Annotated in this window: 44 protein-coding genes and 1 pseudogene (1 of these 45 cut by a window edge); 30 read left to right on the top strand and 15 right to left on the bottom strand. The window is 65.3% G+C overall.

Going from position 1 to position 50,130, the window contains the following annotated elements; genetic code table 11:
- Together ACTG4K_RS14320 and pyk are read left to right on the top strand one after the other, a co-directional pair.
- Positions 1-216 (top strand): annotated as a pseudogene (locus ACTG4K_RS14320) (IS110 family transposase); the annotation flags it as partial.
- Between the two features lie 438 nt (positions 217-654).
- A complete protein-coding gene (gene pyk, locus ACTG4K_RS14315; RefSeq protein ID WP_439114878.1) occupies positions 655-2,088 on the top strand; it encodes a pyruvate kinase in 1,434 nt (477 codons plus the stop codon).
- A gap of 54 nt (positions 2,089-2,142) precedes the next feature.
- Here pyk and ACTG4K_RS14310 read toward each other — a convergent pair whose 3' ends face one another.
- Positions 2,143-2,712: a phosphatase PAP2 family protein gene (locus ACTG4K_RS14310; RefSeq protein ID WP_439114877.1), complete on the bottom strand. Its 570-nt coding sequence runs from the start codon at positions 2,710-2,712 to the stop codon at positions 2,143-2,145.
- A 169-nt stretch (positions 2,713-2,881) separates the two neighbouring features.
- Here ACTG4K_RS14310 and fba point away from each other — a divergent pair, with 169 nt between their 5' ends.
- Positions 2,882-3,946: a class II fructose-bisphosphate aldolase gene (fba, locus tag ACTG4K_RS14305; protein WP_439114876.1), complete on the top strand. Its 1,065-nt coding sequence runs from the start codon at positions 2,882-2,884 to the stop codon at positions 3,944-3,946.
- A 170-nt stretch (positions 3,947-4,116) separates the two neighbouring features.
- Positions 4,117-5,025: a phosphoribosylaminoimidazolesuccinocarboxamide synthase gene (locus tag ACTG4K_RS14300; protein WP_439114875.1), complete on the top strand. Its 909-nt coding sequence runs from the start codon at positions 4,117-4,119 to the stop codon at positions 5,023-5,025.
- A 21-nt stretch (positions 5,026-5,046) separates the two neighbouring features.
- On the opposite strand, the gene ACTG4K_RS14295 is transcribed toward ACTG4K_RS14300, so the two are convergent.
- A complete protein-coding gene (locus ACTG4K_RS14295; protein WP_439114874.1) occupies positions 5,047-5,988 on the bottom strand; it encodes a LysR family transcriptional regulator in 942 nt (313 codons plus the stop codon).
- 137 nt (positions 5,989-6,125) lie between these two features.
- Between ACTG4K_RS14295 and ACTG4K_RS14290 the strand changes: the two genes are divergently transcribed.
- Positions 6,126-7,634, top strand: coding sequence for a CoA-acylating methylmalonate-semialdehyde dehydrogenase (locus ACTG4K_RS14290; RefSeq protein ID WP_439114873.1), 1,509 nt, complete (start codon positions 6,126-6,128; stop codon positions 7,632-7,634).
- Positions 7,635-7,934: 300 nt separating this feature from the next.
- Positions 7,935-8,975: an L-glyceraldehyde 3-phosphate reductase gene (gene mgrA, locus ACTG4K_RS14285; protein ID WP_439114872.1), complete on the top strand. Its 1,041-nt coding sequence runs from the start codon at positions 7,935-7,937 to the stop codon at positions 8,973-8,975.
- Between the two features lie 30 nt (positions 8,976-9,005).
- Here the strand turns inward: mgrA and trxA are convergent, their stop codons facing one another.
- A complete protein-coding gene (gene trxA, locus ACTG4K_RS14280) occupies positions 9,006-9,914 on the bottom strand; it encodes a thioredoxin (protein WP_439114871.1) in 909 nt (302 codons plus the stop codon).
- Between the two features lie 138 nt (positions 9,915-10,052).
- Between trxA and purE the strand changes: the two genes are divergently transcribed.
- Genes purE through ACTG4K_RS14265 form a run of 3 tightly spaced genes read left to right on the top strand, consistent with a single transcriptional unit; the run spans position 10,053 to position 12,863 of the window.
- The gene (purE, locus tag ACTG4K_RS14275) at positions 10,053-10,541 is read left to right on the top strand and encodes a 5-(carboxyamino)imidazole ribonucleotide mutase (RefSeq protein ID WP_439114870.1); all 489 of its coding nucleotides are present in this window, start codon (positions 10,053-10,055) and stop codon (positions 10,539-10,541) included.
- 60 nt (positions 10,542-10,601) lie between these two features.
- Entirely contained in the window at positions 10,602-11,843 is a 1,242-nt protein-coding gene (locus tag ACTG4K_RS14270) for a 5-(carboxyamino)imidazole ribonucleotide synthase (protein WP_439114869.1), read from the top strand.
- 12 nt (positions 11,844-11,855) lie between these two features.
- On the top strand, positions 11,856-12,863 hold the full coding sequence (locus ACTG4K_RS14265; RefSeq protein WP_439114887.1) for an L-threonylcarbamoyladenylate synthase: 1,008 nt from the start codon (positions 11,856-11,858) through the stop codon (positions 12,861-12,863).
- Between the two features lie 52 nt (positions 12,864-12,915).
- Here the strand turns inward: ACTG4K_RS14265 and ACTG4K_RS14260 are convergent, their stop codons facing one another.
- The 3 genes from ACTG4K_RS14260 to dacB all read right to left on the bottom strand — a co-directional run bounded on the left by ACTG4K_RS14260 (position 12,916) and on the right by dacB (position 17,485).
- Positions 12,916-14,121: a porin gene (locus ACTG4K_RS14260; RefSeq protein ID WP_439114868.1), complete on the bottom strand. Its 1,206-nt coding sequence runs from the start codon at positions 14,119-14,121 to the stop codon at positions 12,916-12,918.
- A 45-nt stretch (positions 14,122-14,166) separates the two neighbouring features.
- Positions 14,167-15,597: an alpha/beta hydrolase family protein gene (locus tag ACTG4K_RS14255; protein WP_439114867.1), complete on the bottom strand. Its 1,431-nt coding sequence runs from the start codon at positions 15,595-15,597 to the stop codon at positions 14,167-14,169.
- A gap of 379 nt (positions 15,598-15,976) precedes the next feature.
- A complete protein-coding gene (gene dacB, locus ACTG4K_RS14250; protein WP_439114866.1) occupies positions 15,977-17,485 on the bottom strand; it encodes a D-alanyl-D-alanine carboxypeptidase/D-alanyl-D-alanine endopeptidase in 1,509 nt (502 codons plus the stop codon).
- Positions 17,486-17,678: 193 nt separating this feature from the next.
- Here dacB and tsaB point away from each other — a divergent pair, with 193 nt between their 5' ends.
- The 3 genes from tsaB (at position 17,679) to ACTG4K_RS14235 (ending at position 20,046) form a co-directional block, all read left to right on the top strand.
- The gene (gene tsaB / locus ACTG4K_RS14245) at positions 17,679-18,461 is read left to right on the top strand and encodes a tRNA (adenosine(37)-N6)-threonylcarbamoyltransferase complex dimerization subunit type 1 TsaB (protein WP_439114886.1); all 783 of its coding nucleotides are present in this window, start codon (positions 17,679-17,681) and stop codon (positions 18,459-18,461) included.
- An 89-nt stretch (positions 18,462-18,550) separates the two neighbouring features.
- Positions 18,551-19,117 (top strand): ribosomal protein S18-alanine N-acetyltransferase, encoded by a 567-nt coding sequence (rimI, locus tag ACTG4K_RS14240; protein ID WP_439114885.1) that lies wholly within the window; start codon positions 18,551-18,553, stop codon positions 19,115-19,117.
- A gap of 98 nt (positions 19,118-19,215) precedes the next feature.
- Positions 19,216-20,046: a uracil-DNA glycosylase gene (locus ACTG4K_RS14235; RefSeq protein WP_439114884.1), complete on the top strand. Its 831-nt coding sequence runs from the start codon at positions 19,216-19,218 to the stop codon at positions 20,044-20,046.
- A gap of 193 nt (positions 20,047-20,239) precedes the next feature.
- Here the strand turns inward: ACTG4K_RS14235 and ACTG4K_RS14230 are convergent, their stop codons facing one another.
- The gene (locus tag ACTG4K_RS14230; RefSeq protein ID WP_439114865.1) at positions 20,240-21,118 is read right to left on the bottom strand and encodes a DMT family transporter; all 879 of its coding nucleotides are present in this window, start codon (positions 21,116-21,118) and stop codon (positions 20,240-20,242) included.
- A 90-nt stretch (positions 21,119-21,208) separates the two neighbouring features.
- On the opposite strand from ACTG4K_RS14230, the gene pyrF reads away from it, so the two are divergent.
- The gene (pyrF, locus tag ACTG4K_RS14225; RefSeq protein ID WP_439114864.1) at positions 21,209-22,048 is read left to right on the top strand and encodes an orotidine-5'-phosphate decarboxylase; all 840 of its coding nucleotides are present in this window, start codon (positions 21,209-21,211) and stop codon (positions 22,046-22,048) included.
- Positions 22,049-22,232: 184 nt separating this feature from the next.
- On the top strand, positions 22,233-22,850 hold the full coding sequence (locus ACTG4K_RS14220) for a glutathione S-transferase family protein (protein ID WP_439114863.1): 618 nt from the start codon (positions 22,233-22,235) through the stop codon (positions 22,848-22,850).
- A gap of 28 nt (positions 22,851-22,878) precedes the next feature.
- On the opposite strand, the gene ACTG4K_RS14215 is transcribed toward ACTG4K_RS14220, so the two are convergent.
- Complete coding sequence (locus tag ACTG4K_RS14215) at positions 22,879-23,325, bottom strand: acyl-CoA thioesterase (RefSeq protein WP_439114862.1); 447 nt, start codon at positions 23,323-23,325, stop codon at positions 22,879-22,881.
- Positions 23,326-23,410: 85 nt separating this feature from the next.
- Complete coding sequence (locus tag ACTG4K_RS14210) at positions 23,411-24,463, bottom strand: CYTH and CHAD domain-containing protein (protein WP_439114861.1); 1,053 nt, start codon at positions 24,461-24,463, stop codon at positions 23,411-23,413.
- A 130-nt stretch (positions 24,464-24,593) separates the two neighbouring features.
- On the opposite strand from ACTG4K_RS14210, the gene ACTG4K_RS14205 reads away from it, so the two are divergent.
- From ACTG4K_RS14205 to ACTG4K_RS14195, 3 genes are read left to right on the top strand one after another with little or no spacing between them, the layout of a single operon-like run.
- Positions 24,594-25,766, top strand: coding sequence for a DUF4382 domain-containing protein (locus ACTG4K_RS14205; protein ID WP_439114860.1), 1,173 nt, complete (start codon positions 24,594-24,596; stop codon positions 25,764-25,766).
- 13 nt (positions 25,767-25,779) lie between these two features.
- Positions 25,780-26,304, top strand: a complete 525-nt coding sequence (locus ACTG4K_RS14200; protein WP_439114859.1) for a hypothetical protein — start codon at positions 25,780-25,782, stop codon at positions 26,302-26,304.
- A gap of 54 nt (positions 26,305-26,358) precedes the next feature.
- On the top strand, positions 26,359-27,177 hold the full coding sequence (locus ACTG4K_RS14195; protein ID WP_439114858.1) for a MipA/OmpV family protein: 819 nt from the start codon (positions 26,359-26,361) through the stop codon (positions 27,175-27,177).
- Between the two features lie 37 nt (positions 27,178-27,214).
- Here ACTG4K_RS14195 and uvrA read toward each other — a convergent pair whose 3' ends face one another.
- On the bottom strand, positions 27,215-30,229 hold the full coding sequence (uvrA, locus tag ACTG4K_RS14190; RefSeq protein WP_439114883.1) for an excinuclease ABC subunit UvrA: 3,015 nt from the start codon (positions 30,227-30,229) through the stop codon (positions 27,215-27,217).
- A 335-nt stretch (positions 30,230-30,564) separates the two neighbouring features.
- Between uvrA and ACTG4K_RS14185 the strand changes: the two genes are divergently transcribed.
- Positions 30,565-31,779 (top strand): MFS transporter, encoded by a 1,215-nt coding sequence (locus tag ACTG4K_RS14185; RefSeq protein ID WP_439114882.1) that lies wholly within the window; start codon positions 30,565-30,567, stop codon positions 31,777-31,779.
- A gap of 133 nt (positions 31,780-31,912) precedes the next feature.
- On the opposite strand, the gene ACTG4K_RS14180 is transcribed toward ACTG4K_RS14185, so the two are convergent.
- A complete protein-coding gene (locus ACTG4K_RS14180) occupies positions 31,913-33,241 on the bottom strand; it encodes a chloride channel protein (protein WP_439114857.1) in 1,329 nt (442 codons plus the stop codon).
- Positions 33,242-33,387: 146 nt separating this feature from the next.
- On the opposite strand from ACTG4K_RS14180, the gene ssb reads away from it, so the two are divergent.
- The 3 genes from ssb (at position 33,388) to ACTG4K_RS14165 (ending at position 36,079) form a co-directional block, all read left to right on the top strand.
- Positions 33,388-33,882, top strand: coding sequence for a single-stranded DNA-binding protein (ssb, locus tag ACTG4K_RS14175; RefSeq protein WP_439114856.1), 495 nt, complete (start codon positions 33,388-33,390; stop codon positions 33,880-33,882).
- Between the two features lie 212 nt (positions 33,883-34,094).
- Entirely contained in the window at positions 34,095-34,451 is a 357-nt protein-coding gene (locus tag ACTG4K_RS14170; protein WP_439114855.1) for an HPF/RaiA family ribosome-associated protein, read from the top strand.
- Between the two features lie 284 nt (positions 34,452-34,735).
- A complete protein-coding gene (locus tag ACTG4K_RS14165; protein ID WP_439114854.1) occupies positions 34,736-36,079 on the top strand; it encodes a DUF3422 family protein in 1,344 nt (447 codons plus the stop codon).
- 33 nt (positions 36,080-36,112) lie between these two features.
- On the opposite strand, the gene mnmA is transcribed toward ACTG4K_RS14165, so the two are convergent.
- Positions 36,113-37,231: a tRNA 2-thiouridine(34) synthase MnmA gene (mnmA, locus tag ACTG4K_RS14160; RefSeq protein ID WP_439114853.1), complete on the bottom strand. Its 1,119-nt coding sequence runs from the start codon at positions 37,229-37,231 to the stop codon at positions 36,113-36,115.
- A gap of 47 nt (positions 37,232-37,278) precedes the next feature.
- On the opposite strand from mnmA, the gene arfB reads away from it, so the two are divergent.
- Positions 37,279-37,692 carry an alternative ribosome rescue aminoacyl-tRNA hydrolase ArfB gene (gene arfB / locus ACTG4K_RS14155; RefSeq protein WP_439114852.1) on the top strand — a complete coding sequence of 138 codons (414 nt, stop codon included), beginning with the start codon at positions 37,279-37,281 and terminating at the stop codon, positions 37,690-37,692.
- A gap of 8 nt (positions 37,693-37,700) precedes the next feature.
- Here arfB and ACTG4K_RS14150 read toward each other — a convergent pair whose 3' ends face one another.
- Complete coding sequence (locus tag ACTG4K_RS14150; RefSeq protein WP_439114851.1) at positions 37,701-38,186, bottom strand: NUDIX hydrolase; 486 nt, start codon at positions 38,184-38,186, stop codon at positions 37,701-37,703.
- Between the two features lie 479 nt (positions 38,187-38,665).
- On the opposite strand from ACTG4K_RS14150, the gene ACTG4K_RS14145 reads away from it, so the two are divergent.
- From ACTG4K_RS14145 to ACTG4K_RS14130, 4 genes are all read left to right on the top strand, one after another.
- Complete coding sequence (locus tag ACTG4K_RS14145) at positions 38,666-40,297, top strand: Re/Si-specific NAD(P)(+) transhydrogenase subunit alpha (protein WP_439114850.1); 1,632 nt, start codon at positions 38,666-38,668, stop codon at positions 40,295-40,297.
- Positions 40,298-40,354: 57 nt separating this feature from the next.
- Entirely contained in the window at positions 40,355-41,776 is a 1,422-nt protein-coding gene (gene pntB / locus ACTG4K_RS14140) for a Re/Si-specific NAD(P)(+) transhydrogenase subunit beta (RefSeq protein ID WP_439114849.1), read from the top strand.
- Between the two features lie 267 nt (positions 41,777-42,043).
- Positions 42,044-43,732, top strand: a complete 1,689-nt coding sequence (locus tag ACTG4K_RS14135; protein ID WP_439114848.1) for a long-chain-fatty-acid--CoA ligase — start codon at positions 42,044-42,046, stop codon at positions 43,730-43,732.
- A gap of 121 nt (positions 43,733-43,853) precedes the next feature.
- Positions 43,854-44,618 carry a 5'-methylthioadenosine/adenosylhomocysteine nucleosidase gene (locus tag ACTG4K_RS14130; protein WP_439114847.1) on the top strand — a complete coding sequence of 255 codons (765 nt, stop codon included), beginning with the start codon at positions 43,854-43,856 and terminating at the stop codon, positions 44,616-44,618.
- Between the two features lie 225 nt (positions 44,619-44,843).
- Here ACTG4K_RS14130 and corA read toward each other — a convergent pair whose 3' ends face one another.
- The gene (gene corA, locus ACTG4K_RS14125) at positions 44,844-45,830 is read right to left on the bottom strand and encodes a magnesium/cobalt transporter CorA (protein ID WP_439114846.1); all 987 of its coding nucleotides are present in this window, start codon (positions 45,828-45,830) and stop codon (positions 44,844-44,846) included.
- A 208-nt stretch (positions 45,831-46,038) separates the two neighbouring features.
- Complete coding sequence (locus ACTG4K_RS14120; protein ID WP_439114845.1) at positions 46,039-47,310, bottom strand: patatin-like phospholipase family protein; 1,272 nt, start codon at positions 47,308-47,310, stop codon at positions 46,039-46,041.
- A 64-nt stretch (positions 47,311-47,374) separates the two neighbouring features.
- On the opposite strand from ACTG4K_RS14120, the gene ACTG4K_RS14115 reads away from it, so the two are divergent.
- The 4 genes from ACTG4K_RS14115 to hprK form a co-directional block, all read left to right on the top strand.
- On the top strand, positions 47,375-48,598 hold the full coding sequence (locus ACTG4K_RS14115) for an MFS transporter (RefSeq protein WP_439114844.1): 1,224 nt from the start codon (positions 47,375-47,377) through the stop codon (positions 48,596-48,598).
- Positions 48,599-48,750: 152 nt separating this feature from the next.
- Positions 48,751-49,080 carry a ribosome hibernation-promoting factor, HPF/YfiA family gene (hpf, locus tag ACTG4K_RS14110; protein ID WP_304833866.1) on the top strand — a complete coding sequence of 110 codons (330 nt, stop codon included), beginning with the start codon at positions 48,751-48,753 and terminating at the stop codon, positions 49,078-49,080.
- A gap of 136 nt (positions 49,081-49,216) precedes the next feature.
- On the top strand, positions 49,217-49,687 hold the full coding sequence (locus tag ACTG4K_RS14105) for a PTS sugar transporter subunit IIA (protein WP_322305180.1): 471 nt from the start codon (positions 49,217-49,219) through the stop codon (positions 49,685-49,687).
- A gap of 164 nt (positions 49,688-49,851) precedes the next feature.
- Positions 49,852-50,130 carry the 5' end (the start) of an HPr(Ser) kinase/phosphatase gene (gene hprK / locus ACTG4K_RS14100; RefSeq protein WP_439114843.1) on the top strand. 672 nt of this gene lie beyond the right edge of the window, so the window shows 279 of its 951 coding nt (coding positions 1-279); the start codon lies at positions 49,852-49,854; its stop codon lies off the right edge, out of view.

Genomic DNA, 50,130 nt, shown 5'->3' with positions numbered 1-50,130 from the left:
ACCTACCTCCGGACTCTGCTGATAGCGGGAGCCAGAGCAGTGATCGCCAGATCCAAGAGATCGAACTGGATCGAAAAACTGCTGGAGCGGCGGCACTACAACGCGGTGGTGGTAGCGCTGGCCAACAAAATGGCACGAACTGTATGGGCGGTGCTGGCCAAAGGCAAAGCCTTTGACCAGCTCAAGTGGAGCCCACTTGAGCTGGTGAACGCGTGACCGATGAGAGATCGGGAAAACTGCCCTTCAGAGAATTGACAGTTGAATCGTTTTGAAGGAGAGCCTGCAAAAAGCGAAGTGATGGAATGAAGGTCAAACCGGGCTGGGAGCATTCCGATGAACCGCCAGTACCTTGAGTACCTCCCGGAGGTAGGAATCCCAGCCGCGAATAGCCATCATGGGCAGCAGCACCAACTGCACAAACAGCCCGAATGTAAGGCCGCAAACCTTTCAAACCTTCATGACGCAGAAACTTGCTCTTCTTGGGCGGACCATGTAGGCGGTTCACTTTTTTGTTCCTAGACTGACTTTATTGTCCGTGTTCAACACCGCCAAGTGAGTTGACGCGAAGCTGTAACCTCGTGGTAACTGGTTTCACGGATAATTGAAACCAAATTACAAACTTACCCGTTCCCATCCATTCAGGAGACAGCTTACATGCCGCAACGCGCCACCAAAATCGTCGCCACCCTGGGCCCCGCTTCGAGCGACCCTGCTTTGCTGGAGGCCATGATCCGCGCCGGGGTGAACGTGGTGCGGCTCAATTTCTCGCACGGCAAGGCGCAAGACCACATTGACCGCGCCACCATGGTGCGCGAAGCTGCGCAACGCGCCGGGCGCGAGGTCGGCATCATGGCCGACTTGCAGGGCCCCAAGATCCGGGTCGGCAAGTTCGCCGAAGGCAAGGTGATGCTGGAGCCGGGCATGCCTTTTGTGCTGGACGCTTCACGCACCGAACTGGGTGACATCCACGGCGTGGGCCTGGACTACAAAGAGCTGCCGCGGGATGTGAAGGCGGGCGACACCCTGTTGCTCAACGACGGCCTGATCGTGATGACCGTGGACAAAGTGGTGGGCCCGGCCGTGCACACCACCGTCAAGCTGGGCGGTGAGTTGTCCAACAACAAGGGCATCAACAAGCAGGGTGGCGGCCTGACCGCACCCGCGCTGACCGCCAAGGACATGGACGACATCAAGACCGCCATGAGCCTGAAGGCCGACTATGTGGCGGTGAGCTTTCCAAAAAACGCGACCGACATGGAGCTGGCCCGCCAGCTGTGCAATGTGGCGGGTGAATCCATGGGCCACAAGCCTGCGCTGATCGCGAAGATCGAGCGCGCCGAAGCCATTCCCGAGCTGGCCAACATCTTGAAGGTGTCCGACGGCATCATGGTCGCCCGCGGCGACCTGGCCGTGGAAGTGGGCAACGCCGCAGTACCGGGGCTGCAGAAGCACATGATCAAAATGGCGCGCGAGATGGACAAGGTGGTGATCACCGCGACGCAGATGATGGAGTCGATGATCGTGAACCCGGTGCCCACCCGTGCCGAGGTGAGCGACGTGGCCAACGCCGTGCTCGACGGTACCGACGCCGTGATGCTGAGCGCCGAAACCGCCGCCGGCAAGTACCCGCTGGAGACGGTCAAGGAAATGGCCAACATCTGCCAGGAAGCCGAGAAAGCCGAATACGCCGAGCTCAGCGCCGACTTCAAAGGCAAGACCTTCAAACGCATCGACCAGTCCATTGCCATGGGCGCGCTCTTCACCGCCCACCACCTGGGCGCCAAGGCCATCGTGGCGCTGACCGAATCGGGTTCCACCGCGCTGTGGATGAGTCGGCACAACGTGCGCATGCCAATCTACGCTGTGACGTCGAGCCTCACCGCGCAGCGCAAGATGACGCTCTACCGCAACGTGCGCCCGCTGCTCATGGACACCAGCGCCGACCGCGACACGGCCTTGGCCGACGCAGAAGCGCACTTGAAAACCCGCGGCATTGTGAACAGCGGCGACGTGTACGCCATCACCGTGGGTGAACCCATGGGCTCCCCTGGCGGCACCAACACCTTGAAGATCTGCCGCGCCTCCTGAGCGGTTGCCGCCCGGTTAGCGGTGCGTCTACCCGAAGGAGGGGCGCGCCCTTACTCAGTGGGCCTTCAATGGGTCTGGCGTGGCCAGGAAACGCCGAGCCAGGCCCAGGCGATCGCTCAGGGTCAGCGCCAACCAGCCGCTGACCGCACCCAGCAGCAAACCCGTGCCCATGTCTGACGGAAAATGCAGGCCCAGGTAGACCCGGCTCCAGGCAATGCCCACCGCCACGGGCACCGCCACGGCCACCCAGGCCCAGCGCCAGCGGGGCGCCGCAAACCAGCACAGCCCGCCCGCCCAGGCTGCGGCCATGGTGGCGTGCATGCTGGGAAAACCCGTACTGGCCGAGTGCGGCATGCCCTGGTGGCCCAACCCCATCACAAACGGCCGCACAGACGGAATGGTTTCGCGCATGCCGCGCGCGGCCAGCCAGGCCAGCGCCATGGCCAGCAACACGCCGCACACCTGCCAGCGAGCGCGCCGCCCAAAGAAGGCCAATGGCAGCAACGCCAGCAGAGCCACGGTAGACAGGTGCTGGCTGACCACGCGAGCAGCCGCCAGCAACCAGGTCGATGAGTCGGCCGAGGCGTTGAGCAGCAGAAACAGTTCGATGTCCAGCGGGTTCATGTGGTTGCGCGAGCGCAGGAGTGGCCCGTTGGTGGGTGGGTAGGCGGGAGCGGTGTTGATCTGGGCGAATTTTGCATGGCCGCAGCCCATGTCATCCGGGTGCAAGCACCCGAGCGCTAAAATTCGAGCGAGTTACAACCTGGTTACCAACTGCTTTAGGGGAATTTTCATGGCGCTCGTTTCCATGCGCGAACTGCTCGACCACGCTGCGGCGAACGGTTACGGCATTCCAGCTTTCAACGTCAACAACCTCGAACAGGTGCAGGCCGTCATGGCCGCGGCCGACGAGGTGGGTGCACCGGTCATCTTGCAGGCGAGTGCGGGTGCCCGCAAATACGCCGGAGAGCCTTTCATCAAGCACCTGATCCAGGCTGCGGCCGAAATGTATCCACACATCCCGCTGGTGATGCACCAGGACCACGGCACCAGCGTCAAGGTGTGCCAGGGCGCGATCGACCTGGGATTTGGCTCGGTCATGATGGACGGTTCGCTGATGGAAGACGGCAAGACCCCCGCCAGCTTTGACTACAACGTGGACGTGACCCGCAAGGTGGTTGACATGGCGCACCAATATGGTGTGACCGTGGAAGGCGAACTGGGCTGCCTGGGCAACCTGGAAACCGGTGAAGCTGGTGAAGAAGACGGCATTGGCGCCGAGGGCAAACTCGACCACAGCCAGATGCTGACCGACCCCGAAGAAGCCGCCACGTTTGTGAAGGCCACCCAGCTCGACGCGCTGGCCATCGCCATTGGCACCAGCCACGGTGCCTACAAGTTCAGCCGCAAGCCCACGGGTGACATTCTGGCCATCAGCCGCGTGAAGGAAATCCACGCCCGCATCCCCAATACCCACCTGGTGATGCACGGCTCTTCCAGCGTGCCGCAAGACCTCCTGGACATCATCAACCAGTACGGCGGCAAGATGAAGCAGACCTACGGGGTGCCGGTGGAAGAGATCCAGGAAGCCATCAAGCACGGCGTGCGCAAGATCAACATCGACACCGACATCCGCATGGCAATGACCGGCGCAGTGCGCAAGTTTCTGGCGGAAAACCCTGAGAAATTTGACGCCCGCGAATGGCTCAAGCCGGCCCGCGAAGCCGCCAAAGCGGTGTGCAAGGCGCGTTACTTGGAATTCGGCTGCGAAGGCCAGGGCGCCAAGATCAAGGGCGACAACCTGAGCGTGATGGCCGCCCGCTACGCCAAGGGCGAGCTGGCTCAGCTGGTGAAATAAGACGCCAGCCTTGGGCGCCGAGCCTTGAAATTCGGTGCCCGCGCTTCTTGCGATAATCCGTAGGAATGGTTCAAAGCCCGTTGACTGTTCAGCGGGCTTTTTTCTTGGCGCTGTATCGCGGCGCTGTTCCTTGGCGTTTTTTTCCTGGCGCTTTCCACCGCGCATCGAACATGACCTCTGCCCTGCACACCTCCGCTCTCACGTCTTTGCCCCTGCTCGCGCGCGGCAAGGTGCGCGACAACTACGCCGTGGGCGACGACCGCATCTTGATGGTGGCTTCCGACCGCATCAGCGCGTTTGATGTGATCATGGGCGAGCCCATTCCCGGCAAGGGCCAGCTGCTCACGCAGCTCAGCCTGTTCTGGTTTGATCAGCTCGGCCCCAAAGGCCTGAACATCTGCCCGATCCACCTCACCGGCGACGCGCCCGAGAGCGTGGTCTCGACGGCCGAAGTGGCGCAGGTCACGGGCCGTTCCATGCTGGTGCAGCGCCTGAAGCCCATTCCGGTGGAAGCGGTGGTGCGTGGCTACTTGGCCGGCAGCGGTTGGAAGGAATACCAGGACAACCAGGCCGTGTGTGGCGTGAAGCTGCCCGCGGGCCTGCAAAACGCGTCCAAGTTGCCCGAACCCATTTACACCCCGGCTGCCAAGGCCGAAATGGGTGAGCACGACGAAAACATCACCTTCGAGCAAACCGTGGCCATGATCGGCCCCGACCTGGCGGCACAAATTCGGGACATCTCCATCGCGCTTTACAAGGCAGCGGCCGAGATTGCGTTGAAGAAAGGCATCATCATTGCCGACACCAAGTTTGAATTTGGCCTGGACAAGGCCGGCAAGCTGGTGCTGATGGATGAGGTGCTGACACCCGACAGCTCGCGCTACTGGCCGCTGGAGAGCTACGTGGTGGGCGAGAACCCACCGAGCTACGACAAGCAGTTTTTGCGCGACTGGCTGGAAACCGCCAAGGTCAGCGGCAAGCCCTGGGACAAGACGCCGCCCGCGCCGCGCCTGCCCAAGGAAGTGATCGAAAAAACCTCGGCCAAATACCAGGAAGCTCTCGCGCGCATGCTGGGCTAAGCGCCTGTGCGGCGCCGGCGCTCAGCGCTCCACCGAAAACCCGGGCGCCAGCGCTTCCCGCAGGTGCGCCACAAACGCTGTGACGGCGCGCGGCACGTGGGCCGAATACGGGCGGATTGCGTAGAGTTGTTCGGCAAAGGCGCCCACCGGCTTCCAGTCGGGTAACACCTGCACCAGCTTGCCCGCGAGCAGGCTGGCCTGGGCCGTGAAGTCGGGCAGCAGCGCAATGCCCAGTCCGCCCAGAGCCGCGTCGCGCAAGGCTTCGCTGTTGTTGGCCGCCAGCGAGCCCGACACCTGCACCGTCACCCGTTCAGCGCCCGCTTGGGTCGAGCGCGGCTCCAGCGTCCAGGCGGGCGTGTCTTGCGAGCGTGGGTAGTGCAGGCAGTTGTGTTGCACCAGGTCGGCGGGCGCCAGCGGCGTCCCTTGGCGGCGCAGGTAGGCGCGGCTGGCCACCAGCACCGAGCGGGTCGCGCACAGCGTCCAGGCCACGTGGGTGTCGGGCGGGTTGGCGGTGTGGCGAATGGCCAAGTCGAAGCCCTCGGTGGCCAAGGACGACAGCCGGTCTGCCAGGTCCAGCTCCAGCCGCACCTCGGGGTACTGGCGCAGAAATTCGGGCAAGCGGGGCACCAGTTGCTGGCGGGCGAAGGCCACCGGCGCGGTGACGCGCAGCAACCCGCGCGGTGCGCCCGCCGCGTCGCGCACCTGGGCAAAGCATTGCGCAATGTGTTCAAACGAGGCCCGCGTGTCGTCCACCAGCCGCTGGCCGGCTTCGGTCAGGCGCACGCTGCGGGTGGTGCGCTGCACCAGCGCCAAGCCGGCCATGCGCTCCAGTTCGGCCATGCGCTGGCTCACCGCTGCTTTGCTCACGCCCAGCCGGGCCGCAGCCGCGGTGTAGCTGCCTTGTTGCGCCAACACATTGAGCCAGTGAAAGTGGCCCCAGAGCTCTTGGTTTCTGTCGTGCATGTTGTGCTCGTTCATGGGTTTGCTGTTCACCAATTGTTCACCAAATTGAACAATCAATTCAGCATTTTGGCCTTGTCCTGTGCGGTGGCCGTTTCTACACTGAAGTCACGTTCCGAATTTCAACCACGAGACACACCATGACCACTTCCATAGCCCATTACATCGGCGGCGCAGTAGCCGCTGGCTCGTCCACCCGTGCGCAAGACGTGTTCAACCCCGCCACGGGCGCCGTGACCGGCCGTGTGTCGCTGGCCAATATCGCCGATGTGGCCGCCGCCGTGGCCGCGGCCCAGGCTGCTTTTCCAGGTTGGTCTGACACGCCGCCTATCCGCCGCGCGCGCGTGATGTTCAAGTTTTTGGAGCTGGTGAACCAGCACAAAGACGCGCTGGCCCACCTGATCACCGCCGAGCATGGCAAGGTGTTCACCGACGCGCAGGGCGAAGTGGCCCGTGGCATCGACATCATCGAATTTTCTTGCGGCATTCCGCAGCTGCTCAAGGGCGATTTCACCGACCAGGTCTCCACCGGCATGGACAACTGGACCCTGCGCCAGCCGCTCGGCGTGGTGGCCGGCATCACGCCGTTCAACTTCCCGGTCATGGTGCCCATGTGGATGTTCCCTGTGGCCATTGCCGCCGGCAACACCTTCATCTTGAAGCCCAGCCCGACCGACCCGAGCGCCAGCCTGTTCATGGCCGATTTGCTGAAGCAGGCCGGCCTGCCTGACGGCGTGTTCAACGTCGTCCAGGGCGACAAGGAAGCGGTGGACGCGCTGCTGGTGCACCCCGACGTGAAGGCCATCAGCTTCGTCGGTTCCACGCCCATTGCCAACTACATCTACGAGACCGGCGCCCACCACGGCAAGCGTGTGCAAGCTTTGGGCGGCGCCAAAAACCACATGGTCGTGATGCCCGATGCCGACCTGGACCAGGCTGTGGACGCCCTGATTGGCGCGGCCTACGGCTCGGCCGGAGAGCGCTGCATGGCCATTTCGGTGGCGGTGCTGGTGGGCGACGTGGCCGACAAGATCATGCCCAAGCTGATCGAGCGCACCAAAGCGCTGAAGGTGCTCAACGGCACCAACCTGGCAGCCGAAATGGGCCCGATCGTCACCGCAGCCGCGCACCAGCGCATCACCGGCTACATCGAGGCCGGCCAGGCGGAAGGCGCGCAGATGCTGGTGGATGGTCGCCGTTTTGACGCGAAGCAAACCGGCGAGGGCTGTGAAGGCGGTTTCTGGATGGGCGGCACGCTGTTCGACCACGTGACGACCGACATGAAGATCTACAAGGAAGAGATCTTTGGCCCGGTGCTCAGCTGCGTGCGCGTGCCCGACTTTGCCCAAGCGGTTCAGATCATCAACGACCACGAGTTTGGCAACGGCGTGAGCTGCTTCACCCGCGACGGCAACGTCGCCCGCGAGTTTGCGCGCCGCATCCAGGTCGGCATGGTCGGCATCAACGTGCCCATTCCGGTGCCCATGGCCTGGCACGGTTTCGGTGGCTGGAAGAAAAGCCTGTTTGGTGACATGCACGCCTATGGTGAGGAGGGCGTGCGCTTCTATACCAAGCAGAAGTCGATCATGCAGCGCTGGCCGGAGAGCATTGCCAAGGGCGCGGAGTTTGTGATGCCGACGGCGAAATAAGGTCCCCCCGCGCCGCCTGCGGCGTCAGCCCCCAGGGGACGCCACCAGCGGCCCGGCGGAGCCGGTTCCGCGGTGGCCTTGGTTCCGGGCACTTCAGCCTCGTTGCTTTTTGGGCTTCGGGGCTTTTTTGTACCTGCCGCTCTTCCGTCTCGCGCACGGCGCAGAGCGCTTCAGCACACCGGGCCAGCGGGAAAGGTGGCTGTTCCCGGCTTGTTGACAGATTTGTTCCCCAAGACGACACGGTTACCACCGGGTTACTGGGTAGAGTGCTCCACCCACCCCACACAGGAACCGGAAAAAATGTACACCGCCCACCCCCAACGCTACGACCGCATGCCCTACCGCACCGTCGGCAAACGTGGCCTCAAGCTGCCCAGCATCACCCTGGGCCTGTGGCACAACTTTGGCGACGCCACGCCCATGGAAACGCAGCGCGCCATGCTGCGCACCGCCTTCGACGCCGGCATCACCCACTTCGACCTGGCCAACAACTACGGACCACCGGCGGGCAGCGCCGAGACCAATTTTGGTGAGCACCTGCGCCGCGATTTCAAACCCTACCGCGACGAGCTCATCATCTCCAGCAAGGCGGGCTGGGACATGTGGCCTGGCCCCTACGGTCAGGGCGGCGGCTCGCGCAAGTACGTGCTCGCCAGCCTGGACCAGAGCTTGAAGCGCATGGGGCTGGATTACGTGGATATTTTTTATTCCCACCGCTTCGACCCCGACACGCCACTGGAAGAAACCATGGGCGCGCTGGCCACGGCGGTGCAGCAAGGCAAGGCACTGTATGTGGGTATTTCCAGCTACTCGGCCACCAAAACACGCGAGGCGGCGGCCATTTTGCGCGGCATGGGCGTGTCGCTGCTGATCCACCAGCCGTCGTACAGCCTCATGAACCGCTGGGTGGAAGAAGATTTGCTTGACACGCTGCAAGCCGAAGGCATGGGCTGCATCGCCTTCAGCCCACTGGCTCAGGGCCTGCTCACCAGCAAATACCTGAACGGCGTGCCGGCCGACGCCCGCATCAACCGACCCGGCGGCGGCTCGTTCACCGCCGACCACTTGAGCGCGCAGAACCTGGCGCATGTGCGCGCGCTGAACGATATCGCTCAAGCCCGCGGCCAGAGCCTGGCCCAGATGGCCGTGGCCTGGGTGCTGCGCCAGCCCGGCATGAGTTCGGCCCTGATCGGCGCGAGCAAACCCGAGCAGATCACCGAACTGGTGGGCGCACTGGACAAGCTCGACTTCAGCGCCGACGAGCTCACCGCCATCGACAGCCACGCGGTGGACGGCGGTATCAACCTCTGGAAAAAACCGTCGACCGATCAGCGGCCATAAGTCAACCGATCTTCCCAGCCGCGCTGGCTTTCAGCTCAGCACCACGCTCGACAACCGCCGGCGGTAGGTGGTCACCGTGGGGTCTTCTGGGGGCACCTGGCCTTCGGCCACCTTGGGCTTGGGGGGCTCGATGATGTCCAGGATGGCGATGAAGGTCTTGCGGGCCAGGTCTTCGTTCCAGGCTTTGTCGCGCATCAAGATTTCCAGCAGCTCGTCCATGGCGGGCACGAACTGGCTGTGGGCCATCAGCAACTGGGCCAGCGCAAAGCGGCTGGCAAAGTCGCGTTTGTTGGCCGCAATTTTGGCCTGCAGGTCTGCCGCGTAAGCTTCGGGGTCTACCACCATGTCTTGGGCGTCGCGCGCTTTCATCCAGCGGTTGAGTGAGTCGAGCCGGCGCACCGCCACGGACTTGGCAATCACCGGTGCAAACGCCACCTTCGCTTCGTCGTCACGCTCCAGTTCCAGCAGCAGTTTCACCAGGTCAAAGCGCGCATCGTCGTTTTCGGGGTCGGTTTGCACGGCGTGCTGCAGCTTGGCCAGGGCGCCTTCCACGTCGCCAGCGGCCAGCGCGTCCAGCGCTTCGGCTTCTTCTTCGGCCGCTTCCAGCACTTCGGCTGGGGGCAGGTGTTTGTCCAGAAAGGCATTGATCTGGCCTTCGGGCAGCGCGCCCATGAATCCGTCCACCGGCTGGCCGTTCATCATCAGCACGCAGGTGGGGATGCTCTTGATACCAAAGGCGCCGGCCAGCTGCTGCTCTTGTTCGGTGTCAATTTTCACCAGCTTGAAGCGGCCCGCGTAGGAGACTTCAATTTTTTCCAGCAGCGGGCCAATGACCTTGCAGGGGCCGCACCAGGGGGCCCAGAAGTCCACCAGCACGGGGGTGTGTTGCGAAGCCTCGATGACTTCGGTTTCAAAGTTGGCAATGGTGACGTCGATCATGGCGGTGCTCTGGAATGGAGTGCACCCATGCGGCACATGGGCGCGAAACGTAAAATCGACACTTTACCGGAGACGGGCCGCTTTCCAGGCCCGCCTTCATGCGCCCGGCGAATGGCTGGCTGGGCAAAAGGCACTTACATGAACCCCATCCAAGTGGGCGTGGTCATGGGCTCCAGCAGCGACTGGGACACCATGCAGCACGCCGTGCAGATTCTCAAAGACTTCGGTATCGCGCACGAGGCCCGCGTGGTGTCGGCCCACCGCATGCCCGACGACATGTTTGCCTACGCGGAGGCCGCCGTGGGCCGGGGGCTCAAGGCCATCATTGCGGGCGCGGGCGGTGCGGCCCACTTGCCGGGCATGATCGCCGCCAAAACCGTGGTGCCGGTGCTGGGCGTGCCGGTGCAATCCAAGGCGCTCGCAGGCGTGGATTCGTTGCACAGCATTGTGCAAATGCCCAAGGGTGTGCCGGTGGCTACGTTCGCCATCGGACAGGCGGGTGCGGCCAACGCGGCGCTGTTTGCCGTGGCGCTGCTGGCCAATGAAATCCCGGCTCTGCGCGACAAACTCGAAGCGTTTCGCGCCGCGCAGACCGAAGCCGCGCGCAGCATGACGCTGCCGCTGTAATCCCACACCTTTCCGCTGCGTTCGAGCAGCGCCGACCGCCTCCCTTTTTTGATCGTTGCCATGAGCTTCAAACCCCTTCTTCCCGGCAGCACCTCGCCCTCAGGCCAGCAGATCACGCTGGGCGTCATGGGAGGCGGGCAGTTGGGCCGCATGTTTGTGCAGGCGGCCCAGGCCATGGGTTACTTCACGGCGGTGCTCGACCCCGATCCGGCCAGCCCGGCTGGGTTGATCAGCCACTTCCACATTCAAACTCCGTACGACGACGAGCAGGGCCTGGCCCAGCTCATGCAGCGCTGCGAAGCCATCACCACCGAGTTTGAAAACGTGCCCGCGCCTGCGCTGGTGACCCTGGGCGCACACCGGCCGGTGGCGCCGTCGGCTGTTTGCGTGGCGGTGGCGCAAGACCGCATCAAAGAAAAATCGCATTTTGTGCAGTGCGCGCCTATCAGCGGCGTGTACCCCGCGCCTTACGCCGCCATCACCAGCGCCGAGTTGCTGGCCGCCGTGCCGACTGATTTGCTGCCCGGCATTCTGAAAACCGCCCGGCTGGGCTACGACGGCAAAGGCCAGGTGCGTGTGCGCACGCGCGAAGAACTCTCCGCCGCCTGGGAGCAGCTGGGCAGCGTGCCCTGCGTGCTGGAAAAGCTCATGCCGCTGCAGGCCGAGTGCTCGGTGATTGTGGCTCGTGGTTCTGACGGCCAGAGCGTGAGCTTCCCGGTGCAGGCCAACACCCACCGCGACGGCATTCTGGCGCTGACCGCTGTGTACGAGGGTGCCGTGCCCGCTGCGCTGGCAGAGCGCGCGCGCGCCAGCACCGTGGCCATTGCCAACCACCTGAACTACGTGGGGGTGCTGTGCGTCGAATACTTTTTGGTGGACGACGGCCAGGGTGGGCTCGACCTGATCGTCAACGAAATGGCGCCGCGCCCGCACAACAGCGGCCATTACACGCAAAACGCCTGCGACCTGTCACAGTTTGAAGCCCAGGTGCGGGCGCTGGCCGGCCTGCCGCTGCCCACGCCGCGCCAGCACAGCCCGGCCATCATGGTCAATTTGCTGGGCGACCTGTGGTTTGACGCCAATGGCGTGCGCACCCAGCCCAGCGCACAACCCGTGTCGCCGCCCTGGGCACAGGTGCTGGCGCTGCCCGGCACCCATCTGCACCTGTACGGCAAGCTCAGCGCCCGCCCGGGCCGCAAGATGGGCCACCTGAACATCACCGCGCCCACTGTGGCCGAGGTGCGCGAAACGGCTGTGAAGGTGCTGGCGCTGCTGGGTTTGCCCGCGCTGGACGCGGTCTGAATCCCCATGCCCTTGCTGCTGAGCGCTGCCGACCCTGCTGCCATTGAGGCTGCGGCGCAGCGCCTGGCCGCCGGTTCGCTGGTGGGCATGCCCACCGAAACCGTGTATGGCCTGGCGGCCGACGCCGACAACGCCAGCGCGGTGCACCGCATTTTTGAAGCCAAAGGCCGTCCCAGCGACCACCCGCTTATCGTTCATCTGGCGCCCGCTGACGGTGCGCCAGGCTGGCGCGCTGGGGTGGACCACTACGCCCGCGAAGTGCCCGAATTTGCCCTGGCGCTCATGCAGGCCTTCTGGCCCGGCCCGCTCACGCTGATCTTGCCGCGCCGAGAAGGTGTGGCTGCTGTGTCAGCCGGCGGGCAAGACTCGGTGGGCCTGCGCTGCCCGTCGCACCCGGTGGCGCAGGCGTTGCTGGTGGCGGCCCGCGCGCACGGCGTGTTGGGTGTGGCCGCACCCAGCGCCAACCGCTTCGGACGGGTCAGTCCCACCACCGCAGCCCATGTGGCCGAAGAATTCGCAGCCCTGCCAGACGATGCTTTGTTGATTCTGGACGGTGGCGCCTGCCCGGTGGGTATCGAGTCCACCATCGTCGACTGCACCCGCGGCCACCCCGTGTTGCTGCGGCCTGGCATGGTCACCACTGCGCAGCTGGAAGCCGCCTGCGGCCAGCCGCTGCGTGGACGCGACGACGCAGCCCCGCGGGCTTCCGGCACGCTCGAATCGCACTACGCACCCAATGCCAAAGTGCGGCTGATGGCTGCCCAGCCCCTGCAGTCCGCGCTGGACTTGCTGGGCCCCGACGCCCGTCACATCGCCGTGTACGCCCGCGCACCCCTGAAGGTGGCCCGCGGTGTGAGCCTGCGCCGCATGCCCGACGACGCAGCGCATGCCGCCCATGCGCTGTTTGCCACCCTGCGCGAACTCGACGCCACAGGTGTGAAGCTCATCTGGGTGGAAACCCCGCCCGCCAGCCCCGAATGGGACGGCGTGCGGGACCGGTTGCAGCGCGCTGCTGCGTGATGGCGTCACCACAGCGTTGCGACTTGGCCCGGATCGATTCCGGGTGGCACCGTCAGAAGCTGTGGCGCATGCCCAGTGCCAACGATGTTGCGTCGCGACCCGCCGAGGCGGTGACACCTCCGAGGTAGCCGTTGCCGCCAGGGGCTGCCTGTGCGTTGGCACTGTTGTTGAAGCGGGTCAGCACGGCGTTCAGATTGGTGCGCTTGGACAGCGGATAGGTGTAGGCCACACCGTACGAACTGATGTCGGCGTTGGACGCCCGTTTGTCGTTGAGCTTGTTGTAAGCCACCGTGACATGGCCGGCACTGCCCATGTTGTAGCGCGCGCCCACATGGATCAGGTTGGCATCTTGTTTGAGCCGGTCCAGGACCGTGCTGATGAGCGGCGCCGGTACACCGGCCAGCGTGAGGCCGGCACTCAGCTCAGGCCCTGCGGATGGGTTGGGCTCCTGTATGCGGGCGAACATGCCCGAGACGATCCAGTCACCCCTGGCCGTTGATGCGCCCAGCACGGTGGTTTTGAGGGCTTGCTCTCCGGCAGAGTTCTTCTTGCTGTTCATGCCAAAGCCCACGTTGAAGGCGCTGCCCTTGTACAGGGTGTTGATGCCCAGCAGGCGGTTGTTAGCGCTGTTGGTGCCTTCGCCAACGCCATACATCAGTGCTGCGTTCCAGGGGCCTTGAACAATGCGGTACTGCACCGTGTTGTTGTAGCGAATGTCGAGTCCAGCAGGGATTGAAGCCACCTGGGCTGCCGACAAGGCACTCTGCGTGTTCATGACGTCGAATGTGGCAAACGCCTCAAAGGCTGGCGTGTACTGGCGGCCCATCAAAAATCCGCCCACGGGCGTGACCAGCCCGACCCAGGCCTGCCGGTCAAAGGCGGCGTTGTTGAGGTTGACGCCAAGCGACGGCCCAATGGCGACGTTGGTCAGGGCTGCGGCCACGGCAGGCGGCAGCCCGGCCGTCAGCCGGTCGGGCAGTTGGTTGCCCGACGTGGGGCGGTTGCCCAGCCCGCCCGTATCGAGCTCGACGCGGCTTTCCAGGGTGAACAGGGCTTTGTAGCCACCGCCCATGTCTTCTTCACCCTTGATGCCCCAGCGAGAGCCCTCCATGTGTCCACTGGACAGGCTTGTGACGTTGCCTTGGGCATAGCCACTGACGTGGGTGATGCTGACGTCGGCCAGGCCGTACAGCGTGACCTGGGACCATGCGGCGGCACAGGCCAAGGTGGTGGCGGTGGCAATGAATGTTTTTTTCATATTTTTTGCTCCGTGTGTGTGAGATGTGTGGTCTGTAGCCACAGGTTAAAACTGGGCGAAGTAGCCGCGCGCTGCGGCGTTGCAGAAGGGCGGGACCAGTGTGCCGTGATAGGCCTGCAGCACCGCTGAGGCATCGCCAGCGTCTGCTTTAGCTTGTGCGAAGCCTCCTTTGGCCAAGAGGAAGGGGTCTTGCATGCTCGTTGGTGCGCTGTCCACATCCAGCACTGTCACGGCCTGGTCAGGCACACCCTTGCTGGTGAAGTACGCCTTGGCGGTGCTGGTGTTGGCGCTGAAAAATACGGTGGGGTCTGCATTGCCGCCGCACAGCAGCATGGGCTGCGTAGGTGTCCAGTTTTGGGCCAGCAGATCGTTCTTGTAAGCGGCTACACGCAGGGGGTGTTGGGGCGCGGCCGGGTTGACAGCGGCATCTGCGAGGACCGCATTGCGATAGCTGGTCTTGATCAGGTTTGGCGTGCCGAAAAATATTTCGAAGCCCTCTGGTTGTGGTTCGCTGTCAGCCGCAAACAGCGCGGTTGCTGGTAGCTTGCCCGTTGTCAGCAAGGTGTTTAGCGGGGTGATGCTGGGCAGCAAGGTTTCGATGCCTGTTGCAAACGTTTCCTCATACATTTCGCTAGGTGATGCGTAGATGTTGCCGTAAGTACGCTGGAAGCTGGTGTTGAGCAGCGGGCTGAAAAGGGTTGCGCCCAGATTGACCCGACCGCTGTACACAATGTCCCCAAAATAGCCCAGGTTGTAGGGGCCAGACAGGTGTGCACCCGCCGTCACCGGGGTGCCAGCCAGTTGCAGCTTGCGCTGCGCAGCCATCGACACAAAGCCGCCTTGTGAATAGCCGCTCACGAAGAGCTTGCTATTGGCGGTGGCGTTGATGGCGGCAAAGCCTTTGCGGGCGGCAGTCAGCGCGTCCACCACGTCTTGGGCTTGTTGTTCCAGGTTCAGGTAAGGGTGGTAGGACAGCGGTGAAGATTCGTAGCCCGCGTAGTTGGGCGCCACCACGATGTAGCCCTGTGCGGCATACATGGCGGCCACCAGAGCGGCTTCACCGTCTTGTGGGCTGGCCATGTTCTTGTTTTTGTCGGTGCTGGTGCCGTGTGCATACAAGAGGACTGGACGCGGGCCGGTGCAGGCCGGGTCGGTGCCGCCCGGCACCATGATGCCGCCAGACGCTGATGTTTTTTCGCCTGCACCACCCACCGTGCCGTACTGGAAATAGTTGAACGTGATGTCGCAGACGGGCGCACCGGTCACCTGTAGCAGGCTCGCGGCACCGGCTTGGGTCAGGGCCGCTGTGAAGGCTGCTGGCGTGAGCGTGGTCAATGCCGTTGGGCTGGCGATCAGGCTGCCCGGTGCGCCGCTCAAGTCAAAACTGCTGCCTGCATCGGGGCTGTCGCCACCACCGCAGGCGGCCAGAACGGTGATGGCTGCGGCTGAACTCGCAGCCAATTTCATGAACTTCATGCGTGTCTCCTGCTGGTGTGTAACGAAATCTGACCAATAAAAAGAACGGTCGTTCTATTTTTCAGAAAGGAATATTAGAGCCAGAGCACAATTGGAAACAGAGGGTTACTACCAGCGCCAAGGGCTTTCGTTTTAAGGCGAGTCAATAGCCAGCGCGGCGCCCAGGCGGTGGTTCCGTCGAACCGCCTCGGTGTGCGCTTTTCGGTTGGCGGACCTTCTGCACCTGCCGAACGCTTGAACGCGCACAACACGCGCACAACAAAGGGTGTTGGCTGCTGCACTGCGGGCAGTCGGTCGTGTTCGGCAAGACGCGCTTGGCTTCGATGGGCCTCAATTCACGGCCCGTCTGTGGCGGCTCTGGTGCGGGAAACCTGGACCCTCAGTCCGGCTGTCCAGCCGTCCATTCCACCAGTGCTTCCAGCGCGGGCCGTGCGGCTGGTGCGTTGGGGTGGTTGATGAAGCCCACCACGGCGTAGCGTGAGCCGTTGGCGGCGTTGACGTAGCCGGCGATGCCAGTCACGTCGCGCAGGGTGCCGGTTTTGAGCCAGGCGTTGCCGCGGGCGGCGCTGTTGGCGCCCCGGGCCATGCGGGCGGTGGTGCCGTTGACGCCAGCGATGGACAAGGACTGCACAAATTGCTCCCCTTTGGGGTGCACGGCGGCGTGGCGCAGCAGGCCCACCAAGGCTTCGGGGGTGATGCGTTCAATGCGGGACAGGCCGGCACCGTTGTCCATCACGGGGGCGGTGTAGCGCTGGCCAAAGGTGCGCTTCCACCAACTGGCCACCACTTCGCGCGAGCGCTCGAAGCGTGCGGTGCGCACGGGCGCCAGCCGGTCGGCCAGGGTGCCTTCGGTGAGTACCCGCGTGGGTGAGAGCCGGCCCAGCGTGAGGAACACCTGTTGGGCCATCACGTTGTTGCTCCATTGGTTCACGTCGGTGATGATGTCCGAGAGCGGCAGCGAGCGGGCTTCGTGCAGCAGCCGGGCGCCGGGTGGCGTGAGGCCGGCGCGCACTTCGCCGGTGATGGCGCCACCGGTGGCGCGCCACAGGCCTTCCAGCGAACGGGCGGCGTAGCTGGCGGGGTCTTGGTAGGCCACGGGCCACACCCGTTCGCCGCAGCTGCCGGGGTAGCGGCCTTCAAACCGGATGGTGTTGGCGTCGTTGAAGCGGGCTTGCAGGCTGCCGCGCCAGTCGCCGCAGCCCGTGCGCGACAAGGGCACCGTGGTGTCAATGGCCAGGCCGGCCATCGGGGGCTCGCTTGTCACATGGGCCACACCGGCGGCGGCGTCGGGCTGAAACGTCAGCACCACCGACTTGAAGTTGACCAGCAGCGCGTCGGGTGCTGCGTTGTAGGGGCGCAGGGCTTCGCCGTCGAAGGCGCCGGGGTCGATGGCGGGCAGCTCAAACGCGCTGTGGTCCAGCACCAGGTCGCCCAAAATCACGCGCACGCCCTGGTCTTGCAGGTTCATGAAGGCGGCCTGGATGCGTTCGAGCACCAGTTTCGGGTCGCCGCCACCGCGCACATACAGGTTGCCGCGCAGCACACCCTGGCTGACTTCGCCGTCGCTGTAAAAGCGGGTGTTCCAGGTGAAGTCGGGTCCCAGCAGGTCGATGGCTGCGTAAGTGGTCACCAACTTCATCACCGATGCCGGGTTGACAGCGGTGCTGGCGCGGTAGCGCAGCCGCTCCTGGGCGCTGGCGTCCAGCGACACCACAAGGGCTGAAAACGCGCTGGTCGGCACGCCCGCGCGCGCCAGCGCGGTCGTGACGTCTGGTGGCAGCGTTGTTGCATTGGCCACCGTTTGTGCACCCACCGGAACGGCCAGGCCTGCCAACGTAGCCAGCAGCAGGCGCAGAGACAAAAAGGAGCGGACAACGGATGAAAACATGGTGTTTTCATTATGTGGCGGCGATCAGCGTCCCTTGCACCCCGGCCGTGTAAAGGGCGGAATTTGTGCATGAGCGGGCCGGTGTGGGACAGGCGACGGCGTTCGCCTGTACCGTGCGACCGTGGGCCTGGTGGCCGATAATGCCCGGATGCCTGTTGCCGCTCCTGAACTGACCGCCCATCCCCCGGCCACTCTGCGCCTGCTGGCCCTGGAAACCAGCACCGACACCTTGTCGGTGGCGTTGGGCAGCGGTGCGCCCGGCGCCCCGATGTGGCAACACACGGGGCCGGGTGGCGCCCAGGCGTCGGCCACCTTGTTGCCCCTGGTGCAAACGCTGCTGACCCAGGCTGGCTGGACGCTGCACAGCCTGGACGCCGTGGTGTTTGGCCGTGGCCCGGGTTCTTTCACGGGGCTGCGCACCGCTTGTGCGGTGGCTCAGGGCCTGGCCTACGGCGCTCAAAGCCCCAGCCAGCCCGACGGTTTGCCGGTGCTGGCGGTGGACACGCTGCTGGCGCTGGCCGAGGCGGCACGCACGGCCCAGGCGAGTGAGGGGGAGCCGGTGCCCGGCGTGATCGTGGCACTGCTCGACGCCCGCATGGACGAGCTGTACGTGGCGCCCTATGCGCAGACCCCACAGGGCCTGAGCCCGCTGGCGCCGCCACGCCTGTGCGCGCCGCAAGATCTGGGTGCCTACCTGGCTCAGTGCCTGCCCGCCAGCGCGGGCCTGTCCGAAGGCCGTTGCCTGCTCGCGGGCAATGTATTTACCGTTTACGCCGAGCGCCTGGCCCATGTGCCTGGCCAGCGCCGGGTGGCCCTGCCCAGCGCTGCGGCGCTGCTGCAGTTGGCGCCCGGCTTGCTGGCGGCCGGCGTTGCCGTGGCGGCCCGCGACGCGCTGCCGCTGTATGTGCGCGACAAGGTGGCACAAACCACCGCCGAACGCGATGCCCTGCGCCTGGCCACCGCCACCGCAGCCTGATATTGATGGCCCCCTCCGCTCAGGTCCTGTCCTCCAGCGCTGTGGCATCTGCCCCCGCCTGGGCGCAGCGCGACTGGCCGGCGCTGGCCATGGCGGACAGTGCCGGCCCCGCGCTCACCCACAGCCAGCGCCGCATCGCATTCGTCGCCATGACCGACGCCGACCTCGATGCTGTCGTCGAGGTAGAAAAAACCGCCTACACCCACCCCTGGTCGCGCAAACATTTCAGCGACTCGCTGCAGTCTGGCTACCCGGCGGTGCTGCTGCTGGGCGAGGCGCTGCCGGGCGAAGTGGCCCACCCCGGGCGGGTCGATGGCCGCGTGCTGCTGGGCTACCTGGTGGCCATGCCTGGCGTGGACGAGGTGCACCTGCTCAACATCACCGTGGCGCCAGCGCAGCAGCGCCAGGGTTGGGCGCGTTTCATGCTCGACGCGCTGGTGCTCTGGTCGCGCGGGCAGCGCGCGCAGTGGCTCTGGCTGGAAGTGCGCCACAGCAACACGCCAGCGCGCGCTTTGTACGAGCGCTATGGTTTTGCCCAGGTGGGCTTGCGCCGTGGCTACTACCCGGCTGGCCAGCGCGAGCGCGAGGACGCCGTGGTGATGAGCCTGAACCTGGTGGTGGCGCAAGCCCAAGCCACCCAACAGAACACACCATGAGCACAGACCTGCCCACGCCAGCGGCCACACACGCTGGCACCGACGCTGCCGACCTGGACGCCTCGTTTGTGCCCCAGCTCGATGTGCGCCAGCGCGCCATGCTGGCCGAAATGGGTGTGCGTGTGTGGGCGCCCAAGCCCGCCGCGCCCGTGGTGGCGCCCGAACCCGAGCGGTCAGCGGCCCGCCCAGCACCTGCCGTGGTGGCTGCCCCGGTACCGGCTGCACCTGCGGCTCCCGTTGCAGCGCCGGCGGTCCCGCGCACGCCGGCACCCTCCATCGCACCCGGCCACCGGCAAGCCACCCCAGCGCCCGCCCAGGTTGCGGCGCTGGCGCCGCTGGCGGCCGGTATCGAGTCCATGGAATGGCCCACGCTGCGCGAAGCCGTTGCCGGCTGCCAGGCCTGCGGCTTGTGCGAAGGGCGCAAGCACACCGTGTTTGGCACTGGCAGCACGCAGGCCGACTGGCTCATTGTGGGCGAGGCCCCCGGTGAAAACGAAGACCTGCAAGGCGAGCCGTTTGTGGGTGCTGCCGGTCAGCTGCTCGACAACATGCTGCGCGCCGTGGGCCGCAGCCGCACCGGTGAGGGCGCGCAAGGCGCCTACATCACCAACGTACTCAAGTGCCGCCCGCCCGCCAACCGCAACCCCCAGCCTGCCGAGGTGGCGCAATGCGCGCCCTACTTGGCGCGCCAGGTGGCGCTGGTGCAGCCCAAGGTCATCATCGCCATGGGGCGCTTTGCGGTGCAGTCTTTGCTGCAGAGCCACGAGCCCATTGGCAAGCTGCGCGGCCAGGTGCACCGCTACCAGGGCGTGCCGGTCATCGTCACTTACCACCCGGCCTATTTGCTGCGCACCCCCAGTGACAAAGGCAAGGCCTGGGCCGACTTGTGCCTGGCCATGGAAACCGTGGGCACCCCCCTACGCAGCTGACGCGGCTTCTCTCTCTCTCTCTCTCTCTCTCTCTCTCTCTCTCTCTGCCGCGCCTGCGGCGCTCGGAAGCACCCTACGGCCCGGCAAAGCCGGTTCCGAGGGTGCCTTCGGCGGTGGCCCGGTTAGCGAGCGGGTTTCGTGGCGTGCCAAGGCGGCGAGGCTGCTTCGCACCCAGCTTTCAAAGGCGGCGGCGTCAGCGCCGCGCGGGCCACAGCACCGTGGCAATGGCCACCATCACCAGGGCCACAGCCGCCCAGTCTTGCCAGTGCAGCACCTCGCCCAGCCACCAGGCGCCGCTGAACACACCCAGCACCGGGATGAACATGACCGACAGTGTGGACGCGATCGGTGGCAGGTCGCGCGCCAGCATCAGCCAGGCCACCTGCGCAAAGGCAAACACGCCGATGGCGTTGTACACAATCGCCGCCTGAATGGCTGGCGTGGGCCAGACCCAGGCGTCGCGCTCAAACACCGCCGCCAGCAGCGTCATCCACAGCGCGGTGAACAGCGTCATCCAGAACGACAGCGCCAGCGTGGGGTGCGGTATGCGGGTGCGCCGCATCAGCTGCGTGCCCACCGCCCAGGTGGCCGCCGCCACCAGCATCATGGCCACGCCCAGCGGCTTGCCAGAAAGGCTGGTGATTTCGTGCCACAGCAGCAGCAGCACGCCCAGCGCCGCCGCCGCCACGCCGCCCCAGGCCCGGCTTTGCAGCCGCTGACCAAACCACCAGGCGCCCACCAGCGCTGAAAACACCGGCATGGTGTAGCCCAAAATGGCCGCGCGCCCGCTGGACAGCGTCTGAATGGCCAGGATGGCCAGGGTGTGCCAGAAAAACATGTTGAACACGGTGAGCAGCGCCAGCTCGCGCCAGTGCGCCCGGCCCACCCGAAACGGCACCCGCCGCCACAGCAGCACCGCGCCCAGCACCGGTAGCCCGATCCACATGCAGATGGTGCGAAACGTGAGCGGTGGGAAGCCGGTCACGCCGAACTTCATGATCGGCCAGTTGATGCCCCACACCAGGGTGAGCAGGACGAGGAGGATCAGTTGCTGGCGAGACAGGGCGTGCATGACCGTGATCTTAGGGGGCTTTGTAACCTGGTGTGTTAGCGGCCGAAGGCCGCGCTGTCGCGCTGGCGGCCGAACCGTAAAATCGCCCGCATGACCTTCATCGACATGCTGCAAGGCGCCGAGCGCCAAAACCGTTCCCTGCTGTGCGTGGGCCTGGACCCGGACCCGGCCAAATTCCCCGCCCACCTTCAGGGCGACGCCAGCCGCATTTACGACTTTTGCGCTGCCATCGTTGAAGCCACGGCCGACACCGCCATCGCCTTCAAACCGCAAATTGCCTACTTCGCCGCGCACCGCGCCGAAGACCAGCTGGAAAAGCTCATGGCGCACATGCGCGCCGTGGCGCCTCAGGTGCCAGTGATTCTGGACGCCAAGCGCGGCGACATCGGCAGCACCGCCGAGCAGTACGCCATTGAAGCGTTTGAACGCTACGGCGCCGACGCCGTCACGCTCTCGCCCTTCATGGGTTTTGACTCGGTGCAGCCCTATTTGACGTACCACGGCAAGGGCGCCTTCTTGCTCTGCCGTACCTCCAACCCCGGTGGCGACGACCTGCAAAACCAGCGCCTGGCCTCGGTGGAAGGCCAGCCCTTGCTGTACGAGCACGTGGCGCGCCTGGCGCAAGGCCCCTGGAACCTGAACGGCCAGCTTGGCCTGGTGGTGGGCGCCACCTACCCAGCTGAAATCCAGCGCGTGCGCGAACTCGCCCCCACGCTGCCGCTGCTCATTCCTGGTGTGGGCGCACAGGGCGGCGACGCGGTGGCCACCATCCGGGCGGGCTACCGCACGCAGGGCGGTGCCACCACCGGCCCCGTCATCGTCAATTCGTCGCGCGCCATTTTGTACGCGTCCAGCGGTGCCGACTTTGCCGCCGCCGCCCGCCGCGAGGCGCTGCGCACCCGCGACCTGCTCGAAGCCGCCAAGGGCTGAGCCCCGCTGAGGGCTTCGCGCAAGCGACAGCCCAGGCGCGACAGAAAGCAGCCCGCCCATTACCATGCGCGAAGGCCCCGGAGGTGCCACCGCGCATGATCAATCTCTACACCGCCGCCCAGCGCTTCAGCGGGCCAGCCCGCCGCCGGATTGGCACAGGCCAGCGCCTGCCGGGTGCCACCACATGAAGCTGTACGTATCCCCCCGAGCGCCCAACCCCCGGCGCGTGCTCATGTTTCTGGTGGAAAAAAACATCAACGGGCTGGAGCTGGTCAACATCGATCTGAACGCCCAGGAGCACAAAACCGAGCACTACCGCGCCAAAAGCCCGCTCGCCCGGGTGCCTGCGCTGGAGCTGGACGATGGCCGCGTGCTGACCGAAACCCGCGCCATCTGCACCTATATGGAAGGCCGCGTGCCCGAGCCCAACCTGATGGGGCGCACCGCTGAAGAGCGCGCTTTTATTGAAATGGCCGACCGGCGCGTGGAGTGGTCTTTCATGCTGCCGCTGGGCAACGCCATCCGCCACACCCACCCCGGTCTGGCGGCGTTGGAGCAACCGCAGTTTCCAGACTTCGGCCAGTCCCAAGCAGCCAAGGCCCGTGAAACCGCTGCCTGGCTCGACGCCGAGTTGCAGCGCCAGCCCTGGGTGGCGGGCGATCGTTTCACCATTGCCGACATCACCGCGTTTTGTGCCGTCGAGTTCGGGCGGTTGATGCGCTTCAAGCCCGCCGATGAAGGCTTTGCCGCGCTGCAGGCCTGGCGCGACAAGGTGGCTGCGCGGCCCAGCGCGCTCGTTTAAGCGGTACCTGAAAAAGCCCGGGCGCCCGCTATTCCAGGGGGGCGGGCCGCGTGCCGTCAAACTGGGCCCGCGCGCTGCTGGCCAGCGCCATTTCACCGGGGGTTTCGGGCGTCCAGCTGTCCACCCGCATGGGCTGGCCGTCCGCGTCCAGCGACACGTACACCGCCAGGCACTCGGCGGTTTTCTCCAGCTTGCTTGTGGTCAGGTCGCCGCTGTGCACCGCCACGGCCATGTTCATGTGGGTTTCACCGGTGAAGGCCAGCCGGGCCCGCACCTCCACCAGGTCGCCCAGCTTCACCACGCGCAAAAACCGGATGCTGCTCATGTACACCGCACGGCAAGGGCCCCGCGCCCAGGTGGTGGCGCTGGCGTAGCCGGCCTCGTCGATCCACTTCATCACCGTGCCGCTGTGCACATGCCCACCCGGGCCCACCGCACCAGGCTCGACCAAAAAACGCAAGGTAATGGCTGACATGGCAATTCCTTCCGGTGGTGTACGTGGGGCCATTGTGGGGCGCTGGCCGGGGTTTTGCCAAGCGCTGCGCGGGCCAAGCTGTTGCTCAGCGTGTGCGCGTTGTGTGGTGCGGCGGGTCTTGCAGCGCCAGCACGGCGCGGGTGAAGGCCAGCAGGTTCAGCGCGTGGGCGGGGGCGCTGAGCGTTGCGCGCAGCTCCCTGTCGTTCGCGCTGGCCAGGGCGCGCTCGGTGGCCTGCCACTGCCCGCGCCAGTGGGCCACAAACCGGCGTGGCAGCGCCGGGCCATACCGCTTCAAGGCTTTGCGCAGCCGCCGCAATGCCAGGCGTGCCTGGTGGATGAACGCGGGGTTGGGCAAGCTCCCGGCCTTTTCCCCTGTTTGCAACCAGCCCGACACTTGGTCCTGCAGGTGCACCAGATTGCCCAGCGCCACGGTGCGAAACGCCATACGGGGCGACAGGTCGGCAGTTGGCGTCATGGCCTCGGTTGTCCCGGGTGCGGGTTGCCGGTCCAGAAACAGATCCAGCCCGCGTTCGGCCTTGCTGCGGTCGGAGGGGTGCAGCCAAATGCCTTGCGCGGCGTGACCTTGCGGCCCCAGCGCTAGCGTGTGGGCCAAGTCCAGCAGGGCGTCCACCGGCCCGCTTTTCAGTTCCAGCTCCAGTTCCAGCAGCGCTGTGCGCCGCGAGCCCTGTACGCTGCGGGCGGCAATGAAGCCCTGGTCCAGCGCCACCTCCACCCACGCGCCGCCATGGTGCAGCAGCCAGCTGCGCCGGGTGAAGTCGGTGCGAAACACCGGCACCAGCTGGGGCGCCAGCCCGGTGAGCTGCTGGGCCAGTGTCGCGTCGTTCATCAAGGCGGCGAAGTCAAACCGTCCGGGCGCGGTGGGGGCCTCCCATTCGCCACGCTGGCTCAGGCCGCCCACGCTGTGCCCGGCGGTTTTCACGGTCAGCAGGGTGCGCCGGCCCACCTGGCGTTCACGCACCGCCAGGCGCTGCTGCATCAGCACCAGCGAAGCGGTGTCGAAATAGGTGTTGCGCAGGCGCTCGCGGCGGGGTGCCTGCGCCGCCAGCAGCGGGTGGGTCAGCAGGCGAGGCAGGTCGTGCGGGTGCAGCGCCAGCTTGAGTTCGGTTTCTTGTGGCATGGGCGGCGTTGTGGTGGTGTGCAGGCGCCGGGCTCGCGGCTGGGGGGGAACAGGTCTTACACCTTGTAACCCCACCCCCGGTGCAGCGTCTTAAGAATGGCGGCTTGCTTGGCTTTCAGGAGACATTTCCATGAACATTTTGACCCGGTTTCGCCTGTTGTTTGCCATGCTGCTGCTCGGCGTGTTGGCCGCCTGCGGCGGCGGCGGGGGGGAGGCTTCTGGCAGCGGTACGCTGCGCCTGGCCCTGACCGACGCACCGTCTTGCGGCTACGACGAAGTCAACGTGACGGTTGAGCGTGTGCGGGTGCACCAGAGCTCGACCGCCGCCGAGCGCGACGGCGGTTGGGTCGACCTGGTGCAAAACCCACCCCAACGGGTGGACCTGCTCACCCTCACCAACGGTTTGTTGATGGAGCTGGGGCAGACGCGCCTGACCGCCGGCACCTACCGCCAGTTGAGCCTGGTGCTGGCCGACAACACGGTGGTCAACCCGATGGCCAATTCGGTGGTGCCCACGGGCGGCACGGAGATGGCGCTGACAACACCCAGTGCGCAGCAGTCCGGCTTGAAGATTCGCGTCAATATCGACGTGGCCACCGACCAACTGGCCGACGTGGTGCTCGACTTCGATGCCTGCCAATCGGTGGTGAAAGCCGGGGGCTCGGGCCAGTTCCTGCTCAAGCCGGTCATCACCGCTTTCCCGCGCACCACCACCGCTGTCACCGGGGAAGTGGCAGCTTCGCTGGCCAACGGCAGCACCACGGTGGCGCTGCAGCAAGGCGGCGTCACCCTGCGTTCCACCACCCCTTCGCCCTCGGGCTATTTCCTGCTGCAGCCGGTGCTGCCGGGGACCTATACCCTGGTGCTGACCGCGCCCGGGCGTGCTGTCGCGGTGGTGAGCGACGTGGCGGTGGCTGAGGGCAATATCGTGCGTATCCAGCCCGCAGCCAGCCCGCTGGACCCCACCCCCTCAACCGGAAGCGGTACGCTCACCGGCACCGTGACCACGGCGCTGTCGCCGGTAGACGCTTCGGTACGCGTGCTGCAGCCCTTGCCTTCGGCGGTGGTCGAGCTGATCAAACACCCGGTCGACGGCGACACCGGCCAGTACCGCTACCGCCTGTCCACTGCTGCGCCAGAGCTGGCGGTGCACGCGGGTGGCGCGGCGCTGGCGTTTGCCCCGGTCGGTGCGGCGGCCGGCCCCTTCACGCTGGAAGCCACCGCCGCTGGCCAGACCCAAGCCGCAGAAGCGGTGGTTCTGGGCAATGATGCGACCGTGACCACCAACTTTGTTTTCCCTTGAAAAAACCCGCAGCGTGACCTCTGTTGACTGTTCCTCGCGTGCTGCACGCCGTGCCCTGGGCCTGGGTGTTTTGCTCGCCTCGCTGGCTTTTTCTGTCGCCGCTGAAAAGCCGGAATGGGCTGGCAAGCCGGGCAAGGCCGGCAAGCCAGACACCCAGCGCCAGGTGAGCGACGCACCGCGCCTGGCCGCCTCGTCGTCGGGCATTGCCGTCCAGGTCCAGATCGGGGACTACTTTGGCGAGCCCCAGCGCCAGGCGGTGCGCGACTACTACCAGCCGCGTTTCAAGGCCGGCAAGTGCCCACCCGGGCTGGCCAAAAAAGGCAACGGTTGTCAGCCGCCCGGGCAGGCCAAGAAGTGGCGCGTGGGCCGGCCACTGCCGTCCGACGTGGTGTACCACTCCCTGCCCAGCGGCATTTCGGTGCAGATCGGTTTGCCCCCCGCAGGCCACAAATACGTGCGCGTGGCGGCCGATATCCTGCTCATCGCCATTGGCACCGGCATGGTGATCGACGCCATTGAAGACCTGAACGGTCTCTAAAGCAGCGGCGGGCGCTGGGTACCTTCCGGGGTGCCCGGCCCGTATCATGTGGCCATGCCCCACACCCGCTTCACCCCTTGCTTGCTGGTGGCCCTGTGGGCCGGCGCCTCGGCGCAGGCCGCTGAGCCCGTGACGCTGGAAGCCAGCCGCGACTACTTGGTTGGCGCTTCCCTGGCGTCATCGGCTGACCACATCGGCGAGACCGACCAGCGCCTGAGCCTGCGGCCCTTGTGGGCGTTTCAGCTCGGGCGCTTCCGCTTTGCCTCGGGGCGCGCCAGCAGCCTGCTCAGCGTGGGCCGCGAAACGGTGGACCCCGGCCTCAGCACCGTGCTGACGACGACCAACGGCTGGCGCCTCAGCACCTCGTTGAGGTTTGACGAAGGCCGAAAGTCCGGCACCGACCCGCTGCTGGCGGGTCTGCCCGATGTGCGCGACACCCTGCGCGGGCGGGCCTCCGCCAGCTTGGCCCTGGGGCAGCGCTGGAGTTGGTCCGTCAGCGGCTCGCAAGACCTGCTGGGCCGCGACGGCGGCTTCTACATCAACACCGGGCTGAACTACCGCTACCCCGTGTCCGACCAAACCTACTGGGACCTAGGCCTGGGCGCCGTGTGGGGCACCGACCTGTACCGCCAAACCCACTACGGCATAGCGCCCGAAGCGGCGCTGGCCACCGGCCGCGCACCGTACACCTTGGGCGCCGGTTGGGAACGCGTTTCGCTCGGCTGGAGCATGACCACCGCCCTGAACCGGCGCTGGGTCGCGTTTGGCGGCCTGAGCCTGTCGCAGCTGCAAGGCGCCGCTGCGCTCAGCCCGCTGGTGGGCCGCAAAGCCGTGTACGGCGCCACCGTGGGCCTGGCTTACCGCAACAACTGAAACAGCACCTGGCTGCAAGCCGGACCTGGCGCCTGCTCTATGTGAGCAAGCGCGCCAAATACCGCCCGGTGTAGCTGCCCTCGTGCGATGCAATGTCTTCCGGCGTGCCTTGTGCCAGCACCGTGCCGCCGCCACTGCCGCCCTCGGGGCCCATGTCGATCAGCCAGTCGGCGGTCTTGATCACGTCCAGGTTGTGCTCGATCACCACGATGGTGTTGCCCGCATCGCGCAGCTGGTGCAGCACCTTCAGCAGCAATTCGATGTCGGCAAAGTGCAGGCCGGTGGTGGGCTCGTCCAATATGTAGAGCGTGCGGCCGGTGTCGCGTTTGCTCAGCTCCAGCGCCAGCTTCACGCGCTGCGCCTCGCCGCCGCTGAGTGTGGTGGCGCTCTGGCCCAGCTGGATGTAGGTCAGGCCCACGTCCATCAGGGTTTGCAGCTTGCGGTGCAGCGTGGGCACGGCGCCAAAGAAGGCGTGGGCTTGCTCCACCGTCATGTCCAGAATCTGGGCGATGTTTTTGCCCTTGTACTGCACGTCCAGCGTTTCGCGGTTGTACCGCTTGCCGTGGCAGACCTCGCAGGGCACGTACACGTCGGGCAAAAAGTGCATTTCCACTTTGACCACACCGTCGCCCTGGCAGGCTTCGCAGCGGCCACCAGCCACGTTGAAACTGAAGCGGCCCGGCCCGTAGCCACGTTCGCGGGCGGTGGGCACCTCGGCCATCAGCTCGCGGATGCCGGTGAACAGCCCCGTGTAGGTGGCCGGGTTGCTGCGCGGCGTGCGGCCGATCGGGCTTTGGTCGACGTTGATGACCTTGTCGAAATGCTCAATGCCTTCAATGGCTTCGTGCGCAGCGGGTTCTTCGTGCGAGCGGTACAGCGTGCGCGAGACGGCCGCAAAGAGCGTGTCGTTCACCAGCGTGGACTTGCCCGAGCCCGACACGCCGGTGACGCAGGTGAGCAGGCCCACCGGAAAGGCCACGCTCACCCCTTTGAGGTTGTGCCCGGTGGCGTTGATCACGCGAATTTCTTGCAGCTCGCCCAGCGAGGCGATGTGTGCGGCCTCGCGCGCGCTGCGGCGCTCGGCCGCTGGGCTCATGGGGAAGCGCGATTTGACGGGTGCCGCCGCCGCCTTGCTTTTGACCACTGGCAGCCAGGCGGTGCGCTGGTGCGGCACCGCAATGGCGCGCGCTCCGCTGAGGTACTGGCCGGTGAGCGAGCCGGGCGTGGCCATCACCTCGGCGCAGGTGCCCTGGGCCATCACACGCCCGCCGTGCACGCCGGCGCCTGGGCCCATGTCGATCACATGGTCGGCGGCGTGCATCATGTCTTCGTCGTGTTCCACCACCAGCACGGTATTGCCCAGGTCGCGCAGGTGCTGCAGGGTGGCAATCAGGCGGTCGTTGTCGCGCTGGTGCAGGCCAATGCTGGGCTCGTCCAGCACGTACATCACACCCGTCAGGCCGCTGCCAATCTGGCTCGCCAGGCGGATGCGCTGGGCCTCGCCGCCGCTGAGCGTGTCGGCGCTGCGGTCCAGGCTCAGGTAGTTCAGGCCCACGTCGTTCAAAAATTTCAGCCGCTGCCGAATCTCATTGATCACGCGCGCTGCAATGTCGCCCTTGGCGCCGGGCAAGTGCAGCTTTTGAAAATACGCCAGCGATTCACCCAGCGTGATGTGGCTGATTTTGTAGATGGGTTGCTTGAGCTCGCCCTCGCCCACAAACACGTGGCGCGCTTCCTTGCGCAAGCGTGAGCCGCTGCAGTCGGGGCAGGGCTGGGTGGCGCGGTAGCGCGCCAGTTCTTCGCGCACGGCGGGGCTGTCGGTTTCGCGGTAGCGCCGCTCAAAGTTGCGGATGATGCCTTCGAACGGGTGTTTTTTGCTGATCTTTTTGCCTGCGCGTTCGCCCGATTCCAGCGCGTAGCTGAACTTGATTTCTTCCTCACCCGAGCCGTACAGCAGCACCTGCTGTACCGCTTCTGGCAGGCTCTCCCAGGCCGCCTCGGCATCAAAGCCGTAGTGCGCAGCCAGGCTCTCGATCATGGCGAAGTAGTAGCCGTTGCGCCGGTCCCAGCCCTTGATGGCGCCACTGGCCAGGCTCAGCGTGGGGAAGGCCACCACGCGGGTCGGGTCAAACACCTCGGTGTGGCCCAGGCCGTCGCAGGTGGGGCAGGCGCCCATGGGCGAGTTGAAGGAAAACAGGCGCGGCTCCAGCTCGCCCACGGTGTAGCTGCACACCGGGCAGGCGAACTTGGCCGAGAAGCCGTGCTCAGCGCCGCCGTCCATTTCCAGCGCAATGGCCTTGCCGTCGGCCAGGCGCAGTGCCGCTTCAAAACTCTCGGCCAGCCTTTGCCTCTGTGGATTGGCGCCCTCTTCTTCCAATGAACGCACCTTGATGCGGTCGATCACCACGTCGATGTTGTGCTTTTCGGTCTTCTTCAGCGCGGGCAGGGCTTCAGCTTCCACCACCGCCCCGTTGAGCCGAAAGCGCACATAGCCCTGCGCCTGCATGTCGGCGAACAGCTCAACGAACTCGCCCTTCTTCTCGCGCGCCACCGGCGCCAGAATCATCAGCCGCGTGCCTTCGGGCAGGGCCAGCACCGTGTCCACCATCTGCGCCACACTTTGCGCCGCCAGCGGCAGCTCGTGTTCGGGGCAGTGCGGCGTGCCGGCGCGGGCATACAAGAGGCGCAGGTAGTCGTGGATTTCGGTCACCGTGCCCACGGTGGAGCGCGGGTTGTGGCTGGTGGCCTTTTGCTCAATGGCAATGGCGGGCGACAGGCCTTCGATCAGGTCCACATCGGGCTTGTCCATGAGCTGCAAAAACTGCCGCGCGTAGGCGCTCAGGCTTTCCACATAGCGGCGCTGGCCTTCGGCGTACAGCGTGTCAAACGCCAGGCTGGACTTGCCCGAGCCCGACAAGCCCGTGATCACCACCAGCGCGTGCTTGGGGATGTCGAGGTCGATGTTTTTCAGGTTGTGCGTGCGCGCACCGCGCACCGACAACAGCGCCGCCGTGCGCAGGGCCGCCGCCTGGGCTGGCGTGGGTGGTGGCAGCGGGTCTGAGAGCGAAGGGAGCAAGGTGGGGTTCAAGGCAGGGCACCAGGGCGGGTTCTGGCGTCAAAAAGGCAACCCGACATGATAAGGCGCCATGCGGGTTTGCGCCGGGTAGCTGCCTGGCGGAGGTCCCGCATTTCAGGGGCCGGCCATGGGGTTGGTGCGCAGCACCCCGCTGGGGCCGTGCCGCCTTGGCGCACAATATTGGTTTTGCCAAACACCCCCCGGTATGGCGCAGGCATGGCCTGTGCACCGCCGGCCTCCACACCGTGTCGCTCTCGCCTGCCGCCTCCTCACCCGCATCCCCTGCCCCGGCCGATGACGCAGCCACCCGCATGACGGGGGCCGAGCGGCGGGCCAGCGCTTCGTTGGCGGCCATTTTTGCGCTGCGTATGTTGGGGCTGTTTCTGGTGTTGCCGGTGTTTGCGCTGGAAGCCGCGCGCCTGCCCGGTGGTGACGACGCCGCCCGCGTGGGCCTGGCGATGGGCATGTACGGCCTCACGCAAGCGTTTTTGCAGATCCCGTTTGGTTTGGCGTCTGACCGTTTCGGGCGCAAGCCCACCATCGTGGCCGGCCTGTTGCTGTTTGCCCTGGGCAGCGGCATCGCGGCCTGGGCGCCCGACCTCACCTGGCTGACCATTGGACGTGCTGTTCAAGGCGCCGGCGCCATTTCAGCGGCCGTCACCGCGTTCCTGGCCGACGTGACACGCGACGGCGTGCGCACCAAGGCCATGGCCATGGTGGGCGCCAGCATTGCGCTCATGTTTGCACTGTCGCTGGTGTTGGCGCCGCTGCTGGCGGCGGCCATTGGCCTGGCCGGCATTTTTGCGCTCACAGCTGCGCTGGCGCTGGCCGGCATGGCGGTGGTGATCTGGGTGGCGCCGCCCGAGCCGCTGGTGCACAAGCCGTCCGACATGCGCCAGGTGCGCAGCGGGCTGGGCGAGGCGCTGCGCCATGCCGGTTTGCTGCGGCTGAACCTGGGCGTGTTTGTGCTGCATGCCGTGCAACTGGCCATGTGGATGGCGGTGCCCGCGCTGCTGGTGCAGGCCGGGCTGTCCAAGGCAGACCACTGGCAGGTTTACCTGCCCGCCGTGGTGGCTTCGCTGGTGGTCATGGGGGGCGTGCTGTTCCCCATGGAACGGCGTGGCAAATTGCGCGGTGTATTTCTGGCGGCCATCGGCTTGATTGCGCTGGTGCAACTGGGTCTGTGGTGGGTGGCCTCGCGCAGTGGCGTGAGCAGCGCCGCACCCGGCCTGTGGACGCTGGGTTTGCTGATGTTTGTGTTCTTCATAGGCTTCAACACCCTGGAAGCCAGCCAGCCCAGCCTGGCCTCGCGCCTGGCACCGGTGCACGCCCGCGGGGCCGCGCTGGGGGTTTACAACACGCTGCAGTCGGTCGGTTTCTTCGTGGGCGGTGCGGTGGGTGGCTGGCTGGCCAGCGCGCACGGCGCCACCGGTTTGTTTGCCGTGTGCGGTGCCGCCATGCTGGTGTGGCTGGTGCTGGCTTGGCCCATGCGGGTGCCCGTCGCTGCCGGCCCAACGCGACACTGACTCGGACCACACCCAAGCGTATCGCGCCCACCGGCGCGCCATGCCGACAACCTGAGCACCCGTGGAACCGGCTTCGCCGGGCCGACCCCCTGCGGGGAGAGGCTGCCCAGCAGCGCAGGGGGGGGCTGTCTACCTACAGCCTGCGCATCATCAGCAACGACATGGTGCTGTACAGCGGTCGGCTGATCATGCGTGAGAGCAGGCTGGCCAGCAGCGCGCAGGCCATCAGGCTCAGCACCATGCTGTGGCCGTCGGTCATTTCCATCACGATGATCATGGCGGTGATGGGCGTTTGCGTCACCGCCGCCAGAAAGCCACACATGCCCAGCGCAATCAGGGCTGCGCCGTGGGGCGAATTCAGCAGCCAGGCGACGTCGGCACCCAGGCCCGCACCAATGGACAAACTGGGGCCGAAAATACCGCCAGGCACACCGGCCCACGCGGACAGCCATGAGGCCACAAACTTCAAGCCGGTGAACAGCAGCGGCTGGTGGGTCTGAGCGGCGGCGCCTGCAGCCGCTTGGTCCAGCAGCGCGTGCGTGTGCTGGTGTCCCACGCCCACGGCGGTGCCGTCGCTCACCACCGCGATCACCGCCACGGCGAAACCGCAGAGGGCCGCAAACGTGACTGGGCGCTTGCGCCGGTACGCACAAAACCGGTCGGGCAGGCCGGTGAACGAGGCCAGCATCAGCCGCGACAGCAAGCCACCCAGCAGCCCGCAGCCCACCGCCACCAGCGCACCGGGCGCCAGCAGGTTCCACCACGAGACCGAATCCGCTCGCACCCGGCCGAAATACGACAGGTTGCCAAACGCCGACACGGCCACCAGACCGGCCACCACAATGGCCGCCAACATGAGCCCGCTGCTGCGCTCTTGCAGCCGGCGCGACAGTTCTTCAATGGCAAACACAATGCCGCCCAGCGGCGTGTTGAACGCTGCTGCAATGCCTGCTGCGCCGCCGGCTACCATCAGTTCGCGGTCGCTGATGTCCGAGCGCGGCGACAGCCAGCGCCGGGCGTGCAGCATCACCCCGGCGGCCACCTGCACCGAAGGCCCCTGCCGCCCGATGGACAAGCCGGCCAGCAGCCCGCCCGACACTGCCAAAATTTTGGCGATGCTCAATTTGAGGGAGATAAAGCGTGAGCGCTCTTGCAAGGGCATTTCGGGCGCCAGCGCCGTCAGCAGTTGCGGCACGCCCGAGCCGGCCGCGCCGGGCGCCCAGCGCCGAATGGTCCAGACCACGGCTGCGGTGAGCAGCGGCGTCCACAGCAGTGGCGCCCACCAAGCGGCGCTGCGCAGGCTTTGGTACAGGCCAAACGCCGCGTCTGCCAGCAGGGTGAAACCCACCACCGCGAGGCCCGCCAGCACCGCGTAGGCCATCACGATGACCCGGTCCAGCCACTGCCGCCCGTCGCCCATTTCGGTGCGCAGGTTGTGCAGGAAGTCCGGTTCGCCTTTCATGGCTGCGAAGTGTAGGCGCTCATGGCGGGGCGGCGACAGTCGGCCGGTGGCGTATTGGGCGCCCGCGGTACTTGCGGCACAATGTCTGACCCAATGGCGGTCCGGGTTTCCCGGGCCGCCCGCATTTTTCTTCAGGGCAATACACCATGGCATCCGTCAATAAAGTCATTCTCGTCGGCAACTGCGGCCGCGATCCCGAAATCCGCTACCTGCCCTCGGGCGGTGCCGTCGCGAACGTCACGGTGGCCACCTCCAGCCGCCGCAAAGACAAAAACAGCGGTGAAATGATTGAAGACACCCAATGGCATCGGGTGACCTTCTTTGAACGCCTGGCCGAAATTGTGGGCGAGTACGTCAAGAAGGGCAGTCCAATCTATGTGGAGGGTCGTTTGCGCTACAGCACCTACATGGACAAAACCACGGGCGTTGAAAAAAATTCGGTGGAAATTGTCGCCACTGAAATGCAGTTGCTGGGCGGGCGTGAGGTCCGAGGTGGGGCTGAAGAGGGCGGTGGCGGTTATTCTCGCCCGGCTGCTGCGCCGCGCCAGGCCGCGCCAGCACCCCGTCCGCCGGCACCGGCACCGGCACCGGCCCGCCAGTCCAGCGGGTTTGATGACATGGACGACGACATTCCGTTCTGAATCGGAAGAAGGGCGCCTCGGCCAGGCTTTCAACCCCGCGAAGACGCGTTTGAAAACCCGGCCGGCTTCATGCTTGCGTTGTGCGGACACGCCAACGGCCCAGGTGCGGAACCTTCATGGGTGGTGCTGGTCCATCTGTGTGCGGTGCGTGGTTTCATCGACGCACCCTTTTCCCCCGGCGCTGGCACCGGACACCCCCAGAAAGGCAGAGCATGCAAGTTCAAGTCAATACCGACGATCACATCCACGGTGGCGAGTCCCTGGCCCAATGGGTCAACGACGAGGCCCTCAGCCGCCTGAGCCGGTTCCGCGACCAGATCACCCGCCTGGAGGTGTTCCTGACCGATCTGGATGGCAGCAAATCGGGCGTGAAGGACAAGCGCTGCCGCCTGGAAGCCCGCGTGGCCAACCGCCAACCGGTCAGCGTCACGGCCGACGGTGACAAGATGGCCGTCGCTTTCATGGACGCGGTGGACAAGCTCACCCGCGCTCTGGACACCGATTTGGGCCGGGTGAAGGACCGCAATGGTCGCGACACCATTCGCAACGCGGCCGAGCAGGGCGACTGAGTCACTGAGCGGCCGAGCGGCCTTCGCTCATGCCGCATCGGCCCGGGTCGTCCACAGGCGATGACCGAGCCGTTTTTTATCCGCGCCACCCGCATCCGGTTGCCCCGTCTGCTCTGACGTCTAGGCGGGCATTGCTCCCAAAAAACCAACGCTCGGAAACACCATGTGCGCTTTTGTGTAGGCCATGAGCGTGACTTGGTCAACAACCGCCCGGGCAGGCCGAAAAAATTTGTTGAATGCGTCGGGGGGGTGGACGCCAACGATCTGCCGGCACAATGTTGCCCATGGACCTGAACCCTGCTTCTGAAACCAGCCTGCTGCCCGACAACGACCCCCAGCGCGAGCTGCTGCACAACGAAGTGCACGCGCGCCCGTCAGCTCGCATCCGGCTGCCAGCCCTCATTGTGTTTGTGGCCGTGCTCAACGAAGGCGTGACGCGCGAGCAAGAGGGCGACCACCTGCGCCGCCTGCCGGGTCTGGCGCAGCTGCCGCAGGAGCGTTTGCAAGGCAATTTTCTGCGGCTGCGCTTTGAAGAACACACCCTCAAGTGGGAGCGCCACACCGAATTCACCCGCTATTCCATCGTGCAGGAACTGCCCGAGGGCGCCGGCCTGGGCAGCACCGATCCGGCGTTGCTGGACGGCTTGGTCACGCCGCCTGGCTGGCTGCGCGACATTCCTGGGCGCACGGTGGCGGCGATCAAGCTGGTGATGCTGCACGCCGACCTGCCCGAGCAAACGCCCGCAGCGCAGGCCGCGCTCATGGTGCCAGCACAGCAGTGGTTTGGCGACCGCACGGTGGTGGCCTCGCAGCTGGGAGGCGGGCATTCGTGGGCGCTGACCGACTTTGCCCTGCGCCCTTCGGGCTTTGAGCGCATGCTGGTGCTGGCGCCGCCAGGCACCACCGAAACCCGCGCTGGGCGCATTTCTCAGCGCTTGCTGGAACTGGAAACCTACCGACTCATGGCCCTGCGGGGCCTGCCGGTGGCCAAGGCGCTGTCGCCCATGCTGGCCGACGCCGAAGCCCAGTTGGCCACCATCACCGCACAGCTGGAAAACAAGTCCACCTCCGAGCAGGCGCTGCTGGACCAGCTGGTGTCGTTGGCGGCCAAGGTGGAGCGCGCCACCGCCGAAAACAACTACCGGTTTTCGGCCACGCGCGCCTACGACACGCTGGTCAGCCAGCGCATCAGCGAACTGCGCGAAAAGCCGATTCCGGGCACGCAGACGCTGGGTGAGTTCATGCAGCGCCGGCTGTCGCCCGCCATGGCGACTGTGGCCGCCACAGGGCAGCGCCTGGCCTCGCTGTCTGAGCGCGTGTCACGCACCAGCGCCTTGCTGCGCACGCGGGTGGACATCGTCACCGAAGCCCAGAACCAGCAGCTGCTGGAAAAGCTCACCAAAGGCCAAGCGTTGCAGCTGCGCTTGCAAAGCACGGTGGAAGGCCTGTCGATCGCGGCCATCTCGTACTACGTGGTGAGTCTGGTGTTGTACCTGGGCAAGGCGGGCAAGGCGGCGGGTTTGCCGCTCAATCCCGAAATGCTGGCGGGCGCCATGATTCCGCTGGTGCTGCTGGGTGTGTGGCGCACCACCAAGAAGATTCACGCCAAGCTGCACGCGCCGCACTGAGCCGCTGAACGGCAGACCACCGGCTGCAGCGGCTCAGGCGGCGCTGGCCGCGTCGGTGGTGATCACGCCGCCACCCAGACAAATCTCACCGTCGTACACCACGGCGCTTTGTCCTGGTGTCACGGCCCATTGCGGTTCGGTGAAGCGCAGCGCAAAACCGGTTTCGCTCTCGGCTTCAAACTGGCATGGCGCGTCGGCCTGGCGGTAGCGCGTCTTGGCGGCGAGGGTGCCAGACGCAGGCGCGTGGCCGGCGACCCAGCTCGCGTCTTGCGCGCGCAGCGCGGGGGAGAGCAGCCAGGGGTGGTCGTGGCCTTGCACCACCCACAGGGTATTTTTTTCCATGTCTTTGCGCGCCACAAACCAGGGCGCGTGCTCGTTGCCCCCTTTTTGCGCGCCCTTGGTTTTCACGCCACCAATGCCCAGACCCTGGCGCTGGCCCAGGGTGTAGAAGCTCAGCCCCACGTGCTGGCCCAGCACCCGACCGTTAACGTCTTTGATGGGGCCGGGTTCCTTGGCGATGTAGCGGTTCAAGAAGTCGCGGAACGGCCGCTCGCCAATGAAGCAAATGCCGGTGCTGTCTTTCTTTTTGGCGTTGGGCAGGCCGATTTCAGCGGCGATGCGGCGCACCTCGGTCTTGGGCAGTTCGCCCACCGGAAACAGCGTCTTGCTCAACTGCGCCTGGTTGAGTCGGTGCAAAAAGTAGCTCTGGTCTTTCAGGGGGTCCAGGCCCTTGAGCAGCTCAAACGCGCCGTTGCGCTCGCGCACCCGGGCGTAGTGGCCGGTGGCAATTTTCTCGGCGCCCAGGCGCATGGCGTGGTCCAGGAAGGCTTTGAACTTGATCTCAGCGTTGCACAAAATGTCGGGGTTGGGCGTGCGCCCGGCCGAATACTCGCGCAAAAACTCGGCGAACACGCGGTCTTTGTATTCGGCGGCAAAGTTGACGTGCTCAATCTCGATACCCAGCACGTCGGCCACGCTGGCCGCATCCACGAAGTCGATGTTGGACGAGCAAAACTCGCTGTTGTCGTCATCTTCCCAATTTTTCATGAAGATACCGATGACATCAAAGCCCTGCTGTTTGAGCAGGTACGCGCTCACCGCAGAGTCCACACCGCCGCTTAAACCCACCACCACACGCTGTTTGTTTGCCATGACGGTGATTATCTCTGCGGCTTCGCATATGCCGTAGGCTTCAGCCCATGACTGCACCCCGTTTCACCGTTGACGCCTCGGAAGTGGAATTCACCGCCATCCGCGCGCAAGGCGCGGGCGGGCAAAACGTGAACAAGGTGTCCAACGCAGTGCACCTGCGTTTTGCCATCCACGCCTCATCGTTGCCCGACGCCATCAAAGAGCGCCTGCTGGGCCTGAGCGACCAGCGCATCACCACCGAAGGCGTGGTGGTGATCAAGGCACAAACCAGCCGCAGCCTGGAGCAAAACAAGGCCGAAGCGCTGGAGCGGTTGCAGGCGCTGGTTGACAGCGTGACCACGCTGCCCAAGGCGCGCAAAGCGACCAAGCCCACTTTCGGCTCGAAGCAGCGCCGCCTGGCCGGCAAGGCCACGCGTTCGCAGGTGAAGCAGTTGCGCGGGCGCGTGTCGGGCGGCGACTGATGGGGGGCTTAGCGCGAGCCGGTTAGCACCGAAGCGTCGGTCGTCACCACCTCCAGCGGGTAGCGCCGGCCGGCCAGGTGGTCTTCCATGCACTGCAACACCAACGGGCTGCGGTGGCGCGCGGCGCTGGCGCGCAGCTCGTCGGGCGCCATCCAGAGGGTGCGCACGATGCCGTGGTCCAGCGGCCGTTCAGGCTCAAAGGCACCCAGTTCGCCGCAGAATGCGAAGCGCAGGTAGGTGATGTCCTCGCCGGTGGCTTCGCGCTGAAAACGCGACAGGTACACGCCCACCAGCGCGGTGGGCGTGAAACGGTGCGCGGTTTCTTCCAGCGCTTCGCGCGCCACGCCCTGGGCGGGGCTCTCGCCGGGGTCCAGGTGGCCGGCCGGGTTGTTGAGCCGCAGGCCCTCGGGGGTGTGTTCTTCCACCAACAGGTAGCGGCCGTCGCGTTCAATGATGGCGGCCACGGTGGCGCTGGGTTTCCAACGGGTGTTCATGACCGAATTATTGACCGGCGGCCAATCGCTGGGCTCAAGCCCGTGCCTGTTCCGGTCTTTGCAAAATATCAGCAATGACTTATAAACGGAAGACCCTTGTTTCAAAATGAGATTTCATGCCTTGACGCCGAAGATTTCAGGCCGCAGCGGGGAGGAACCCTGATCGGCTTCAGGCAGCTTTCAGTTAAGCTGCGCCAAACGACATACCAACCGCGCGAGTGAGGAGACATTTATGCTGATTAGCGCACCCGCCGAGACACCGGTGGGCGAGATAAGCGAGGCCGTCACACCCCAGACGGCCAGGCCCGACCCATCGCCATGCCGCCAAGGCACTGGCCGACGCGGGCAAGCTCACTGACTGAAATGGCACGGGCCTGCAAGCCGACGGTGGACGCCGCTTCCGCCGCTTGGGCATGCCTGAAGCCCGCTGCTTTTTTCACCGACCCCATTCTGAAATCCCTGCATCAAGGACTGCCCTTATGACTTCTGGCGCATCGACCGAAACAGCCGCAGCCAGCGCGGCCGCACCCACACCGCAGTGCATTGGCGTACCCCGTGAGATTTTCCCCGGCGAAAAACGCGTGGCCACCGTGCCCGAGGCTGTGGTCAAGCTCATCAAGCTGGGCTTTGCTGTGGTGGTGGAAAGTGGCGCCGGCGATCTCGCCAACCTCAGCGACGCCGACTATGTAGAGGCCGGTGCCAGCATCGCGCCCACTGCGGCTGAGCTGTGGAGCGGCAGCGACATCGTCTTCAAGGTGCGCGCACCCACGGCCGATGAAGTGGCGCTGATGCACGAAGGCCAGACGCTGATCGGCTTCCTCTGGCCTGCGCAGAACCCCGATCTGATGCAGCAACTGGCAGCCAAGCAGGTCACGGCGCTGTCCATCGACGCGCTGCCGCGCACCCTCAGCCGCGCGCAGAAGATGGACGCGCTCACCTCCATGGCCGGTGTCAGCGGCTACCGCGCGGTGGTCGAGTCGGCCAATGCCTTCGGTCGTTTCTTCAACGGCCAGATCACGGCTGCGGGCAAGGTGCCGCCGGCCAAGGTGTTCATCGCCGGCGCCGGCGTGGCTGGTCTTGCGGCGATAGGCGCTGCTGCCAGCCTGGGCGCCATCGTGCGCGCCAACGACACCCGTGCCGAGGTGGCCGACCAGGTGGTCTCGCTGGGTGGCGAGTTCGTCAAGGTTGACTACGAGGAAGAGGGCTCGGGCGGCGGCGGTTACGCCAAGGTCATGAGCGAAGGCTTCCAGCAGGCGCAGCGCGAGATGTACGCGAAGCAGGCGCGCGAGGTGGACATCATCATCACCACCGCGCTGATTCCCGGCAAACCCGCGCCCAAGCTGATCACCGCACAGATGGTGCAGAGCATGAAGCCCGGCAGCGTGATCGTGGACATGGCGGCCGAGCAGGGCGGCAACTGCGAGCTGACCGTGCCGGGCGAGGCGGTGGTGCGCCACGGCGTGACCATCGTCGGCTACACCGATCTGGCCTCGCGCATGGCGCGCCAGTCGTCCACGCTGTACGCCACCAACCTGTTCCGCCTGAGCGAAGAGCTGTGCAAGACGAAAGACGGTGTCATCAACGTCAACATGGAAGACGACGCGATCCGTGGCCTGACCGTGGTGAAGGACGGCGCCATCACCTGGCCCGCGCCGCCCATCGCGGCGGCGCCCAAACCGGCGCCCAAACCGGCTGCTGCGGTGGTGGCGAAGAAGGGCCACGGCCATGGCGAGCCTTCTGGGCCGATGCCCGCGGGCAAGCTGGCCATCGTGGCCGGCGTCACGGCGGTGCTCTTTGCGCTGGTGGGCGCCTACGCACCGGCCGCGTTCCTGTCGCACTTCACGGTCTTCGTGCTGGCCTGCTTCGTGGGCTACATGGTGGTGTGGAACGTCAAGCCCGCGCTGCACACGCCGCTGATGAGCGTGACCAACGCCATCAGCTCCATCATCGCCATCGGCGCGCTGGTGCAAATCTCGCCCATGGCCAACGCAGCCGATCGGCCGAATACCTTGATCGGTGTGCTGGCCGCGGTGGCGCTGGTGCTCACCGCCATCAACATGTTCGGCGGCTTTGCCGTCACCCAGCGCATGCTGGCGATGTTCCGAAAGTAATGACTTCGGGGACAGATCTTCAGCTCTGTCCCCGACTGATTAAGAAAAGAGATATTCATGTCTGCAAGTCTGGCCACGGTCTCCTACATCGGAGCGACCATTCTCTTCATCCTCAGCCTGGGTGGCCTGTCCAACCAGGAAACTGCGCGCCGGGGCAACCTGTACGGCATGGTCGGCATGGCGCTGGCCGTGCTGGCCACGGTGTTTGGCCCGCAAGTCACCATGGCCGGCGTGCCCTGGATCATCGGTGCCATGGTGATCGGCGGTGCCATTGGCCTGACCGCTGCGCGCAAAGTGCAGATGACGCAGATGCCCGAGCTGGTGGCGCTGATGCACAGCATGGTCGGCATGGCCGCGGTGCTGGTGGGTTACGCCACCTACGTCGATCCCGAAGCGTCGAAGAACCTCGACAGCGCAGCCCACGCCATCCACGCGATGGAGATCTACATTGGCATCTTCATCGGCGCGGTCACCTTCTCGGGCTCGGTGGCGGCCTTCGGCAAGCTGTCGGGCCGCATCGGTGGCAGCCCCATGCTGCTGCCGGGTCGGCACTGGCTGAACCTCGCGGGTTTGATTGCGGTCATCTATTTTGGTCGCATGTTCCTGCAGGCCGAAACCATCGAACAGGGCATGCTGCCGCTGTTCGTGATGAGCGCCATTGCGCTGCTGTTCGGTATCCACATGGTCATGGCCATTGGCGGCGCCGACATGCCGGTGGTGGTGTCCATGCTCAACAGCTACTCGGGCTGGGCGGCTGCGGCCACCGGTTTCATGCTGAGCAACGATTTGTTGATCGTGACCGGTGCCCTGGTGGGCTCCAGCGGCGCCATCCTGTCCTACATCATGTGCAACGCCATGAACCGCAGCTTCATCAGCGTGATCGCGGGGGGCTTCGGCACCACCGCCGCCGCGCCCAAAGCTGCGGGCGGTGCCGCTGCCGAGCCGGTGGGTGAGGTGAACCCTATCCTGGCCGGCGAGACCGCCGAAATGTTGCGCGAAGCCAAGAACGTGATCATCGTCCCCGGCTATGGCATGGCGGTGGCGCAGGCGCAGCACACGGTGTTTGAAATCACCAAGCACCTGCGCGAGAAGGGCGTGAACGTGCGCTTCGGCATCCACCCGGTGGCGGGTCGCATGCCCGGTCACATGAACGTGCTGCTGGCCGAAGCCCGGGTGCCTTACGACATCGTGTTCGAGATGGACGAGCTGAACGAGGACTTCCCTGACACCGACGTGGCCATCGTCATCGGTGCCAACGACATCGTGAACCCGGCTGCGCAGGACGACCCCACCAGCCCCATTGCCGGCATGCCGGTGCTCGAAGTGTGGAAGGCGCGCACGTCCATCGTGATGAAGCGCAGCATGGCCAGCGGCTACGCCGGCGTGGACAACCCGCTCTTCTACAAGGACAACAACCGCATGCTCTTTGGCGACGCCAAGAAGATGCTGGACGAGGTGCTGGTGGCGCTGAAGAGCTGACAGCGCTTGGGCGGCGGGGCGGCCAGAGGCGGTTTCTGGCCGTCCATGTATGGCATCAACCGCGCAAGACGGGGCCTTCGGGCCCCTTTTTTGTGTGGCGTACGAACAGACTACCGGTACTTTGTTTTCATAGCGCGCCAGCGCGGGTGTTCAAGGTTTGCGGTAATTTGTCAGTCGTTCGTAAGGGAAAAACACGATGCCCAGAGGCCTTGTGTCGAACGACAATGCGCAGTTGCTGACAACCCACAAGAGATCTGGAGATACCGCATGACCGAACCGACGGCCAACCGTCCCTGGCTGGGCGCCTACCCCGTGGGCGTACCCGCCGACATCGATGTGGCCCAGTACCCTTCGCTGGTGCACCTGATGGAAGAGAGCTTCCAGAAATACGCCAGCCGACCCGCCTACAGCTTCATGGGCAAAGAGGTGGGTTTTGGACAAACCGACAGCCTGTCGCAAGCCTTCGCCGCCTATTTGCAGGGCCTGGGGCTGGTCAAGGGCGACCGCGTGGCCATCATGATGCCCAACGTGCCGCAGTACCCGGTGGTGGTGGCGGGCATCTTGCGCGCTGGCTTGGTGGTGGTGAACGTGAACCCGCTCTACACCCCACGCGAGCTGGAGCACCAGCTCAAGGACTCGGGCGCCAAGGCCATCGTGATCGTGGAGAACTTTGCCGCCACGCTGGAGCAGTGTGTGGCCAACACGCCCGTGAAACATGTGGTGCTGGCCGCCATGGGCGACTTGCTGGGGCTGCTCAAGGGCGCGGTGGTCAACTACGTGGTGCGCAATGTCAAGAAGATGGTGCCGACTTTCAGCTTGCCGCAGGCGGTGCGCTTCAACGAAGCCATTGCCCGGGGCACCCGCGGTACCTTCAAGCGGCCCGACATGAAGCCCGACGATGTGGCGGTGCTGCAGTACACCGGTGGCACCACCGGTGTGAGCAAGGGCGCGGTGCTGCTGCACCGCAACGTGATCGCCAACGTGTTGCAGTCCGAAGCCTGGAACGAACCGGTGATGAAGCAGGTGCCCGCCAGTGAGCAGCCCACCAGCGTGTGCGCCTTGCCGCTGTACCACATCTTCGCCTTCACCGTGAACATGATGCTGTCCATGCGCACCGGCGGAAAAACCATTCTGATTCCCAATCCGCGCGACCTGCCCGCCGTGCTCAAAGAACTGAGCAAGCACACCTTTCACAGCTTTCCGGCCGTCAACACCCTGTTCAACGGCCTGGCCAACCACCCCGACTTCAACACCGTCAACTGGAGCAACCTGAAGGTGTCGGTGGGCGGCGGCATGGCGGTGCAGAGTGCCGTGGCCAAGCTCTGGCTGGAGAAAACCGGTTGCCCGATCTGCGAAGGGTACGGTCTGTCGGAAACCAGTCCGTCGGCCAGCTGCAACCCCGCCACCAGCACCGAATACAGCGGCACCATTGGTGTGCCGCTGCCCAACACCTGGATGAAATGCCTGGACGACGACGGCGTGGAAGTGGCGCTGGGCCAGCCCGGCGAGATTGCCATCAAGGGCCCACAGGTGATGGCCGGCTACTGGCAGCGTCCCGATGAGACCGCCAAGGTCATGACCCCCGATGGCTTTTTCAAGAGCGGCGACGTGGGCATCATGGACGCGCGCGGGTATTTCAAAATTGTGGACCGCAAGAAAGACATGGTGCTGGTGAGCGGTTTCAACGTCTACCCCAACGAGGTGGAAGACGTGGTGGCGCAGCTGCCTGGGGTGATGGAATGCGCCGTGGTGGGGGTGCCCGACGACAAGTCGGGCGAGGCCGTGAAGCTGGTGATTGTGAAGAAAGACGCCGCGCTGACCGAACTGCAGGTGCGCGACTTCTGCAAGGCCAACCTGACCGGCTACAAGCAGCCCAAGGTGGTGGAGTTCCGCACCGAGCTGCCCAAGACGCCGGTGGGCAAGATCCTGCGCCGCGAGTTGCGGGATAAGAAGTAACCCCCCGCGCCGCCTGCGGCGTCACCCCCCAGGGGGCAACGCGAGTGGCCCGGCGGAGCCGGTTCCACCGCGTTCTCGGATCAGACACGTGCTCCAGTGAGTGCCTGGCTTCTGATCCAATATGGGCATGACATCCATTCCCCGTACCGCCATTGTTTCCGCCCTGCACGACGAACTTGCCAGTGTGCTTGCGCTGATGCCCGACGAACACAAGGAGGTTGTGGGTGGGCGCGAGTTCTGGGTCGGGCACTTGCACGGGCAAGACGTGGTCGCCGTGCTCAGCGGCATCGGCAAGGTGGCGGCGGCCACAACCGCCACGCTGCTCATCGAGCGTTTCGGCGTGAAGCGCATCGTGTTCACCGGCGTGGCCGGCGGGCTGGGGCAACGTGTGAACGTGGGCGACGTGGTGCTGGCGCGGTGCTTCCTGCAGCACGATATGGACGCCTCGCCGCTGTTTGCGCGCCACGAGGTGCCGGGCTATGGCCGGGCGCGTTTCGAGGCCGATGCGCCACTGACCGATGCGCTGGAGCTGGCCTGCGACCGCATGCTGCATACCCTGCCGCAAGAACTGGGTCCCGACACCGTGGCGGCCTTTGGCTTGCAGTCGCCGCGCCTGCACCAGGGGCTGCTGATCAGCGGCGACCGCTTCGTGGCCACCACGCTGGAAAGCCAGGCGCTGCAACGCGACTTGCCCGACGCGTTGGCGGTCGAAATGGAAGGCGCCGCCTTTGCCCAGGTGTGCCACGACTTTGCTGTGCCCCTGGCCGTGGTGCGCACCATTTCAGACCGAGCCGACGACGCTGCACATGTGGACTTTCCGCGCTTCCTGCGCGAAGTCGCCAGCCGCTACAGCGGCGCGGTGATCGAAGCCCTGTTCAACCACTGAACCGTCCGGCGTGAGATGCCCCCACCCAGAATGCGGTGGGTCCAGCTTGGCCAGCCCGCATGTGTGCATGTTTTTTGGTGGGTACTGACCGCGTTCAGTGATTGGGACAGTCGGAGCGAGATGGCCCCCCCAGAACGCGGCGCAACCGGCTTTGCCGGGGCGCACCGCGTTGCCCCTTGAGGGGCGGAGCCCGCTACACGCAGTGAGCGGGCGATGGGGGTGGTCTTAACGCAACCAGCCCCGCTTGCGGAAATACACCATGGGCACGATGGCCGACATCACCATGAGCCCTATGGCCAGCGGGTAGCCGTAGGCCCATTCCAGCTCGGGCATGAAACGAAAATTCATGCCGTAGCTGCTAGCCACCAGGGTGGGTGGCAGCAGCGACACGCTGGCCACCGAGAAGATCTTGATGATCTTGTTCTGGTTGATGTTGATGAAACCGACCGTGGCGTCCATCAAGAAGTTGATCTTGTCGAACAGAAACGCGGTGTGGCTGTCCAGCGAGTCGAGGTCGCGCAAAATCTGGCGCGCGTCTTCAAACTGCTCGGCGCTCAGCAGGCGGCTGCGCATCATGAAGCTCACGGCGCGCCGGGTATCCATCACGTTGCGACGAATGCGGCCCGACATGTCTTCGTTGCGCGCAATGGCCGACAGGGCTTCGCTCAGCAGGTTGTCCGAGGCGTTGCTGTTGAGCACCTTTTTGCTCACGGTCTCGATCTCGTCGTAAATGTCTTCGAGCGTGTCGGCGCAGTATTCGGCGTCGGCGTCGAACAGCATGAGCAACACGTCTTTGGCGTCTTCGATCAGGCCTGGCATGCGGCGTGCGCGCATGCGCAGCAGCCGAAACACGGGCACGTCTTCGTCGTGGATGGAAAACAGCACGCCTTGGCTTTTGAGCGAGTCATTGTGCTCATTCAAGATGAACGCCACGCGGATCGCGCGCGGGTCTTCTTCATCGTCGATCAAGAAGTCGCTGCGCACATGCAGCTCGCCGTTGTCTTCTTCAAAGAAGCGGGCCGACTCTTCGATGTCCTCGTCCATCGCGTCTTCGGGGATCGACAGCCCAAAATGCTGCTTCACCCAGCGGCGTTCTTCGGGCGTGGGTGCCTCCAGGTCGACCCAGATGGGCTTGAACTGCGCCAGTTCTTCGAGCGACTCGATTTCTTCCTGGAACAGGCGGCCGTTGGCCAGGGTGAATACGTTGAGCATGTGGGCGCTCCCGGCGTGAGAGGGTCTGAGGGAAGCGGGGTGCTGGTGTGACCCCGGGGCGGTTGGGGTGGCGCTTTCAGCCGGCCGTTCGCCTGACCTCAGCGTCCGCGCGGTGGGCGGGGCTCAGACGGGAGCGGGTGGGGCTGAAAGCACACAACTGGGAGGTGTGCTGTCCATGGGGTTGTTCAGGGTTGAAAACTGCCGCCGATTATGGCACTGCCGACCGGTGGTTGTGGCTCAGTGGTGCGCTCAGGAACCGTATCAATTCGTCTTTGCGCCGCCAGGCGTCGCCCTCGCCGAGCTCTATCAGGGCGGTGACGAAGTCGGGTTCAAACAGCAGGTAGCTCGCCAGCGCAGCGGCGCTGCCGGCAGCCCCCTTTCCGGTGTCCAGCGCACCCAGCCCCACCAGGGTGTTGCGGGTGGGGCGGGGCAGCGCACCCATGTATTTGTGGGCCAGTTCGTCCAGTGAAAAGCTGGGTTGGAGCGCCAGCACGTCCACAGGGCGGTAGGGCAGCGCCGCCGCCAAGTGGGGTGGCAGCTGGGCCAGTGTCTGGCTCACCCGCTGGGTTTGCTCCACGTCAGATTGCAGCGTGTCGTGAAACACGCTGGCCATGGCGTGGCCAGCAATGGTGCCGGCGGTGGGTTCGTTGCTCACACGGGCGGCCATGCCCGAGCGCTGGGGTTGGCCCACGCCAATCACCAGTACCCGGCGGGCGCCAAAGTGGATGGCGGGCGACAGCGGAGACAGCTGGCGCATCGAGCCGTCGCCAAAGTGTTCTTTGCGCCCTTCCACCCACAGCGGTACGGCTGGAAACAGGAACGGAATGGCGCTGGAAGCCATCAGGTGCTCGATGGTGATGGGCTGAAAGTCGGCACGCCGTCCCGGCCGGTGCCAGGGCTGCACCGGGCTGTGCGGGCGGGTTTGGCAAAAGGTCCAGTGCTCGCCCGACGTGTAGCTGGAGGCGGTGACGCCGAGCACGTCAATGTGCTGCTGCTCCAGCGCCTGTTCCAATGCCTGGAGGTTGATGGCCTGGTGCAGCGTGTTCACGAGGGGCATGGTGTCGAGCAGGGCGCGGTGGCGGCGCACCTGGCGTGCCAGCGTCCAGCCGGCCACCAGCCGGTTGGCACGCACCCAGCCCGGGGCGTCCAGTCGGTACACCTGTTCCGAGCGCAGACTGCGCCAGAAGTCTGCCAGTTGCGGCAGCGCCGCCAGGCCCAGCGCGGCGTGGCTGCCCAGGTAGGCGGCATTGAGCGCCCCCGCCGAGGTGCCAAACAGGCACTGAAAAGGAAACGGTGATGCGCTGGCGGCACGGCTTGGGGCGGTGGTGGTGCCCAGCATGGCGGCCAGTGCCTTCAACACGCCGGCCTGGTACGCTGTGCGGGCGCCGCCGCCCATGAGCACCAGTGCGCAGCCATTGCCCGGCATCCCGGACCGGTCGGCGCTCAGCATGTTGCATGAAATCAGGGTATCGAGTGACAACGTGGTTGGCCTGGTGACCCGGCGCCAGCGGCGCCTCGGATACATTGGGTTGTTACCCAAAATCATGACACATTCTCATCTCACCCCCGGCCGCGAACGCTGGCTGCTGCTGACGATCGCCGGCATCCAGTTCACCCACATCCTCGACTTCATGATCATGATGCCGCTCGGGCCGCAGTTCACGCGGCTGTTTGGTATCACCGACGCGCAGTTCGGCCTGCTGGTGTCGGCCTACACCTTGGCGGCGGGCTTTTCAGGTCTGGCCGCCGCCACCTATGTGGACCGGTTTGACCGCAAGCGCCTGCTGCTCACCCTGTATGTCCTGTTTGCGCTGGCCACACTGGCCTGCGGGCTCGCGCCGGGCTATGGGTTCCTGATGGTGGCGCGGGTGGCGGCGGGCATGTTTGGCGGCGTGTTGTCGGCACTCTCGCAAACCATCGTGGCCGACGTGGTGCCGTTCGAGCGCCGCGGTCGCGCCATGGGCATCGTCATGTCGTCGTTTTCGTTCTCCACGGTGGCCGGTGTGCCCATTGGCTTGTTCCTGGCCTCGCGCCTGGGCTGGCAGGCGCCGTTCATCGGCATTGCGGCGCTCAGTGGCGTGCTGGCCTTGGGTGCCGCCTTGACCTTGCCCAGACTGAACCAGCACCTGTTGGTGAAAGACCGGCCGTCCATATGGCGCGGCATTGGCATGGTGCTGAGCGAGCGCAACCACCAGCGCGCCTTTGCGTTTTCGGCGCTGCTCATGTTCACCGGCTTCACCGTCATTCCCTTCATCACCATTTACATGGAGACCAATGTGGGTGTGCGCGCCGATCAGGTTCCATACATTTACCTGTGTGGTGGGGCGGCTACGCTGATCACGGCACGGGTGTTTGGCCGCCTGACCGATCGCATGGGCAAGGTGCGGCTGTTTCGTTGGCTGGCGTTGGCCGTCACCGTGCCCATCATGGCCATCACACTGATGCCTGCGCTGCCCTTGTGGGCGGTGCTGGCGGCATCCACGGGGTTGTTTGTGTTGCTCAGTGGCCGCATGATTCCCGGCATGGCTCTGGTCACCGGTGCGGCCACACCGGCTTTACGCGGCACTTTCATGGCACTCAACGCATCCGTGCAGTCTGCGGCCATGGGCCTGGCGTCGTTTCTGGGTGGTCTCATCATCAGCCGCGATGCGGACGGCCTGGTGCAGCACTACTGGGTGGCCGGCCTGCTCGGCGTGTGTGCCAGTCTGGCGGCGGTGGTGATGTCGCGCCGTCTCAGGGTGCACGCCACGCCCAAGGCTGCCGGCTGAATGACAAGGTTTGCATTTTCACGCTTTGTTGCACTGCAAGCTTGCGCTGCACAGTGTTCATGGGCATAGTGGCTTCAAGACATCCCCGTCGCCGTCGGGAGGTCTGCCCACCCGGCGGCTTGTGTCAACCCGGAGCATAAGGAGGCTCATGTATGAACCTGACGATCAGCGGTCACCACCTCGAAGTCACCCCCGCCCTGCGCGGTTATGTCACCAGCAAACTCGAACGCATATCCCGACACTTTGACCAGGTGGTCGACATCAAGGTGCTGCTCACGGTAGACAACTTGAAAGAGAAAGACCTGCGCCAGCGCGCCGAGTGCAACATCCACGTGAAGGGCAAAGACCTGTTCGCTGAAAGTGCCCACGCTGATCTGTACGCCGCTGTGGACGACCTGGCCGACAAACTCGACCGCCAAGTGCTGCGTTACAAGGACAAGGCGCAAGACCACCACCACGAAGCCGCCAAACGCCTGATGTAACGTCCGGAACGAGCCGCTGAAAGCGGCTCTTATGTTGCACTGCAGCAAGCCGCTTGAAAAGTCAAGCGGCTTTTTTGTTGCCAGAGTCTAGCCAACGCCGCTCAACTCGGCATAATTTGCGGTCCAAGAGGCCCACATGAACCGACTATCTGCCATATTGCCCGCCGCGCAAGTGCTTGTGAGCGTCGACGCGACCAGCAAGAAACGTGCGTTTGAAGAAGCGGGCTTGCTGTTTGAAACCCTGCACGGCCTGAACCGCGCCCTGATCACCGACAGCCTGTTTGCGCGCGAGCGCCTGGGCTCCACCGGTCTGGGCCACGGCGTTGCCATTCCCCACGGCCGCATCAAGGGTCTTAAGCAGCCGTTGGCTGCGGTGTTCCAGCTGGGCAGCCCCATCGGGTTTGACGCGCCCGACGAGCAGCCCGTGCAGCTGATGATCTTCTTGCTGGTGCCCGAAGCGGCCACCCAGAAACACCTGGAGATCCTGTCCGAAATTGCCGAGCTGTTGAGCGACAGCGCCCTGCGTGAGCAGATGAAAACGTCTGGCGAAGCAGCGGCGTTGCACGGCCTCATCACGTCCTGGCAGTCTGCACACGCCGCCGCCTGAATGCAGCGCTTCGCTGCTGCGTGCTGCAAGGCCGCGCGCGAAGCCGGCTGGCGTGCCGAATCCACACCAACAGCCCCTGCATGGGGCTGTTTTGCCTTGTGCGGCACCGCGCAAGCTCAACACGCTGGCGGTAACTGTCTGCCCTTGAGTGAAAGTGATCTGACATGAAACCCACCGTCGTCAGCGCAGACGTCCTGTTTGAAGACCACCGCGAAGCCCTGAAGTGGCAGTGGGTGGCTGGCTTGGGCGCCTCTGAGCGGCGCTTTGATGAGGTGGCCATTCGCGAGGCCCGCTCGGGTGCCGACCTGGTGGGTTACCTCAACTACATCCATCCCTACCGGGTGCAGGTGTTTGGTGAGCGCGAGGTGGCTTACCTCACGAGCGCCAACGACGACGACAACCGCCGCCGGGTTTCCCGCATCGTGACGCTGGAGCCGCCGGTG

Source organism: Hydrogenophaga sp. (genome assembly GCF_965657535.1).
GTDB lineage: Bacteria > Pseudomonadota > Gammaproteobacteria > Burkholderiales > Burkholderiaceae_C > Hydrogenophaga.
The sequence above is the reverse complement of the archived record's forward strand: the minus strand, read 5'-3'. Positions and strand labels throughout refer to the sequence as shown.

Coding starts and splice junctions, on each gene's coding strand:
- pyk (WP_439114878.1), top strand. CDS start 655: ATGCCGCAACGCGCCACCAAAATCGTCGCCACCCTGGGCCCCGCTTCG.
- ACTG4K_RS14310 (WP_439114877.1), bottom strand. CDS start 2,712: ATGAACCCGCTGGACATCGAACTGTTTCTGCTGCTCAACGCCTCGGCC.
- fba (WP_439114876.1), top strand. CDS start 2,882: ATGGCGCTCGTTTCCATGCGCGAACTGCTCGACCACGCTGCGGCGAAC.
- ACTG4K_RS14300 (WP_439114875.1), top strand. CDS start 4,117: ATGACCTCTGCCCTGCACACCTCCGCTCTCACGTCTTTGCCCCTGCTC.
- ACTG4K_RS14295 (WP_439114874.1), bottom strand. CDS start 5,988: ATGCACGACAGAAACCAAGAGCTCTGGGGCCACTTTCACTGGCTCAAT.
- ACTG4K_RS14290 (WP_439114873.1), top strand. CDS start 6,126: ATGACCACTTCCATAGCCCATTACATCGGCGGCGCAGTAGCCGCTGGC.
- mgrA (WP_439114872.1), top strand. CDS start 7,935: ATGTACACCGCCCACCCCCAACGCTACGACCGCATGCCCTACCGCACC.
- trxA (WP_439114871.1), bottom strand. CDS start 9,914: ATGATCGACGTCACCATTGCCAACTTTGAAACCGAAGTCATCGAGGCT.
- purE (WP_439114870.1), top strand. CDS start 10,053: ATGAACCCCATCCAAGTGGGCGTGGTCATGGGCTCCAGCAGCGACTGG.
- ACTG4K_RS14270 (WP_439114869.1), top strand. CDS start 10,602: ATGAGCTTCAAACCCCTTCTTCCCGGCAGCACCTCGCCCTCAGGCCAG.
- ACTG4K_RS14260 (WP_439114868.1), bottom strand. CDS start 14,121: ATGAAAAAAACATTCATTGCCACCGCCACCACCTTGGCCTGTGCCGCC.
- ACTG4K_RS14255 (WP_439114867.1), bottom strand. CDS start 15,597: ATGAAGTTCATGAAATTGGCTGCGAGTTCAGCCGCAGCCATCACCGTT.
- dacB (WP_439114866.1), bottom strand. CDS start 17,485: ATGTTTTCATCCGTTGTCCGCTCCTTTTTGTCTCTGCGCCTGCTGCTG.
- rimI (WP_439114885.1), top strand. CDS start 18,551: ATGGCGGACAGTGCCGGCCCCGCGCTCACCCACAGCCAGCGCCGCATC.
- ACTG4K_RS14235 (WP_439114884.1), top strand. CDS start 19,216: ATGCTGGCCGAAATGGGTGTGCGTGTGTGGGCGCCCAAGCCCGCCGCG.
- ACTG4K_RS14230 (WP_439114865.1), bottom strand. CDS start 21,118: ATGCACGCCCTGTCTCGCCAGCAACTGATCCTCCTCGTCCTGCTCACC.
- pyrF (WP_439114864.1), top strand. CDS start 21,209: ATGACCTTCATCGACATGCTGCAAGGCGCCGAGCGCCAAAACCGTTCC.
- ACTG4K_RS14220 (WP_439114863.1), top strand. CDS start 22,233: ATGAAGCTGTACGTATCCCCCCGAGCGCCCAACCCCCGGCGCGTGCTC.
- ACTG4K_RS14215 (WP_439114862.1), bottom strand. CDS start 23,325: ATGTCAGCCATTACCTTGCGTTTTTTGGTCGAGCCTGGTGCGGTGGGC.
- ACTG4K_RS14210 (WP_439114861.1), bottom strand. CDS start 24,463: ATGCCACAAGAAACCGAACTCAAGCTGGCGCTGCACCCGCACGACCTG.
- ACTG4K_RS14205 (WP_439114860.1), top strand. CDS start 24,594: ATGAACATTTTGACCCGGTTTCGCCTGTTGTTTGCCATGCTGCTGCTC.
- ACTG4K_RS14195 (WP_439114858.1), top strand. CDS start 26,359: ATGCCCCACACCCGCTTCACCCCTTGCTTGCTGGTGGCCCTGTGGGCC.
- ACTG4K_RS14185 (WP_439114882.1), top strand. CDS start 30,565: ATGACGGGGGCCGAGCGGCGGGCCAGCGCTTCGTTGGCGGCCATTTTT.
- ACTG4K_RS14180 (WP_439114857.1), bottom strand. CDS start 33,241: ATGAAAGGCGAACCGGACTTCCTGCACAACCTGCGCACCGAAATGGGC.
- ssb (WP_439114856.1), top strand. CDS start 33,388: ATGGCATCCGTCAATAAAGTCATTCTCGTCGGCAACTGCGGCCGCGAT.
- ACTG4K_RS14170 (WP_439114855.1), top strand. CDS start 34,095: ATGCAAGTTCAAGTCAATACCGACGATCACATCCACGGTGGCGAGTCC.
- ACTG4K_RS14165 (WP_439114854.1), top strand. CDS start 34,736: ATGGACCTGAACCCTGCTTCTGAAACCAGCCTGCTGCCCGACAACGAC.
- mnmA (WP_439114853.1), bottom strand. CDS start 37,231: ATGGCAAACAAACAGCGTGTGGTGGTGGGTTTAAGCGGCGGTGTGGAC.
- arfB (WP_439114852.1), top strand. CDS start 37,279: ATGACTGCACCCCGTTTCACCGTTGACGCCTCGGAAGTGGAATTCACC.
- ACTG4K_RS14150 (WP_439114851.1), bottom strand. CDS start 38,186: ATGAACACCCGTTGGAAACCCAGCGCCACCGTGGCCGCCATCATTGAA.
- ACTG4K_RS14145 (WP_439114850.1), top strand. CDS start 38,666: ATGACTTCTGGCGCATCGACCGAAACAGCCGCAGCCAGCGCGGCCGCA.
- pntB (WP_439114849.1), top strand. CDS start 40,355: ATGTCTGCAAGTCTGGCCACGGTCTCCTACATCGGAGCGACCATTCTC.
- ACTG4K_RS14135 (WP_439114848.1), top strand. CDS start 42,044: ATGACCGAACCGACGGCCAACCGTCCCTGGCTGGGCGCCTACCCCGTG.
- ACTG4K_RS14130 (WP_439114847.1), top strand. CDS start 43,854: ATGGGCATGACATCCATTCCCCGTACCGCCATTGTTTCCGCCCTGCAC.
- corA (WP_439114846.1), bottom strand. CDS start 45,830: ATGCTCAACGTATTCACCCTGGCCAACGGCCGCCTGTTCCAGGAAGAA.
- ACTG4K_RS14115 (WP_439114844.1), top strand. CDS start 47,375: ATGACACATTCTCATCTCACCCCCGGCCGCGAACGCTGGCTGCTGCTG.
- hpf (WP_304833866.1), top strand. CDS start 48,751: ATGAACCTGACGATCAGCGGTCACCACCTCGAAGTCACCCCCGCCCTG.
- ACTG4K_RS14105 (WP_322305180.1), top strand. CDS start 49,217: ATGAACCGACTATCTGCCATATTGCCCGCCGCGCAAGTGCTTGTGAGC.